The sequence below is a fragment of the Bradyrhizobium sp. F1.13.3 genome, from assembly GCF_040548265.1.
In the GTDB taxonomy this organism is placed as follows: Bacteria; Pseudomonadota; Alphaproteobacteria; order Rhizobiales; family Xanthobacteraceae; genus Bradyrhizobium.
Genome location: NZ_JBEPRI010000004.1, coordinates 167,882 through 222,727, shown reverse-complemented (window position 1 = coordinate 222,727; position 54,846 = coordinate 167,882). Strand labels below are relative to the sequence as shown.

The following is a 54,846-nucleotide window of genomic DNA, read 5'->3' as shown; positions in this document are numbered from 1 at the left end:
CAACAGCACCTATACGTTCAGCGTTCGCTCCCGCATGGACGAGCAGACCTGGAACATCCAGCGCTTCGAGGCGGAAGGCCGCGCCAACTTCAACCGCTGGTCCGTCAGCATGCTGTACGGCAATTACGCGGCACAGCCGGAACTCGGCTATCTGACCCGCCGCGAGGGCATCCTGACGTCGGGCTCGATCAAGGTCGCGGCCAATTGGGTGGTCACGGGCTCGGCGCGCTGGGACCTGGAGGCCAACAAGATCAACCAGTATGTGCTCGGTGCCGGCTACGTCGACGATTGTTTTGTGCTCGGCTTGAACTATGTAACCGCGTATAGCTATTCCGCAGGCGCGACGCCGCCCACCCTGAACCACGCGATCATGTTCCAGATCGGCCTGCGCACGCTGGCGAACACAGCGACGACCAGCAGTTCCGGCGGCGGCCTCCAGTGAACGGTTTGAAGGTGCCGGCCGCGTGTTCCCGATCGCAGGTTCACCACGGCTGAGATGCGAGCGACAAATATGACGATCCCGTTGCCTGTCTTCCGCCTGTTCCTCGTCCTCGCCGCCCTGCTCCTGGCCGGCACGCCGTTGCGCGCGCAGAACATCGTCGTGATGGTCAACGGCGATCCCATCACCGACTTCGACATCGAGCAGCGCTCCAAACTCGACCAGTTGACGACGCAGAAGACCCCGTCCCGTCAGGAGGTCATCAACGAGCTGATCGACGACCGGGTGAAGATGAAGGAAGGCAAGAAATACGGGGTCGACCCCGGCGTCTCCGACATCAACCAGTCCTACGATGGCATGGCGCAGCGCATGCGCATCTCGTCGGACCAGCTCACCAAGACGCTCGAGGTCAAGGGCGTCCGCCCCGAAACCCTGAAGAGCCGCATGAAGGCCGAGATGGTCTGGACCAGCCTGGTGCGCGGCCGCTTCAAGGAGAAGCTGTTGGTCGGCGAGAAGGACGTCGCGCAGGCCGTGCAGGCCCAGACCGGCGACAAGCTGCAGATCGAGGGCACCGAATACAAGATGCAGCCGATCGTGCTGATCGTGCCGCGCGGATCGTCGCAGGCGTTCCTGGAGACGCGGCATAAGGAAGCCGAGCAATATCGCTCGCGAGTCGGAAGCTGCGAAGAAGCCAATTCGTTGTTCCGCTCGACGCCGAACGCCACCATCCGCGATACCGTCACCAAGACCACGGCGGAATTGCCCGAAGCGCTGCGCAAGGTCCTCGACGACACGCCGATCGGCCACCTGACCGCGCCCGAGATGACCAAGGCGGGCATCGAGATGGTGGTGCTGTGTTCGCGCAAGCCGACCATGATCGACACGCCGAAGAAGCGCGAGGTCCGCGAGAAGATGTATCAGGAGAAGTACGAGAAGACCCAGAAGGCCTATCTCGAGGACCTCCGAAAGGCGGCGATGATCGAGTATCGCAACCGCTGATGGCCCAGCAGCCTGCCAAGCCCCTTGCCCTGACTCTGGGAGAGCCTGCCGGCATCGGCCCCGACATTACCATCGCAGCCTGGCTCAAGCGCCGCGAACTGGACCTGCCCGCCTTCTATTTGCTCGGCGACGAGGCGCTGATCGCCCGCCGCGCCAAGGCGCTCGGTGCCGAGATCCGGCTTGCCTCCGTGAACGCGGGCGAGGCCGCGGCCGTCTTCACCGAGGCCCTGCCCGTGGTCGCGACCGGCGAGCCCGCGAGCGCCGAGCCCGGCAAGCCCGACGCATCGAGCGCCCCGGCCGCGCTCGCCTCGATCCGCCAGGCGGTCACGGATGTCCGCGAGGGCCGCGCCGGCGCCGTCGTCACCAATCCGATCGCCAAGAGCGTGCTCTATCGCGCCGGCTTCCGCCATCCCGGCCATACCGAATTCCTCGCCGAGCTCGCCGCGGACGACGGCCGCGCGCCGCAGCCGGTGATGATGCTGTGGTCGCCGCGGCTGGCCGTGGTGCCCGTGACCATCCACGTCTCCTTGCGCGATGCACTGGCCCAGCTCACCAGCGAGCTGATCGTCTCGACCGTGCGCATTGTCGCGAGCGAACTCAAATCGCGCTTCGGCATCGCCAATCCGCGCATCGCGATTTCCGGCCTCAATCCGCACGCGGGCGAGGACGGCTCGCTCGGCCACGAGGAGCAGACCGTGATCGCGCCGGCGATCAAGACGTTGCGCAGCGACGGCATCGAGGCGAAGGGGCCGCTCCCCGCCGACACCATGTTCCACGAAGCCGCGCGCAACAGCTATGACTGCGCCGTCTGCATGTACCACGACCAGGCGCTGATCCCGATCAAGACGGTGGCCTTCGACGACGCGGTCAACGTGACGCTCGGCCTGCCCTTCATCCGCACCTCGCCCGACCACGGCACCGCCTTCGACATCGCCGGCACCGGCAAGGCCAATCCGGCAAGCCTGATCGCCGCGTTGAGGCTTGCGAGCCGGATGGCGGCTGCGAAAACCCGATGAGCGCGATCGACGACCTCCCGCCGCTTCGCGAGGTCATTCGCCAACACGCCTTGTCGGCCCGGAAATCGCTCGGCCAGAACTTCCTCCTCGACCTCAATCTCACCGCGCGCATTGCGCGTGCGGCGGCACCGCTCGAGGACTCCACCATCATCGAGATCGGCCCCGGCCCGGGCGGGCTGACGCGCGCCTTGCTCGCGCTCGGCGCCAGACGCGTCATCGCCATCGAGCATGACGAGCGGGCGATCCCTGCCTTGCAGGATATTTCCGCGCGCTATCCCGGCCGTCTCGAGATCGTGCATGGCGACGCCATGACCTTCGATCCACGCCCGCTGCTATCGGGCGAGAGAGCAAAAATCGTCGCGAACCTGCCCTACAACATCGCGACCCACCTTCTCGTCGGCTGGCTCACCACCGAGCCCTGGCCGCCCTGGTACGACATGATGGTCCTGATGTTCCAGCGCGAGGTCGGCGAACGCATCGTGGCGCGCGAGGGCGAGGAGGCCTTCGGCCGGCTCGGCGTGCTCGCCAACTGGCGCTGCGAGACCAAGATCCTGTTCGACATTGCGCCGTCCGCCTTCGTGCCGCCGCCGAAGGTTACGTCTTCCGTCGTGCGACTGATCCCGCGCGAAAATCCTCTCGCCTGCGAACGCAAGCTGCTCGAACAGGTCGCCGCCGCCGCCTTCGGCCAGCGCCGCAAGATGCTGCGGCAAAGCCTGAAGTCGCTGGGCGCCGATCCCGCGCGGCTCGCCGCAGCTGCCGGCGTCGATGCGACGCGGCGCGCCGAGACCGTTCCGATTTCCGGCTTTGTTGCCATGGCGCGTGAATTGGCCAATATACGCAGCGAAATAGAGAGATAATTTCGGAGGAAGAAATATGGCGTTGATGCGTCGGCAGTCCCTGGTCAAGTTCGATGCGCCGCTGTGCGAGACCATCGTCGACACGCCGAAGCCGCAAGGGCGAGAGGTGCTGGTGCGCATCGAGCGCTGCGGCCTCTGCCACTCCGATCTGCACATCCAGGACGGCTACGCCGATCTCGGCGGCGGTAAGAAGCTCGACACCACGCGCGGCATGACGCTGCCCTTCACGCTCGGCCACGAGATCGCGGGCGTGGTCGATGAAGTCGGTCCCGACGTGTTCGCCGGTCTCGTCGGCAGCAAGAAGGCGGTGTTTCCGTGGATCGGTTGCAGCCAGTGCCGCGACTGCGCCAATGGCGACGAGAACCTCTGCGCCAGGCAGCGCTTTCTCGGCGTCTCCATCGACGGCGGCTTCGCCACCCACGTGCTGGTGCCCGACGCGAAATATCTGCTCGACTACGATCCCCTGCCCGTCAACCAGGCCGCGACGCTGATGTGCTCCGGGGTCACCGCCTATGGCGCGCTCAAGCGCCTGGTCGACCGTCCGCGCCAGCGCAATCTCCTGCTGATCGGCCTCGGCGGCGTCGGCATGATGGGCCTTTCCTTCGCGGCGGCCATGTTCAAGCAACCGATCACGGTCGCCGATCTCAGCGCTGCCGCGCGCGAGACCGCGCTGAAGAACGGCGCGGCGGTGGCCTACGATCCGGCCGAGCCCGACGTGATCAAGCGCATCCTCAAGGAAACCGATGGCGGCTTCGACGAGATCGTCGATTTCGCGGGTAACGAGAAGTCCATGGCCTTCGCGGTCGCCGTCGCCGCGCGCGGCGGCAAGATCGTGGTCTCCGGCCTGATGGGCGGCCAGTTCACGCTGCCGATGGTGCAATGGGTCTACAAGCGCATGACAATCGAGGGCTTCATGGTCGGCACGCTCACCGAGGCTCACGAATTGATGGCGCTCGCCCGCGCCGGCAAGATCAAGCCGACGCCGATGCGCGAGGAGCCGATGGGCGACGTCCAGACATGGATCGACGAGCTTCGCGCCGGCAAGGTCGTCGGCCGCATCGTGCTCAAGAATTAGGATGCGCGAGAAGAACGAGGCGGCGGGGTCGGTATTTCGCCGCCGGCTTCACAATGTCAGCGATTAACTCGATATTGACGCAAGCCGGTGTTCCAAATTGGGGAACCTGCTCTCTGCGGATTATGCTCGTCGCCAGCTCTCTTTTTGGAATCCTGGCAAGACCATGCAGACCATCCGCCGCTTCCTCGCCGACGAGTCCGGCGCCACCGCGATCGAGTACGGCCTGATCGCCGCCGGCATCGCGCTGGCGATCATCGCCGTCGTCAACAACCTCGGCGCGACGCTGAACAAGAAGTTCACCTCGATCAGCAGCTCGCTGAAGTAACGCGGGCACGCGCGCTAATTCACGGCATTCGTCTGTCCCGCGGAACGGCAACGGCCGCCCCGCGTTGGCAGCCATGTCCATTCGCTGCACCGTCGAGAACGCATTCTTCATCGCCTGGAGCTTCCTGGAGCAGAGCGGAGAGCTCGGCTCTCCGGACGAGACGGCGAACGTCCTGCTCGACGCCATTGAGGCCCAGCTCAGGACCGGTGAACGCCGGCAACTGATGCTCGCCAACAGGGCGATCGATGCCTATCGCGCCCACGCGGAAAAAAGCCGGCCCGCGCACGATTGCGAAGCACGCTTCGGGTGACGAACTTCGGGTGATCAATATCCTCGCCGCCCTTGGGCCCGCCGGCCCGGCGGCGTTTGAGGTATAGGCCGGCGGTCCGTCGGGCAGAGCGCACGGGGTGCGGCGCTCCGCGACGAGGACGCTACGCCGATCCGCGCCCTGCTGTGTGCACTCCTGCACAGAGCTCGTGAAGTTGAAGGCCGCTGGGTTCGGCCGCGCCATGTGCCTCGCGTGCCATGCGCCTCGCCAGTAACTTCCGGATTTCCGCAAGCGGGAGGCCACTTTTTCAACGTCTGAAAAACGCCTTGTGTGCACTTTGGAACCGTCGGCTCCGCCACGGAAACGTAGGGTTCTGGCCGGTGCCGATTCCCGGCCAGAGCAAGACATGTGACCGGTCGGCCCCAGAACGATCTTCTCCAGCGGCTCAGCCGCCCGGATTTCGAACTGCTCGCGCCGCACCTACAGCCGGTCGAACTCGAGGCGAGCCACATCCTGTATCACGCCGGCGACGAGGTCGCGGCGGTCCATTTTCCCTGCCGCTCCACGCTCGTGTCGTTCGCCGTGCCGGTCGAGGACGATCGCGAGGTCGAAAGCCTGCTGGTCGGCCGCGAGGGCGCCGTGGGCATTGCCGCCGGCCGCAGCGTCTCGCTGGCCTATTCGCGCATCGTGGTGAAGCTGGGCGGGACCCTGGTGCGGCTGCCGCTGCGCGCGCTCGAGCAGGCCCAGCAGAGGTCGGCCACGCTCCAGCGGGTGCTCTCGCGCTATGGCGACTGCCAGTTCGCGCAGCTGCTCCAGACCGCGGCCTGCAACGCCGCGCATTCGATCGAGCAGCGCGCCGCCAAGTGGATCATCTCCGCACAGGAGCATGTCGGCGGCCCCGAGATCCCCCTCACCCACGAGCAGCTTGCCGGCATGCTCGGCGTGTCCCGCAGCTATGCCAGCCGCGTCATCCAGATGTTCAAGGCGAGGCGGATCCTCGCGACCGGCCGTGGCGCCATCCTGATCCTCGACGCCCCGGCGCTCGAAGCCAGAGCCTGCCGTTGCAACGATTGGGTGAAGAAGCATTTCGAGGAAGTGCTGGGCGCGCGGCATCTGCCAGCGGCTGACGCTTTGCGGCCTCACGCGCGCGGCGGCGACTGACGCTTGAGGTGCAGATAGCTCGGACTGAAGTTTCCGAGCCGCTGCAGATCGCGCCATTTCAGGACGATCAGCTCGCCCTCGCGCATATCCATGGTCCCGCTCCGTCTGAGGTCGGCGAGCGTCCGGTTCACCGTCGCGATCGCCATGCCCAGCGTTTCGCCGAGCTGCGCCAGGCTGATCGGCAGACGGCAGCGATTGCCGCGGACAAGCTGCGCTGCGCGGGCGCGGTAGAACAGCTCGCAGAACAGGTGTGCCATGCGCGCGTGCATCGGCCGGGCGCTGTTGTTGGTGATGGCCTCGCGAAAGATCGCGGCATCGAGCAGCGTCTCGCGCCAGACCGACAGTGCGAAGGCCGGCCGTCGCCGGAAGGCAATAAACAATTCGCGATGCGGGATGAACGCCACGGAAGCGGGCCCGAGCGCGCAGAGGCCATGGTCCATCTGGTCGATGAACAGTCCCTGGGAGTCCGGCAGGTCTCCAGACAGATGGAACGCGAGATATTGCCGCCGGCCGCTGTCGAGCAAATGGTAGCGCGCGACCATGCCGGAGACGACCAGCGCGGAATGCTCAGGTTCGTCGCCCTGACGGATGAAATCCTCGTTCGGCGCGAACTCGCGCTGCACAAAGGTCAGCCCGCGAATTTCAGCGACATCCTCGTGTGCGAGTGCGGTGTGCTCGCCCAGGTTCCGAATCAGCACGTCATGCGCTTTTTCCATGTGACCCGCCAAAAACCCTGCCGGTTCGATCAAATGATACATCTGGCCCGCATCCAGCGGACTAGAACGCTGATCGGAAGCACAGGTTGCTACCGGTCTGCGACATTGCTGGGTCGCGGCCCCCGTCCCTCGATCGCGGACTGCGCCCGCCCTTCGCATGAGCCCTACGACGATCCTGAAACGCATTCGCCACCTGTTCGCATCGGATTCGGGCGAGCACCTGGACAGTATCCGCGCTGCCTTCCTGCATGGCACGTTGAAGGAGCCGGCGCGGCCGATGTCGGACCAGGAGCTTGCGCGCGCCATCCGCGAGTTCCAGGCGGTTCCCGTCTCCGATTGGACCATCGCAAAACTCTCACGACGCCTGCTCGAGCAGGCGATGCCGCGTGACGACTGAAACACCTCTTCCTCTCCATGCCACACCCGAAGTTCATCGCACATCTCCAGGCGATCGAAGGCCTCTCCGAAGACGAACGACGCCAGGTCGCGGGTCTGCCGTCCACGCTGCGCCAGGTTTCGGATGGCGAGATCGTGCTGCGCCAGGGTGAGGATCCCTCCCGATGCGTCTTCGTCGTCAGCGGCTTCCTCTACCAGGCTCGCCTCGTCGGCGATCGCAGCCAGATCCTCGCCTTCCACGTTCCCGGGGACATGCCGTGCCTGCACACGCTGCTGGTCTCGCCGATGGATGCGGACCTCGTCGGTCTCGGACCCTCCATCGTCGGCTACGTCGCACACAGCCAACTCAAGCAGCTGCTTGACGGCTCCATTCATCTGACCCGCGCGTTCTGGCGCGAGACGCTGATCGATGCGGCGATCTCACGACAATGGATCGCGCGCCTGGGCGCACAGGCGGCGCTGCCGAAGGTGGCGCATCTGATCTGCGAGCTCGCCGCAAGGCTGGAGGTCGTAGGCCTCGTCAAGAACGGCCGCTTCCAGATGCCGATGACGCAGCGGCATGTTGCCGATGCGTGCGGACTGTCGATTGTCCATGTCAATCGCACCATCCAGGAGCTGAGAGGGCGCCGATTGATTGCCTGGGAGGGAAGCGAGATCGAGCTGCTGCTACCCGACGAGCTTCGCGCGCTCGCGGATTTCACGCCGGATTATCTGACCTGACAAAGACCGGTGAATGTGCCTCGGTCGGGGCGCCGGACGCGCTACCCGCTCCGTCGAATCTCCTCCCGCTGCGTCTCGACCTCTTCGGCGTCCTCGTCATCGACGTTCATCTGATGGGCACGGCCGCTCGCCTTGAGCAGTTCGTCGAGCTTGGCGTGAATCGCCTGAGTATCGCGATGCTCGGCGCGCTGGATCACTAGCGTCATGCCCCATGTCGCCAGCGTGGCGAACGAGTGCCATTCGAGCCCGTTGCCCAACGTGACCCAGGCAACGGCATAGGCCGCGAACACGGCAAACGCGGCGGGCCGCGACGTGGCAACGCCAATCTCGGTGAGCCAGCCTTTTGATTTGGGAAGGGACATGCGCGGCAACTCGCGCCATGGGGCGGCGTTCCAATGGAAGACGCTCGAAACCGGCACAGCGAAAGCGATCCCCCCGCGTCACGATCGCGACGACTTTATCCGCCATGATTTGAGCAACGGGCCGCCGGCACCCAGCACGGGATCTGTCTTCGGCTTGCGGGCCTTGGCGATGCGTTTGCTGGCGTCAGGACGCTCTCGCGTGTCGGTGCACTCGTCGTACGTCCCCTCCTGCGGATACGCTCCGACGACCAGGAAGTCCCGACTGGACTCGATCAGACGGTGTCCGGTGCCTGCGGGCAGGACCAGAACATCTCCGGCTTTCACGCTCAAGATTCGCCCCTTGATCCCGCCGCACTCGATCCTGGCCGTGCCGCGCGCCACGCCCATCACTTCGTGGATCTGCGAATGATAGTGGACAAAGTCATAGACCGTATCGCGCCAAGAGCGGCCCCAACCATGACTATCGAACAGCGTGTCGACGATGACCTCCGGAGCAAAACGCCGGGTCTTCAGGTTCACCGCGCCGCGATAGAGCAACACGGGAAAATGCGGGTTATTCGGCACGATGCCGTCGTCCCGGAAACGGATGGCTGTCGGCTTCCGAGCCCGCACAAGCGCCCGCAGTGTTGCCGCGTCGGGGTGCTCCTCAACGAGCTTCTTGGCGAGATTTTTGATCTGGTCCTTGATCGGCATGGCGTCTCCTCAGCCGCAATGAAACGTCTGGCGCCTGAGGAAGTTTCCGGACGCGGTATCTGGCCGGCGATGAACCGCGGAGATGTCGGCCAGCCCACAAGGCGTCGGGCAAAACACCTCGTCAAGCCCTCCTCACACAAGCATTTCGCTTTTCCGAATTTCGGATTTGTGGCATACAACGCGCATCCTGGCCCTGCGAGGGGCGTTCGCGACCGTCACGACATGCGGGCCGGGTGGCGGTGGACGCGGCAGCGACGGCGCGGGCGGCGTGATGACAGGGCGGGAAACGGTGAGTCCTCACGCGACGCGTACGACACGGCGCTGGAGAGCGGGTTCGTCGGTCATCGGGGGTGAGCACACGCAAGCCCTCGACGCTTTGGGCGGGACCGTCCGCGGACGGAGAAGTCGTGTGGTGCTGACGCCCGGGGTCTGTGCGTCAAGCCTCGCGGTGATGTAGCGGCCCAACCGGGCGCGGGCATCTGGTCTCCTCAGGCAAGGTGATAGGCCAAGGCGTCACGGGTACCGTCAGCGCGAGCGGCGCGGTCAGCACGTTCGGTCAAGGCGACGGCGTGACCTTCACCGGCTCCGGCCGCCTCGGTGGACGCAGCGGCTCCGGATCCTTCCGCCGCTCGGACGGCTGCGGCGGAACCTGGACTTCGACCAAGCATAGCAGCGAAAAAGTCTGATTCCGCGGCGGAACGAACGCCGCGCAGGCCCGATTCAGGCCACATCCTCTCCGGATTTGCGGCTCATTGCCACCTAAGTCTTTGACGAGAAAGGGAAGGTAACGAGTTGCGTCGCGCGTAATCGGGAGACCAGGATGGGCAACCGCACCGCAAAGTTCTTATCCGCCCTTGTGGGCAGCATCATTGCCGGCGCGCCACTTGCCGCCGTGTCGCAGAATGCACCGACGGCACCGAGCAAGGCAAATGCCGCGAGCGACTGCCTTGCCTCGCCAAAGGGCGCCGCGCCGCAGGGCCAGCATTGGCATTATCGTCTCGAGCGCGCGACCAAGCGACAGTGCTGGTATCTGCGCGCCGAAGGCGGCAAGGCCACTCAAACCGCACAGGCTGCGCCCGACACGCCTGCAGCGGATTCAGCCGTGCCGCAGCAGCACTCGGTCCAGGACGCGCGCGCCGAATATCTGACGCCGCAGAGCATCGCCACGGTGAAGACGCCTGCACAGGCGGGACCGGCGCCGACGCAACAAGCTGCGAGCCCCGCCGCCGACGCCAACGCGCAGCAGCCCGCCGTCGCCGGGCGCTGGCCCGACGCCTCCACGGCGTCCGCCGCGCCCACGGAGCAGCCGTCGCCTGCACCTGTCGCGGCCGCCGCGCAGCCGACCGCGAAACCGGCGAAGTCCCCTGCTCCGTTAGCTCTGGCTTCGGCGGACAGCACCGCCGACAAGCAGACCGGCTCGCTCCAGATGCTGCTGCTCGTGATTGGCGGCGCGCTGGCGCTTGCCGGCATCCTCGCCAGCGTCGTCTACCGCTTCGCCGGTGGACGCGCCCGCGTCCAGGGTGCCGACCAGCGCCGCGTCAACTGGGACAGTTTTGAGCCGCACGATCACGACGAGGGCCGTGCGCCCTGGCTCAACGCAGCGCCGGCCGGCGCGCCGCACGCTCAGCAGCCGCGCCCGGTGGATTTCGATGCCGTGCGTCCGCAGACAGCCAAGACCGCGCAGCTCGCCGCGATCGATCGCGAGATTGATGTGATCGACGAGCGCACCCCGCAAGCGCACCAAGATGCCGCAAAGCTCGACGATGCCGATATCTTCAACGGAGAATTCCAGATCGAGGCCGCGCCGCGGCTCGCGACCGAGGACGTCAATGACGAAGAGGCGGCCGATCGAGATAAAGATGCGGGACCCGAGGACGTTATCGACATCGACGTGATCACGACGATGCTGGAACGGCTGGCCAAGGACGGGCCGCGGCTGACGCAGCCTAACCTTGAAGCTGACCTTGCAGACCTCGCACGAAGCCCACGAGGCCGGTCTGCCGCTCGCGCTTGAGGCGTTCGGCCTTCAGGATCGACTGCACCTCGGCGAAGGCCTCGTCAACGTCGTGGTTGATGACGATGTAGTCGTACTCGGCCCAGTGGCTCATCTCGTGGCTGGCGCGGCTCATGCGCTTGCGGATCACCTCGTCGGAATCCTGCGCGCGCGAATGCAGCCGCTTCTCGAGATCGGCAGCCGAGGGCGGCAGGATGAACACGCTGACGACGTCGGCGCGTGCTTTCTCTCGAAGCTGCTGCGTGCCCTGCCAGTCGATGTCGAACAGCACGTCCTGCCCAGCTGACAGCGCCGCCTCAACCGGCGCACGCGGCGTGCCGTAGCTGTTGTCGAACACGGTCGCCCATTCCAGCAGCTGGTCGGCCTTCACCATCGCGTCGAAGGTAGCCTTGTCGACGAACGAATAATCCCTGCCGTCGACCTCGCCCGGCCGCATCGCCCGCGTGGTCGCCGACACCGACATTCGGAGGCCGGGCATACGGTCGATCAACATGCGCGACAGCGTCGTCTTGCCCGCGCCCGACGGCGAGGACAGCACGAACATCAATCCGCGCCGCTCGACACCGTCAGTTCCGTGACCGCCAATCGTCATCGATCACTCCAGATTCTGGACCTGCTCGCGGAACTGCTCGACCACGTTCTTCATGGCGAGCCCCGTATTGGTCAGCTCGATGTCGTTCGACTTCGAGCAACAGGTATTGACCTCGCGGTGAAACTCCTGCGCCAGGAAGTCGAGCTTGCGCCCGACCGGGCCGCCCTTGCCGATCAGCTCGCGCGCCTGCGCGATGTGCGAGGCGATGCGGTCGAGCTCCTCGCGGATGTCGGCCCTGGTCGCAATCAGGATCGCTTCCTGCATCAGGCGGTCGGAATCGAAACGGTCGGAGGTGTCGAGCAGGCTCGCGATCTGCTCGGCGAGTCTCGCCTTGATCGCCTCGGGCTTGCGGCCGGGCGCGGCCTCGGCCTTCTTCGCCAGCTGCTCGACCTCGTCGACGCGCTGGATCAGGATCTGCCCGAGCGAGGTCCCCTCACGCTTGCGCATCTCGACGAGTTCGGCGAGCGCCTTGTCGAAGGCGTCCGCGGCGGCGGCGCGCGCGGACTTGTCCTCCTCCTCGTCGCCCTCGGGCTCGGCGACCTCGATGACACCCTTGATGGCCAGAAGCCCGTCGACGCTCGGCGCGACCGCATCGACCTTGCCGGCGATCACGGCGGCGGCCTTGAGGACGGCGTTGAGCACGTCCTCGTTGACGCGGACGCTGGTGGCGGCATTGGCGCGCTTGACGGTCAGATTGGCGTAGACAGTGCCCCGCGAGAGCAGCTCGGCGGCGCGCTTCTTGGCATGAGCCTCGAGCTCGTCGAACCCCTGCGGCAGCCGCACCCTGAGATCAAAGCCCTTGGCGTTGACCGACTTCAATTCCCATTCGAACGTATACGGCCCGCTCGCGCCGTGGCTTCGGGCAAAGCCCGTCATGGACGACAACGCCATCAGGTCAATTTCTCCAGAAGCACGGGATTCGCGCGGCCATCAAGCCACGCGAATCTTAAGACTATTTTGCAGGAAAATGTAATCCGCAAAGTCCCGCGGGGCAGGTCTGCGCGCAGGCCTAGCGCTGCACCACCGGGGGCGAGGCCTGCACGGCACCTTGCCGGGCCGGCGGCGGACCCGCGGGGCGAGCCGCCGGCGGCTTTTTCTGCTGGTTGGGCCGCGCCGGCGTGGTCGCCGTCGGCGTATCGGCGGCACCCGGCGCGGCGGCGGCCGGTGGCTGCGCGTCCTCGGCCGGCTCGACCGTGTCGTTCTGGATCTGCTTTTCCATCGCGCGCAGCTTGGCGACGTTCTTCTGGTGCGCGTCGTAGGTCTCGGTGAAGGAATGCCCGCCGGTACCATCCGCGACGAAATAGAGGTCACGGGTGCGGGCCGGGTTGGCGGCAGCCTCGAGCGAGGCACGGCCGGGGTTGGAGATCGGGCCCGGCGGCAGGCCCTCGATGACATAGGTGTTGTAGGGCGAGGGCTGCGTGATCTCGCTGCGCTTGATCGGACGGCCGAGCGTGCCCTTGCCGCCGACGAGGCCATAGATGATCGTGGGATCGGACTGCAGCTTGATCCTCTGCTTCAGGCGATTGACGAACACCGCGGCGACGCGGCTGCGCTCGTCCGGCTTGCCGGTCTCCTTCTCCACGATCGAGGCCAGCGTCACCAGTTGCTCCGGACTCTTGACCGGAATGTCCTGACTGCGGCGCTCCCAGATCTCGGTCAGCACGCGCTTGTGCGCCTGCTGCATGCGCTGGATCACCTGATCGCGCGGGGTGCCGCGCGGGAACTTGTAGGTCTCGGGCAGCAAGGTGCCTTCGCGCGGCAGCTCACGTACGCTGCCGGTGAAGATGTCGTTGTCGGACAGGCGCGCCACGATCTGCTCGGAGGTGAGGCCCTCCGGGATCGTCACGGCATGCTGCACCACCTTGCCCTCGACGATGGTGGCAATGACGTCGCGCAAGGACGCGTTCTTCTGGAACGAGTATTCACCGGGCTTGAGGTCCGAGCTCGCCTTCAACGCAGCGACGCTGGCAATGAACGCCCACGGATTGACGTCGGTCACGCCTTCCCGGTTCAGCGTCTCGGAGATATCGCGCTTGCCGGCGCGCTGCGGGATGTTGACGATCTTGTCTTCCTTCAGCGGTCCCGGCGCCTCGAGCACCTGTCGGCCGTAATAGTACACGCCGCCCGCACCGATCATCGCAATCAGCAGCAGGGTGATGATGGCGTTGCCGACGATCACGAAGGGATTGCGCGCGCGGTCCGATCGCTTCGGCGGCGGCGGGACCTGCTCGGGCTCGAGCGCTGCCCGCGGGCTCCGGGGCGAAATGGGCGGCCTTTCACTCATCGAAGCAACCTGAATCCTGCCGGTTCAATCGCGACCTGACAATCGCTTGCCGAGCCAAATGCACGCGCCCGCTTCCATGACTATCGCCGAATACGGCAAAACGGTGGATTCGTCGCAACAACAAACTAATGGACCAGACGCCGGAAGATGACCGACGCGTTGGTACCGCCAAAACCAAAAGAATTCGACAACGCGACGTTGACCTCGCGCTTCTTCGCCTGATGCGGCACGAGATCGATCGCAGTCTCGACTGACGGATTGTCCAGGTTGATGGTCGGCGGCACGACATTATCGCGAATCGCGAGAATGGCGAAGATCGCCTCGATCGCGCCGGCCGCACCCAGGAGATGACCGGTCGACGACTTGGTCGAGGACATCGCGACCTTGGAAGCGGCATTGCCGAGCAGGCGTTCGACCGCACCGAGCTCGATCTCGTCACCGAGCGGCGTCGAGGTGCCGTGCGCGTTGATGTAGTCGAGATCGGACGCGGTGAGGCCGGCGCGCTTGAGCGCCGCCGCCATGCTGCGGAAGCCGCCGTCGCCGTCGGGTGACGGCGAGGTGATGTGATAGGCATCGCCCGAGAGACCGTAGCCGATCACCTCGGCATAGATCTTCGCGCCGCGGCGCTTGGCGTGTTCGAGCTCTTCCAGGACCAGAACGCCGGCGCCCTCGCCCATCACGAAGCCGTCGCGGTCCTTATCGTAGGGGCGCGAGGCCTTCTCGGGCGTTTCGTTGAAGGCTGTCGAGAGCGCACGCGCGGCGTTGAAGCCAGCAATGCCGATGCGGCCGATCGGCGATTCCGCGCCGCCGGCAACCATGACGTCGGCGTCGCCGAGCGCGATCAGGCGGGCGGCATCGCCGACCGCGTGAGCACCGGTCGAGCAGGCCGTGACCACCGAGTGGTTCGGCCCCTTCAGCCCATGCTTGATCGAGACATAGCCGGAGGCGAGATTGATCAGGCGGCCTGGAATGAAGAACGGCGAGACCCGGCGCGGCCCGCGTTCCTTCAGCAGGACCGCGGTTTCGGCGATGCCGTTGAGCCCGCCGATGCCGGACCCAATCATGGTGCCGGTCGCGCATTTGTCCTCTTCGGTCTCGGGGTGCCAGTTGGCATCGTCGAGCGCCTGGCCGGCTGCGGCCATGCCGAAGGTGATGAAGTCGTCGACCTTGCGCTGGTCCTTCGGCTCCATCCAGATGTCGGGATTGAAAGTGTCGTTGGTGCCGTCGCCGCGCACGACCGTGCAGCCGATCTTGGTCTGAAGATCGGAGACATCGAAGCTCTCGATCTTGCGTGCGCCGCTTTCGCCGTCGAGGATGCGCTTCCAGGTCGGCTCGACACCGCAGCCGAGTGGCGAAACCATGCCAAGACCCGTGACGACAACCCGTCTCATATCCGAAAACTCCGCATCGAAAGATTCACGGCCAATAACAAGAAACCGGCTGACCGCTGTTGAGCGGTCCGTCCGGTTTCAATGTTGTCCCCGCGAAAATGAAGAGCCTTAGCTCTTCGCGTTCTTCTCGAGAAACTTCGTGGCGTCGCCGACGGTGAGAATCGTCTCCGCGGCGTCGTCCGGAATCTCGCAACCGAATTCCTCTTCGAACGCCATCACCAGCTCGACGGTGTCCAGACTGTCGGCGCCGAGGTCGTCGATGAAGCTCGCAGCGTCGACAACCTTCTCGGGTTCAACACCAAGGTGTTCGACCACGATCTTCTTAACCCGCTCGCCAATCTCACTCATTGCATAACCTCGTGTTGTTCCCTGTAGACCCGACCCCCCGGGACGATACGAGCCGTCGTGGTCGTTGACTGCCTTCGCTTACGAACTTTGATCTGGCCCCATCCTAACCGATGCAGGCCCGGCGAATGACGGCCAAGGCTCCGCATCGCCAATATACAGGGTTTCAAAAACCTGCAATGGCGTTCTTTGCCCATCCGTTGAAGGTCCGGTTATCATACTTCAATTGCGTTGACTACAAGCCTCATTTCGCTCCGAAAACGGCCGTTTGCCGCATTCCGCGCCGCCAAGGGGGCAGTGCGGCATGAAGCGTCAGATCATGGCCATGCCGCCGTTGACGTGGATGGTCTGGCCGGTGACATAGGCCGCTTCGTTCGAACTCAGGTAGACGGCGGCCGCCGCGATGTCCTCTGGCGTCCCCAGGCGATTGGCCGGAACCTTGGTCAGAATCGTTTCGCGCTGCTTGTCGTTGAGCGCGTCGGTCATCGGCGTCTTGATGAAGCCTGGAGCGATGCAATTCGCAGTGACGCCGCGCTTGGCGTATTCGGCGCCCAACGTCTTGATCATGCCGATCAGGCCCGCCTTCGACGCGGTATAATTGCCCTGCCCCGGATTGCCGGTGACGCCGACCACCGAGGTGATGGCGATGATGCGGCCGAAGCGCTTGCGCATCATCAATTTGGTGGCGGCGCGGGCGAGCCGGAAGGTCGAGGTCAGATTGATGTTGATGACCTCCTCCCAGTCCTCGTCACGGAGCTGCACGAAGAGATTGTCGCGGGTGATGCCGGCATTGGCGACGAGGATGTCGACCTGTCCCATCGCCGCTTCCGCAGCGGGCACCAGCGCCTCGACCTCGTCGGCCTTGGAGAGATTGCAGGGCAGCACATGGGTACGCTCGCCGAGCTTGCCGGCAAGCTCATCCAGCACTTCCTTGCGCGTCCCTGATATCGCAACGGTGGCGCCCTGCGCGTGCAGCGCCTGCGCGATGGCACCGCCGATGCCGCCGGTAGCACCAGTGACGAGCGCCTTTTTGCCAGTCAGATCGAACATCGATAACTCCTCCAAGGCACGATCCGGAAAAGTGCGCAGCTGTTTTCCGAAAGCATCGTGCGTCAACTAAAGAACCCGCGCGCGACGACGAATCATCGCGCCTCAGGCCTGCTTCGCAGCGACCAATGCATCTTTGGCGGCAGCAATGTCGTTGGGGCCACCGACCGCAACGCCGACGGCGCCGTCCGCAATACGCTTGACGAGGCCGGTCAGCACCTTGCCGGCACCGATCTCGAAGAAACGGGTGACGCCCTGTTCCGCCATATAGGCAACCGACTCGCGCCAGCGCACGGTGCCGGTGACCTGTTCGACTAGGCGGCGGCGGATCTCGTCGGGATCGGTGATCGCGCTCGCCAGCACGTTCGACACCAGCGGGGCCGCCGGCGCCTTGATCGTGACCTTGGCCAGCGCCTCTGCCATCGCGTCCGCAGCCGGCTGCATCAGCTTGCAATGGAACGGTGCGGACACCGGCAGCAACATTGCGCGCTTGGCTCCCCTGGTTTTGGCGATCTCGAGGGCGCGATCGACCGCGGCCTTGTCGCCGGAGACGACCACTTGCCCGCCGCCATTGTCGTTGGCGGCCTGGCAGACCCGCCCCTGAGCGGCCTCGTCCGCCACCGCCACGGCGGCCTCGTAGTCGAGGCCGAGCAGAGCGGCCATCGCACCGACGCCGACCGGCACGGCTTTTTGCATTGCGAGACCGCGGATGCGAAGCAGCCGTGCGGTATCGGAAATCGTCAGGCTGCCGGCCGCAGCCAGTGCCGAATATTCACCGAGCGAGTGGCCGGCGACGAAGGCCGCATCCCGCCCCACGGAAAACCCGGCTTCGGCCTCCAGCACGCGCAGGGTGGCGACGGACACCGCCATCAGGGCCGGCTGGGCGTTCTGGGTAAGCTGGAGGGTTTCGGCCGGACCATCCCAGATGGTCACCGTCAGCTTCTCCCCCAGCGCGGCATCGACCTCGTCGAACACGGCGCGCGCCACTGGAAAGGCATCGGCCAGGGCCTTGCCCATGCCGACCGCCTGGGAACCCTGCCCCGGAAATGTGAATGCTGCCGTCATCGGCGCTCCCTGCTTGTCGGGCGTGATCCCTGCGAGAACCGGCAGCCGTTTACGCTCGGCCTCAGGACATGGTTCCGGATCATACTCCAAAGGGCGCCGTAGACACTGTCCGGGGCCGGAATGTCAAGCCAAGTTAGGAACTTCGATCGGCCTTCAAGTGGCAGCCTTCAATTGGCAGCCTTCACTGTAGAGACGGGTCGCTAGAATCCGCCGGCCGTCTGATTGGCGTCGACCTCGGACCCCGCCTGCGCACGGCGCGCGCTGTTGACCAATTGCCCCGGCCGGTCATCGCGGTTCGGCTTCGCGGTCGCAAGCCGCAGCACGGCTGCGTAACTCGGTTGCACCTCCATACGGCCCGCATGCCGGCTCTCGCTCAGCAGGCGATGCACCTTCGGCAGATTGTAGCAGGGCACGTAGAACAAGAGATGATGTTCAAGGTGGTAGTTTACGTAATACGGCGCGATGAACAGACGTTCGAGGAAATTGGCGTAGGTGGTGCGTGTATTGCGCAAGGGATCGCTGCTGTCAGGCACAACCGCGTGCTCGGCGATGTTGCGGATGCGGGTGATGACCATCATCCAGGTCAGCAGCGGCACCAGCCATAGCAGCGGATAGGCCCACCATACGCCGGCCGCCGCGAGCGCGGCGAGCATCGCGCCATTGACCAGACATTGCGGGCCAAGCTTCTCCCAAAAATGCGCCGCGCGCTGCCGCAACGGCCAGTCCTTCGGCCCCAGCGCATTGAGCAACTGCGCCTTGCGCTGCTGGTAGCCCGTCTGCCCGGTGAGGTCGCGAATGAACTTGCGGCGATAGCTCAGCTTCGTGATCGGGAACGGCGCCGACAGCACGAGGTCAGGATCATCCTCCTGCTGCGTGCGCGCATGGTGCTGAAGGTGATAGCGCCGATAGCTACGCGTCTCCGCAAACAGAGGATAGGCGCAGAACCACTGGCTCAGGGTCAGATTGGTTTTCTCGTCGGCGGAGAGGCAGCCATGCGCGCCGTCATGCATGAGGATCGCGAGCCCGAGCTGGCGCGAGCCGATGATGGCGACCGCGAAGATAAAGGTGATCGGATTGGGCCACCACGCGACCAGGGCGATTGCGGCGATGATGAGCGCCCAGGCGTGCGCGATCAGCGCGACGCCTTTCCAGGTCACGCGCCGGCGCACGTCGGCAAGTTGATCGTCGGTCAGGAAATCGCGGGCACGCATGCGAAGCGCAGTCATGGCCTAACTCTCCTCATTTCGAATCGCTCGATGCGTCGCGCGCGTCGACGAGGCGCAGCCGCGCGGTGTCATTGTTGGATTTCGCCTGTTCGCCCAGCACGCGCAGCATCTCGGCGCACAGCGCCTCGGGCGAACGGCCCATGGCGTAGCCCTCGAGTATGACGCCGATCGCGACGGCCCAGAACCGCCGCGAACTCTCATCGGGCGCGCGCAGGGACCGCCAGCCGTGTCGTGCGACCTGGCTCGCATAGGCCCGCGCACCTTCGCTGTGCAGGCGCTCGATCGTGCGCTCGACCAGCGGCGCGAGATCCTGGCGCCGCCGCGTCAGCGTCAGCGCCTCGGCGAAGAAGGTCACCGAATCGCTCGCCGTCACGGTCTCGGCCAGCGCGTGGGTATAATCCTGAGGCGTGCGCGCCTTCAGCGCCGCCTGCTCGGTCGCCCGCGCCAGGTACAGCAGCTCGCGGCAGGCGCACTCGACGAACAGCGCCTCCTTGGTGCGGAAGTAATAGGTGATCTGGCTCGGGAACGCGTTCGCAGCGGCTGCGATGTCGGTGATCGCCGTACCCGACAGCCCCCGCTCTCGAAACAGCGGGCTCGCGGCATCCAGGAGCAGCGAGCGCATTTTGCGGCCGGCCGACCGCGTGGCGCGGACGGCGTGCTTGGGGTCGCCTGCCGCCCCGAGCGGCTCATGGGCCGGCTTTTCTGCCATTGGGGTTCGCTCCCGTTAGACTTGTTTGTATGATATACAAACAAACAAATCAAGCCGGTGGTGGTAGCCGGCGGCGGAGTCCGCCGCCCGCATCGAAACCCTCCGCGCTGAAGACGCCCCTGCAACCTTGCCAAAAACCTTGCCAAGTCAGCCGAAATCCGTATAACGCGCCCATCCGCAGACCCCGGCCGGGAGCTGAACGGACGGTCTCAGCAAATCATTCGTGATTTTGGTGTGGCAGGGCCAGTCGGCCCGTCGTCCCGTGTTTCCGCCTTCTGAGCTTAATCCCAGAGTCCTTTCCGAAGGCCTCTTAAGGGCTTGACGCCGGGCGATGCGCCAACATGAGGAAAGGACTTCCATGGCTCTCTATGAGCATGTTTTTCTCGCGCGCCAAGACGCGAGCACGCAGCAGGTTGAAGAGCTGACTGCGCAGATGACCGGCATTGTCGAGGGTCTCGGCGGCAAGGTTGTCAAGACCGAGAATTGGGGCGTGCGCTCCCTCACCTACCGCATGAACAAGAACCGCAAGGCGCATTTCGTGCTGCTCAATATCGACGCGCCGTCCGCGGCGATCGCCGAGATCGAGCGCCAGGAGCGCATCAGCGAAGACGTGATCCGCTATCTCAGCGTCCGCGTCGAGGAGCTCGAGGAAGGTCCGTCCGCGATGATGCGCAAGGCCGACCGTGACCGCGAGCGTGACGACCGTGGCGGCGGCTTCCGTGGCGATCGCGAAGGCGGTGGCTTCCGTGGCGACCGCGAGGGTGGTTTCCGTGGTGGCGATCGTGAAGGTGGCGGCTTCCGCGGTGACCGCGGCCCGCGCCGTCCGCGCGAAGACGCTGAAACCACCACCACCACCACCACCACCACCACGACGGATGGGGAGTAAGAACAATGGCTGAAGCTGGTGCACGCCGCCCGTTTTTCCGTCGTCGCAAGAGCTGCCCGTTCACGGGCGCGAATGCTCCGAAGATCGACTACAAGGACTCCAAGCTGCTGATGCGTTACGTCTCCGAGCGCGGCAAGATCGTGCCGAGCCGCATCACCGCGGTGTCCGCGAAGAAGCAGCGTGAGCTCGCCCGCGCCATCAAGCGCGCGCGGTTCCTGGGCCTGCTGCCCTACGTCATTCGCTAAGACGAATACGGCCGGCGGCGACATCGCCGCCGGCCGTACGACCCAGTTTCTCATAAGGCTTCCGGGTTGTCCGGTCGCCGATGGTTGGGGCGAGATGCCTCTAACCGCTCGAAGGGAGCGGGACAGCTGATGATGGCCTTTGGACTGATAGCCCTGATCGCCGGCGCTGCGTCGGCCCTGATGTTCGCCTCGATCATTTCGGGCGCGCTGATCTCGCTCGTCCTGTTCTATCTCGCGCCGCTGCCGCTGATGGTCGCCGCGATCGGCTGGGGACCGCTTTGCGCGAGCCTCGGCGGCATCGCCGCCGCGGTTGGCCTCGGCGCGCTGTTCGGCCTGCCCTACTGCATCGCCTTCGCCCTCACCGTCGCATTGCCGGCCTGGTGGCTCGGCCATCTCGTCCTGCTCAGCCGGCAGGTCGGACCTGCCGCGCCGAAGGCCGCCGCCGAGCCGCCCACTGAGCCTGTGCTCGAGTGGTATCCGGTCGGCCGCATCCTGCTGTGGATCGCGGGCTTCGCCACACTGACCACGATGGCCGCCCTGCTCACGCTCGGCACCGACGCCGAGACCATCACCGGAACGCTGCGCCGTGGCCTGATGCGCCTCCTCCGCGCCACCGACCCGCAGAGCTCCGGCGAGACCGACCAATTCGTCGGCGCACTGCTGCGGATCTTGCCGGCCGGCGCCACCATCGTCGCGATGATGACGCTGACCCTCAACCTCTGGCTCAGCACCAAGGTGACGGCAACGTCGGGCCGGCTGCGGCGCCCCTGGCCGGACCTGATGACGGCGGAGCTGCCGCCGATGACGCTTGTGGCGCTCTGCATCGCGCTCGCCTTCTGCTTCACCGGCGGACTGCTTGCGATCGTGGCGCAGATCGCGACGGCGGCGCTGATGATGGGATATGCGCTGACCGGCTTTGCCGTGCTGCATACCCTGACGCTGGCGCTGAAGAGCCGCACCTTCTGGCTCGGCTCGACCTACGCCGTCGTGGTCGTGTTCGGATGGCCCGTCATCGCGATGGTGATCCTTGGCCTCGCGGATGCCGTGTTCGGCCTCCGCGAACGCTTCCTTCGTACGCGCCAGCCACCGCCGCTGCCGACCTCTTGAGTTCAAGTCCGAAAGTTCAAGTTCGAAATTCCAACTGACCCAACACATCAAAGGAGAACGAATATGGAAGTCATTTTGCTGGAGCGCGTCAACAAGCTCGGTCACATGGGCGAAGTCGTGAAGGTTCGCGACGGCTATGCCCGCAATTTCCTGCTCAAGCGCGGCAAGGCGCTGCGCGCCACCGCCGACAACCGTGCCAAGTACGACGGCATGAAGGCCGAGCTCGAGGCTCGCAACCTTGAGTCCAAGGGCGAGGCATCCAAGGTCGCCGAGAAGATCCAGGGCAAGAACATCATCGTGATCCGTCAGGCTTCGGAAGCCGGCCAACTGTTCGGCTCGGTCAACGTGCGCGACATCGTCGTGGCGTTCGAAGCCGACGGTGTTTCGCTGTCCCGCCCGCAGGTTCAGCTCGACGCGCCGATCAAGACCATCGGCAAGCACACCATCACGGTCGCCATCCACCCCGAGGTCGAGGTCGAGATCAGTGTCACCGTGGCGCGCAGCCAGGACGAGGCCGAGCGCATCAACCGCGGCGAGGACATCTCGACCCGCAACGAAGACCGGGATGCCGCGGCCGAAGCGATCGCAGCCGCCGGCGAGTTCTTCGACCCGGAAGCCCAGCAGGACGACGCCGAACCGGCGCCAGCTGCCGAAGAGACCGAGAAGTAAGCCTCGCGTTCGCGCAAGGCTTGCGAAGCCCGGCCGCCTCAGGCGGCCGGGCTTTTCGTTTTGGCGGCAACGTCCTCGCTCAGCATCGCGATCGAAGCGAGCGCCGTTGCCGTATGCTTCTCGACGCCGTCGCTGACGCAGAAAACGTCGGCTGCGACCACGGAGACCTGACGCCCCGGCTTGATCACCCTCGCCCGGCAGATCAGCTTCTCGCCCGCCGCGGGCGACAACAGATTGAGCTTGTATTCCGCCGTCAGCGCCGGCTGGCCTCGCGAAGTCGCGGCTGCGATCGTCGTGGCGTTGTCGATCAGGAACGCGGTGACGCCGCCATGGAAGAAACCGTGCTGTTGCAACAGCTCCGGCCGGCGTTGCACCGCGATCGTGCAGGTGCCGCGCGACAATTCGGACAGCTCGGCGCCGACCAGATTCATAAAGCCCTGCCGGCCGACATTGGCGTGGATGCGCTCGGCGATCGCTCCGAATTCGGGATCTGCTTCGGGTCGCATGAGGCCTCTCCTTATTGCTTGTTGATTCGATCGAGCGGCCGTAGCGCGCGGCTGGCGCAGGCGATCAACGTGTCGGTCTCGGCGCGCGGATCGGCGCGGTCGCGTCCCGAAAGGAAAGCGCGGCAAAAAATCTGCGCCGGACCGATGAGCTGGCTGACGAACATGACCGGCGTCATCGGCAAGAGCTCTCCGCGCGTGACCAGCGGCGCGCGCCAGTGCTCGATGCCTTCGGCAAGGCGCGCATTCTGCGCGCGCTGGGCATCGCGAACGTTCTCGCCCCATTCGCCGCGTGATATCTCGAAGAGATAGCGCGCCTCGCGCCGGCTGGTGACGACCCAGTCCAGATGCGCCCGGATCAAGCGATCGATGCCCTGCTCGGCATCGGGAAGAGGATCGAGGGCTGCCAGCATCGCGGCGTGATAGTGCCGCAGCACCTCCAGGAACAGCGCACCCGCCAGCTCCTTCTTCGAGCCGAAGACGTGGAAGAAGCTGCCGTTGGAAGCGCGCGCCCGGGCGCGGATCGCAGCCACCGTGGCAGCTTCGAAGCCGACGCGATCGAAGACGAAAAGCCCCGCCGCCAACAAATCCTCGCGCACACCAGCCGCCATGAACGCTCCTGGAGAGCTACTCTAGAGCAACACTCTAGATACGGTCAAGACGACGAAGGCCGCGCCAGAGCGCGGCCTTCGCATGTCTAAAAAACGTGGTCGTTTATCGCGAAATCGGCGGCGTTGGCGGACCCGACGATTCGGCTGGCGCCGGTGGCGTCGCAGCGGTCGCGGGCGGCGCCGGCTCCTGCGACTTCGCTGGCGGTTCGGACCTCGCGGCGGGCTTGGGAGCAGCCTCTTCCGCCGCCTTGGGCGCAGCCGGCTCGGCGGGCTTCGCGGCGGACGGTGCCGCCGGCGTCACCTGCGGCACCGGATCAGGCCGCAACGCCGGAGCCTCGCTGCCGCGCGGCTCAACCTTGGCGCTTTCCGGCTTGGCCTCGGCGGGCTTCTCGGACGGCTTGCTGCCCTCAGATTTTCTGCCTTCGGATTTGGCCTCGCCGGTGTCCCCCTTTGCAGTCTCGGGCTTGGGCTCGACCTTCGGCTCGCTCTTCTTGTCGTCTGCCGCCGGCGCCGCGGCATCGACCTTCGGTGCCTCATCACTTCCCGGCTTGCCGCGCTTGCCGAGACGCTTGCCCTTGCGTCCTTCGGGTGCAGCCTGGCCCTCGAGCTTCACGCCTTCCTTCGTTCCTTCTTCGGCCGGTCGCGCGGCGCGCTTCTGACGCGCGCCCTCGGCGGCGGGCGCGGCAGCCTCGCCTTCCGGCTTGGCGGATTCCTGAGAACGTTGCCGACGGCCCTGATGTTCAGGGGGCTGCGCGGGATTGGTATTGGCTTCCTTGTCCTTGTCCTTGGCCCCGTCTTTCTTGTCCTTGCTGTCTTTGGCCTGGTAGCGGGTGTCGGTGGCTCCATTGGAGACAAGGTAGGAGGCGAGCACGCCGGCCATGTCGGAGCTGGTCGTGTAATGCTGACGCAGGAAGCCCGGCAGCGAGCCCGGCGCCACCGTCTTCAACAGGCCGCGCGGGCTCTTGTGACATGCATTGCAGGTCTGCGCGAAAAGCTGGGATGGGGCCTTGCCGGCCTCGAGGTTCGTCGCCTGCGCGAGAACGGTCTCGGTCGAGCCGAAGCCGATCAGAAGCAAGATCATCGCGAGGCTGAGCGCTCGGCTCGACATTCCCATCATCTCCATTGAATTCCGAGAGGTGCAGCCGGCAGGCGGCGCCACGGCGGGTCACCTTTTATCCGATTGAGCCGCGAATGGAAGCAGGCTCCGCGCGCAAGGATGTGATTAAGCGGTTTTGGAATATCCGCTTTGAGCACAGCGCAATAGCGGGCCCCGGACACCTCACTAGATTTGGATGCAAACGCATAGGAACCGCTGAGATGCCCGGGCGTAGGGTGTGAAGGCCGGGTTAGTCGCATCTCTTCGGGTTCGCTCGAGAGGATGGGTGCCGATGGACCGATTGTTGCGTCAATTCCTGTCTCAGTTCATCCGCCGCGGGTCGATGACGGTGACCACGGCGAACGGCTCGAAGTTCACCGTCGGCGACGGCTCGGGCGAACCGGTTGCAGTCCGCTTCGTCACCGCGGACGCAGAGCGGAAGATCCTGGTCAATCCCGAACTCGGGCTTGGCGAGGCCTACATGGACGGCGAGTTCATGGTCGAGCGCGGCACCATAGCTGATGCCCTCGCGATCCTGCTCGATCAACCCGACCTATTGCCGCACTGGGCAAAACCCTGGTGGCACCTGCGCTATCTGGTGCGGCACCTGAAGCAGTTCAATCCGCGCCCGCGCTCCCGCAGCAACGTCGCACATCACTACGACCTCGATGCAAGGCTCTATTCGCTCTTCCTCGACGCGGACAAGCAATATAGCTGCGCCTATTTCGAGACGCCGGAGAGCACGCTCGACGATGCGCAGCTCGCCAAGAAACGGCACGTCGCCGCAAAGCTGCTCGTCAAAGGCGGCCAGCGCGTCCTCGACATCGGCTCGGGCTGGGGCGGACTTGGGCTCTATCTCGCCGAGATCGCAGGTGCTGACGTCACCGGCATCACGTTGTCGACCGAGCAGTTGCAGATCGCCAATGCGCGCGCAGCCGAAAAGGGCCTGACCAGATCGGCCAAATTCCTGCTTCAGGACTATCGCGACATCGCCGGCCCGTTCGATCGCATCGTCTCGGTCGGCATGTTGGAGCATGTCGGCGCTCGCTTCTACGAGACCTACTTCCAGCGCTGCGCCGAGCTGTTGGACAAGGACGGCGTCATGCTGCTGCACTCGATCGGCCGCTCGCAGGGCCCGGATTCCACCAATCCGTGGATCGCCAAATACATCTTTCCCGGCGGCTACATCCCTGCTCTCTCGGAGGTGCTGCCAGCCATCGAGCGGGCGGGCCTGCTGGTCTGCGACATCGAGATTCTTCGCCTGCATTACGCCGAAACGCTGAAGGCATGGCGCGAGCGCTTCATCGCGCGGCGCGAAGAAGCCGTGCAGCTGTATGACGAGCGCTTCGCGCTGATGTGGGAATTTTATCTGGCTGCCAGCGAGATGACGTTCCGCAAGCAGGATATGATGAACTTCCAGATTCAACTCACGCGGCGCCAGGGCGTGGTGCCGATGACGCGCAATTACATCGCGCGTGAAGAAGCCCGGCTGCGGGCTGTCGAAGCCGGCGCCAAGCCGAGGCTGAAGCTGGCTGGTGAATAGATCCTAGTGGCGCAGGGTCGAAATCGGAGCGGACCCGAAAGACGCCGTTAAGGCCAATTGCATCCGCAGTGCCTTCAGGATTTCGGGGGCGACCGGCTCCCGACGCACTTCCGGCCGCTCAGCGTGCTCCATGGCCGCGATCAGCCCCGACAGCCAAAGTCTGCTGCCTGCTTCGCTTCGCCAATTCCGGGGCTGCCGTTCTGGCCGCATCGCTTGCCTCATTCCCTGGTGGCAGATCGGGAGACAACCCCCCGCCCGCTTGCCTGTTCCCGGCTGTACTCCCGAAAGAATCCGGGGAGATGTGATCTGCTTCACATAAGTCTCGTCGGCCCTGGCCTAGACCGTCGCCATGAGCAACGAGACCAAAACCTCATTCGACTTGCAGGACGACCTCCGCACCGATTACGCCCTGATCGCTACCGGCGTCGGGGCGGCCCTGGTTGCGCTGGTCTACCTCCTGCTGGTCTGAACCGAGCCAAAAGCGCCCAGCGTGCGTCATTTCGCGCGCGTCTCCATATGTCGGCCCGCCAACCTATCAGGTTCACTTCATCCGACGCTTTCCGCGGCGCGGCAGCCGCCGCTTCCAGGCCGCGACCTGGTTCCACGAAAGTCCGTCAAGCGCGGCGCATGCTGCGGCGGCCAATCATCCACCATTTTAATGATCGGTTGATAGCGGCGAGCTTTTGCTTCCGCTTTGGGCTGAGGCGGCGCTTTATCCCGGCCCCGCATCCGCCCCAGAAAATTGCTATCGCTCGACCATGGCCCTGACTGATTCGAACGTTCTCAAACTCGCGCCCGAAGCCGGAACTCCCGCCTATCGAAGCGCGCCGCATAATATTGAAGCGGAACAGAGCCTTCTGGGCGCAATCCTGGTCAACAACGACGCGTTTTACCGCGTCTCCGACTTCCTGGAGCCGAAGCATTATTTCGAGCCGCTGCACCAGACCATCTTTGAGACCGCCAGCAGCCTGATCCGGATGGGCAAGATCGCGACGCCCGTCACGCTGAAGACCTTCCTGCCCGCCGACACCGACATCGGCGGCATGACCATCGGGCAGTATCTGGCACGCCTCGCCGCCGAAGCGACCACCATCATCAATGCGCAGGATTATGGGCGCACCATTTACGATCTGGCATTGCGACGCGACCTGATCGGCATCGGCGAGGACATGGTCAATGTCGCCTATGACGCCCCAGTCGACTTCGCGCCGCGGGCGCAGATCGAGGATGCCGAGCGCCGCCTCTACGAACTCGCCGAATCCGGCCGCTATGACGGAGGCTTCCAGAAATTTTCGCAGGCGCTCACGCTTGCGGTCGATCTGGCCGCGAAAGCGTTCCAGCGCGATGGAAAGCTGTCGGGCATCTCGACGGGCCTGCGCGACCTCGACACCAAGATGGGCGGGTTGCAGCACTCCGACCTCATCATCGTCGCCGGCCGTCCCGGCATGGGCAAGACGTCGCTCGCAACCAACATCGCCTACAACGTCGCGCGGGCCTATGTCGGTGAACTCCAGGCCGACGGCACCATGAAGGCCGCCCATGGCGGCGTCATCGGCTTCTTCTCCTGCGAAATGTCGGCCGACCAGCTTGCCACGCGTATCGTCGCCGAGCGCACCGGCATCCCCTCCTCGTCGATCCGCCGCGGCGGCATCTCGGAGGCCGATTTCGAGAAGATCCGCGAGGTCTCGATCGAGCTGCAGTCGCTGCCCTTCTATGTCGACGAGACCGGCGGCCTCTCGATTGCGCAGCTAATGGCGCGCGCCCGCCGGCTGAAGCGGCAGAAGGGCCTCGACCTCATCGTCATCGACTACATCCAGCTCTTGTCAGGCTCGGGCAAGCGCAGCGAAAACCGCGTGCAGGAAATCACCGAGATCACGACCAGTCTGAAGGCGCTCGCCAAGGAACTGAGCGTGCCCGTGATTGCGCTCTCGCAGCTCTCGCGCCAGGTCGAGTCGCGCGACGACAAGCGGCCGCAGCTCTCGGACTTGCGCGAATCGGGCTCGATCGAACAGGACGCCGACGTTGTGCTGTTCGTCTATCGCGAGGAATATTACCTCGGGAACAAGGAGCCGCGCCCGGGCACGCCCGAGCACGAAAAATGGCGCCTGGATATGGATCTTGCGCATGGCAAGGCCGAAGTCATCATCGGCAAGCAGCGCCACGGCCCGACCGGCACCGTCGATGTGGCCTTCGAAGCGTCGATCACACGGTTCGGCGACCTCGCGCCGGACAGCCAGGTGCCGGACCGCAGCGGCAACGACTACTGAGTTCTCTGGGTTGAACCCGACCGGCCTCTTGCGTAAAACGGCGCCATGACAATGGCGTCCGACCCGAAAATCATTCCGCAATCCGGCCTTCTCTCCGCGGAGGCCAATCAGGCTGCCGCGCTCGCGACCTTCGGCGGCGTGCTCACCGTCGATCTCGACGCCATCATCGCCAATTGGCGCAAGCTCGAGAAGACGGCGGTGCCGGCCGAATGCTCGGCGGTGATCAAGGCAGACGCCTATGGCTGCGGCGCCGAGCAGGTCGCGCGTGCCCTGAACAAGGCCGGCTGCAAGACCTTCTTCGTCGCCACCATCGAGGAAGCGCGCAAGGTGCGCGCGGCGGTGCCGGAGCCTACGATCTACGTGCTCGGCGGCTATTTCCAGAACACCGGCGAGCACTACGCCCAGATCAACTGCCGCCCCGTGATCGGCGATCTCAACGAACTCGCCGAATGGGACGTGTTCTGCCGCCGCACCGGCTGGACCGGTGGCGCCGCCATCCACATCGACACCGGCATGAACCGGCTCGGCCTGACGCTCGCGGAAGCGCAGGCCATCATTCCCCGCATCAACGCCGGCGATCACGGCATCACGCTGGTGATGAGCCATCTGGTTTCGGCCGAGCAGCTCAACAGCCCGGTGAACGCCAAGCAACTCGCGGCCTTCCGCGGCATCGCCAGCGAATTCTCCGGCGTGCCGGCGGCACTCGCCAATTCGTCCGGCGTCTTCCTCGGCGCGCCCTTCCAGTTCGACATGGTGCGGCCGGGCGCCGCGCTCTACGGCGTGAACCCGACGCCGGAGGCCGACAATCCGATGCAGCCCGTGGCCGATCTCAAGGCCCGCATCGTCCAGATCCGCAACGTCGAGCGCGGCGAGAGCGTCGGCTATGGCGGCACCTGGACCGCACGGCGGCCGACGAAACTCGCGATCATCGCGGTCGGTTATGCCGACGGCTATTTCCGCGCAGCAAGCTCCAATGACGGCACCCGCGGCGCCGAGGTCATCGTCGCCGGCAAGCGCTGTCCGGTCGCCGGCCGCGTCTCGATGGATCTGATCGCGATCGACATCACCGATCTGCCGCCGAACGCGGCGCGGCGCGGCCACATGGTGACGCTGCTTGGCGAGGGCATCACCGTCGACGAGCTCGCGCATCATTTCGGAACGATCGGCTACGAGGTGCTGACCAGCCTCGGCCGCCGCTACGCCCGCATCTACAAGGGCGGGAATGTTGTGGAGCCGCTGGCCAAGCCGGCTCCCGCGCAGGCGGTCGAGCAGCAGACGCCCGCTCCGCCGATCGAGCAGCCCGCAAGCCCGCCGCCGCTGCCGGGCTGAGCGGCTCGCCGCCTACTTCTTTTTCCTGCTGTCCAGCGCCGTCTTGCAGGTCGCGCTGAGCTGATCGCGCTTGCTGTTGAGGCAAGCGACGATGCCGCCGCCCGGCGCAAGGCCGGCGCAGAATTTGTCATAGTCCGCCTTGCACGCGCCGCGCGGATCGGATGATTGTGCCGAGGCGCCCCCGGAGAACGCAACGGCGACGGCGATAACGGCAAAGCTCAACTTGGACATTGTTTCTCCGGTAACGGAAGGCAGGAGCCGGTAGCTCTACATGAAGATCGCGACGTTCAACATCAACAACATCAATCGCCGTCTGCCCAATCTGTTGGCATGGATGCGAACGGCGAAGCCCGATGTCGTCGCACTTCAGGAGTTGAAGGCAAGTGATGGCGAATTTCCGGCAGCCGCGATCGAAAAGGCCGGTTACGGCGCAGTGTGGTGTGGACAGAAGACCTGGAACGGCGTCGCCATCCTGGCCCGCAATGCCGAGCCCATTCTCACCCGCGATCGCTTGCCGGGAAAGCCCGGCGATCACGAAGCCCGCTACATCGAGGCCGCGGTACGCGGTGTCATCGTCACCAGCATCTACCTGCCGAACGGCAATCCGCAGCCGGGACCTAAATTCGACTACAAGCTCGACTGGTTCGCGCGCCTCAAGCGCCATGCCAGAACGTTGATCAAGCAGAACCTGCCCGTGGTGCTCGCCGGCGACTACAACGTTGCGCCTGATGAGATCGACATCTATCCGACGCGCTCGTGGGACAAGGATGCCTTGATCCAGCCGAAGAGCCGTGCGGCCTTTGCCTCGCTGGTGGCACAAGGCTGGTGCGACGCGATCCGCGAACTGCATCCGGAGAAGCGCATCTACACCTTCTGGGATTACAAGCGAAACCGCTGGCCGCGCGATGCGGGCCTGCGGCTCGATCATCTCCTGCTCAGCCCTGCCCTCGCCTCACGACTGGCAAAAGCCGGCGTGGACAAGAAGGTTCGCGGCGAGGAAGGCGCGAGCGATCACGCACCGGCATGGGTCGTGCTGCGCTAGGTCAACGCCCGTAATACTCTTGCACCGTGTCCCACGCTGCTTTCTGCAGCAGCTCCACCGTCGGCGCATCGAGTCCCATCGTGTAGGAATTGCCGACCGGTGAGCGGCCCGTCAGGGCAGCGAACGTCACGCAGGTCGACAGATACGTGCCTGCGGGGCTCGGGTGCCGCTTGTCCGGCGCATACAGATTGAGCTCGGGCTGCAGCTTGCGCACGCGTGCGAAGGCCAGGCCTGCGGGGATCACCAGCGCATCATTGGCATTGCCGGCGATCGTGTAGGCCTCGGCCAACGCTTCCGTCATCTCAGGCTTGTCGGCGTACGCCCAGGACATGAACAGGACCGGCCGCATGCCATGGGCGCGGACGATCTCGCTGTCCTTCTTCACGAAGGTCGCGAACGCGTCCTTCAATTGCGGATGGATCGGGCACTGGCTGCAATCCATCATGACGACGGCGTCGTACTGCCTGCCCGGCTTGTTGAAGACGACGTTGTTCTGCTCGTCGAACGAATAGGCGCCGAGGCCGCCCGCCCGCAGCAGGTTCTCCATGTCGTGCCAATCGAGGCCTGAGCCGCCGATCGTCGCCATGGTATTGCGATAGGCCGCCTTGTTTTCGGGATACGCAGCCCGCTCCATGAAGGAGAGATGCCCGGGCATGCCGTTGTTGTAGTAGAAAAAGCTATTGCCGACGAACAGCGTGGCTTTGGGGAAATCCGGTCCTGATGTGGTGACCTTGGGCTTGGTCTGCGCCTGCGCATTGAAGCCGGCTACAACGGCCAGACACATCGCGAGCATCACTCGCGCGAAAAGACGCATCATCGGCTTCCTCCCTGTTCTATCGGGCCGGAAACAGATCAGCTTTTCAAGAAGGCCTCAAGAGCACGGGCGAGCAGCAGACATGCGTGAGAAGCCCATGCTCACCACAAATTCTTGCCGTCGATCATGGTCACCGGCACGGCCTCCAGATCGAATTCGTCGAACAGGCGCGCGTTGACGCCGACCCTGGGATTGTCGAAATCGGGCTTGCCGGTCGACCAGTCCGGCGACTCCGAATAGGTGCCGCAGCCGCAGCTTGCGCAGAAATGGTGTTTGACCGTGCGGCTACCCCAGAGATAGGTCGCGACGTTCTCCGCGGGCGACAGCAGCCGAAACTGCGCCGGCGTGTAATAGGCCCACAACGCGCCGCGCTTGGCGCAGAGCGAGCAGGTGCAACGGGTCACGCTCGAGGGCGCCTCCGTCACCTCGAACACCGTCTCACCGCAATGACAGCTTGCCTCGATCGGCATGACCCGCTCTCCGTTTTGTCAGGAGATGGTCGTAGCCGGACCCTGCTGCCAACATGCTGTCAGCAGCGCGCGGCCGGCCTTGTCCCAAGTGCTGCGAGCCCCGACTTTGCGCGCCAACTCAACAAAAACCTGAAAAACAACCCCATGCACAGTAGCCGACCGCTGGCGAATCAATGGGTTACGCATACTCCGAAACGCAGGTTTTCACCGGTCGAGACACTTCGCCCGACACGCAAACGGTGCGATGGGCCAGGAGCTGACCTCGTAGGCGCCTTGCATTGGCGCCTTGTCCTCAGTTGCAGGATGGCGACGGAGGACGCGTTACCGGGCCTCGGCGATCCTCGGTCCAGATGACGGCATCTGCGCGTGAGTTGCCGAGAACCGGTTCGACGGCGATGCCGGGTCCGGTAATCGGAAAGCGGCGTCGGCCGGCGCTCCCTGGGGTGGTCGGCGGGCAACGGTCGTCGGAAGCACGATCACCTTCGCGCCGACTTTCACGCGATCATAGAGATCAACGACGTCCTCATTGGTCAGCCGGATACAGCCGGACGAGACACGCTTCCCGATCGTATCGGGCTTGTTGGTGCCGTGAATTCGATATTCGGTCTCGCCCAGATACATCGCCCGAGCGCCGAGCGGGTTGCCGGGACCGCCTGCCATGAACCGCGGCAGATAAGGCTGACGCGAGACCATCTCCGCAGGCGGATGCCAGTCCGGCCATTCTGCCTTGCGAGCCACCGTCTGCTCACCGGACCATGTGAAACCTTCGCGGCCAACACCGATGCCGTAGCGCAGTGCTTGCGCGTCGTTCAGGACGAGATAGAGGAATGTGTTCTTGGTATCGATGATCACGGTGCCCGGAGACTGGCGGCTGGCGTAGTCGACCACCTGCCGAACGAATGCTCCGGGAACGTCGGCCGCTTTGGGCGGTTCGACCAGAGGGGCCGGAAGCGGAGCCGGAGCCGGGGCTGACGGTGGTGCATGAACTGGCGTTGCGACGTAAACCGGAGTTGACGACGCTTGGGCTTCGTGCGCGGACGGCTTTCGTGTCGGTTGCACGTTCGCCGGCCGGGACAGCAAACCGTACCCCAACGCGCCAACAGCCACGGCGCCAATTGCAACTCGTGCGGCCATCGGGATTGCGAACGTCTCCGCCTTTCCGCGTTTGGCCCGCTTACCCATACTCTTTCCCCCTGGTCACTATGCCCACGAGAGGTACCCATTAAAATTTAAGAAACTTCGAAGCGATTTCGCTGAGGCTGGAACCATCCTCGATGGTTAACGCCGGGCTCTCGTTCGCAAGATAGGGTTCCCTCGCCTCGCGGATCGCCCGCGCCGCTGGCCGCGGCTAAACTCTCCCGATTCGTGGAGACCGTTTTGGCTTTCCTCTTCGTCCTCATCGTCGGCCTCGTCGCAGGCACCATTTCCGGCATCGTCGGCACGGGCTCGTCGATCATGCTGATGCCGGTACTGGTCTATGCCTACGGGCCAAAGGAGGCGGTGCCGATCATGGCGGTGGCCGCTGTCATGGCCAACTTCTCACGAATCCTGGCCTGGTGGCGCGAGGTCGACTGGCGGGCCTGCGCGGCCTATTCGGTGACAGGCATTCCAGCCGCCGTGCTCGGCGCGCGGACGCTGCTGGCCCTGCCCTCGCACGCCGTCGATCTCGCCATCGGCGTCTTCCTGATCGCGATGGTGCCGGTGCGGCATTGGCTGGCGCGGCACGATCTCAAGGCCAATCTCTGGCATCTGGCGATCGGCGGGGCCGTGATCGGCTACCTCACCGGCATCGTCGTCTCCACCGGCCCGCTCAGCGTCCCGCTGTTCCTGTTCTACGGCTTGTCCCGGGGCGCCTTCCTCGCCACCGAAGCGGCTTCTTCGCTCGGGCTCTATATCGCGAAATCAGTGACCTTCGAACGGTTCGGCGCGCTGACCGGCGATGTGTTCGTCAAAGGCCTGATCGCTGGATCTTCGTTGATGGCAGGTGCCTTCATCGCCAAACGCTTCGTGCTGCGCCTGAAGCCGGAGATGTTCCGCGTGGTGATGGACGCGATCATGATCGCGGCCGGCCTCTCCATGCTCTGGAACGCGGCGCAGGCGTAGCCGGGCTTTCGGGGTGCGCCCGGGCTCACTCTCTCGACCTGTCATTCCGTGCTATCAGCAAACCTGAAACCCCGACTCGCTGTCCCGAACTCGCTGTCCTCATGGCCAAGAACACACTTTCCTTCGTCTGCCAGAACTGCGGCGCGGCCTATAACCGCTGGCAGGGCAAGTGCGAGTCCTGCGGCGAGTGGAATACGCTCGCGGAGGAGGACACGACCGGCAGCGTGCCGGTGTCGATCCGCTCCAAGCGCAAGGGGCGGACGTTCGCGCTGGAGAGCCTGTCCGGAAAAACCCAGGACGCCCCGCGCCTGTCCTCGGGCATGACGGAGCTCGATCGCGTGACCGGCGGCGGCTTCGTGCGCGGCTCGGTGCTTCTGGTCGGCGGCGATCCCGGCATCGGCAAGTCGACGCTGCTGACGCAGGCCACGAGCCTGCTCGCGCGCGCCGGGCACCGCGTCGTCTACATCTCCGGCGAAGAGGCGGTCGCGCAGGTGCGGTTGCGCGCCGAACGGCTCGGGCTGTCGGATGCGCCGGTGCAGCTCGCCGCCGAAACGTCTGTCGAGGACATCGTCTCGACGCTGTCTGAGGGTGCGGTGCCCCGGCTGATCGTGATCGATTCGATCCAGACGATGTGGACCGACACGGTGGAATCGGCACCCGGCACGGTGACGCAGGTGCGCGCCTCGGCACAGGCGCTGATCCGTTTTGCCAAAAGGACCGGTGCGGCCATCATCCTGGTCGGCCATGTCACCAAAGACGGCCAGATCGCAGGCCCTCGCGTGGTCGAGCACATGGTCGACGCCGTGCTGTCGTTCGAGGGCGAAGGCTCGCAGCAATTCCGCATTCTGCGTGCCGTGAAGAACCGTTTTGGGCCGACCGACGAAATCGGCGTGTTCGAGATGACCGGGCTTGGCCTGCGCGAAGTCACCAACCCCTCTGAGCTGTTTTTGTCCGAGCGCGATCTCGGCACGCCCGGCACCGCAGTCTTCGCGGGCATCGAGGGCACAAGGCCCGTTCTGGTCGAATTGCAGGCGCTGGTGGCACCCACTTCGCTCGGCACCCCGCGCCGGGCCGTGGTCGGCTGGGATCCGAGCCGGCTGTCGATGGTGCTGGCGGTGCTGGAAGCCCATTGCGGGGTCAAGCTGTCCGGCCACGACGTCTATCTGAACGTCGCGGGCGGCCTGCGCATCCACGAGCCCGCGGCCGATCTGGCCGCCGCCGCGGCGCTGGTGTCCTCGCTGGTTAATGCGCAGTTACCCACCGATGCGGTCTATTTCGGCGAGATCTCGCTGTCCGGCGTGGTGCGCCCGGTGGCGCAGACCCCGGCCCGGCTGAAAGAAGCGGCAAAACTCGGCTTTCAGCGTGCCGTGCTGCCCGAATCGGCCCGGGGCGAAGCCGGCGGTGATGCCGGCCTGTCGCTGAACGCGATCAACAGCCTGACGACATTGGTCGCCGAGATCGCCGCACGCGGGTCCCGGCGGGGCGACTCGAGTGCGCCGGCAGAGAAAAATGCCACACCGGCAAGATTCCGCCGTGGAGAGGGTTAGCCGGTGGTGACGTCCCCCGCCCTCGCCGCTATACAGCCGTCACAAAAGCAGCATGGGATTGCGTGGTTGCGGCCTTGCCGGGAACGTCGTCTGGCCCTCACTTAGGGCGGGCGGCCAAACACCGATTCGCTGAGCACCTTGAAGTACGAGCGGACCAGACCAGCCGATGCCAGTAACTATCCTCGACCTGATCCTGCTCGGTGTGATGCTGATTTCGGGCCTGCTCGCCATGGTTCGCGGCTTCATGCGCGAAATCCTGTCGATCGCGGCCTGGGGCACGGCGGCAATCGTCACCCTTTATTCATTCTCGAAGCTGCTGCCGACCGCAAAGACCTACTTCAACAACGATACCGTCGCGAGCGTGGTCGTGGTCGCCGGCGTGTTCGTGGGCACTTTGGTCGTGGTCTCCGTGATCACGGTCCGGATCTCCGACATGATCCTGGATTCGCGCATCGGCGCGCTGGACCGCACCCTGGGCTTTCTGTTCGGGCTGGCGCGCGGGCTTTTGATCGTCGTGGTCGCGTTCCTGTTCTTCACCTGGCTGGTGCCGGACAAGCAGCGCCCGGATTGGGTCACGGGGGCCAAATCCCGCGTGGTGCTGCAGGGAACCGGCGATTGGCTGATGGCCCTCTTGCCTGACGACCCCGAGAACACCATCTTGAAGAGATTCAAGAAAAACAAACCAGATGAAGAGCAAACTGATTCCGAGCAGCAGCCTTCGGGCAGTGGCGACGGATACAGCAAACCGGCTCGTGACAGCCTTAAAAAGCTGATCGAGAAACCCGCGGCGCGTTGATAAGCCCTAACGAGAGGCTCGGACGAGATGCGAAATCCTGACCAGGACGCCCTACTTGATCTCGGCCCGGCCGCGCTGGAACTTCAAGACGATCTGGAGGGGGATACGCTGCGCGAGGAATGCGGCGTCTTCGGCATCTACGGCCACCCCGATGCCGCCGCCATCACGGCGCTCGGCCTCCACGCCCTTCAGCACCGCGGCCAGGAAGCCGCCGGCATCGTCTCCTATGACGGCGGCCGCTTTCATTCCGAACGCCGCCTCGGTCTCGTCGGCGACACCTTCTCCCGCCGCGAGGTGATCGACCGCCTGCCCGGCACAATGGCAGTCGGCCATGTCCGCTATTCCACCACGGGCGCGACCATCCTGCGCAACGTGCAGCCGCTGTTCGCCGAACTGAATGCCGGCGGCCTTGCTGTCGCCCACAACGGCAACCTCACCAACGGCCTGACGCTGCGCCGCGAGCTCGTGAAGAACGGCGCGATGATGCAGTCGACCACCGACACCGAGGTGATCCTGCACCTGGTCGCGCGCTCCAGGCGCAGTCGCTTCATCGAGCGCTATATCGACGCGCTGCGCGAGATCGAGGGCGCCTATGCGCTGGTGTCGCTGACCAACAAGAAGCTGGTCGGCGCGCGCGATCCGCGCGGCATCCGTCCGCTGGTGCTCGGCGAACTCGATGGTTGCCCGATCCTGACCTCCGAGACCTGCGCCCTCGACATCATCGGCGCACGCTTCGTCCGCGACATCGAGCCCGGCGAGGTGATCGTGTTCGACGAGAACGGTCAGGACATTCACAAGCCGTTCCCGCCGATCGCGCCGCGGCCCTGCATCTTCGAGTACATCTACTTCTCCCGTCCGGACTCCATCGTCCACGGACGCTCGGTCTACGAGGTGCGCAAGGCCTTCGGTGCCCAGCTTGCGCGCGAGAGCCACGTGCCGGTCGACGTCGTGGTGCCGGTGCCGGATTCCGGCGTGCCCGCGGCAGTCGGCTACAGCCAGCATTCCGGCATCCCGTTCGAACTCGGCATCATCCGCAACCATTATGTCGGCCGAACCTTCATCCAGCCGACGCAAGCGATCCGCGAATCCGGCGTACGCATGAAGCATTCGGCCAACCGCGCCGCGATCGAAGGCAAGCGCATCATCCTGATCGACGATTCGCTGGTGCGCGGTACCACCTCGAAGAAGATCGTGCGCATGATGCGCGATGCCGGCGCCAAGGAAGTGCACTTCCGCCTCGCCTCGCCGCCGATCCTCTATCCCGACTATTACGGCATCGACCTACCGGACCGCGGTGGTCTTCTTGCGGCGACGCACTCGCTCGAAGAGATGCGCGAGATCATCGGCGCCGACTCGCTTGCCTTCCTGTCGATCGACGGCATGTACCGCGCCATGGGCGAGCCCGGCCGCGACCCCGCCAATCCGAAATTCTCGGATCATTGTTTCACCGGGGCCTATCCGACCCACCTCACCGACCAGACCCAGACCGAGCAGCAGCCCCGGCAATTGTCGCTGCTGGCGGAGGCGAGCTGACGGCGCAGCCGTCATCCCGGGGCGGTCCGCAGGATTTTCTTGCAACCTCTGGATTCCGGGTTCGATGCTTCGCATCGCCTCGGAATGACGGCGTATTGGGGGCTTGTCCCGGCCATCTACGCCTGTAAAACCCGGCCATGACAAATCCCCTCGCCAACCGCATCGCTCTCGTCACCGGCGCCTCGCGCGGCATCGGTTTTGCCACGGCAAAAGCGCTGGCCAGGGCCGGCGCGCATATCGTCGCCGTGGCGCGCACGCAGGGCGGGCTGGAAGAGCTCGACGACGAGATCCGCAAGGACGGCGGCAGCGCAACGCTGGTGCCGCTCAACCTGACTGATTCCGACGGCATCGCGCGGCTGGGCGCCGGCCTGCACGAACGCTACGGCAAGCTCGACATCCTCGTCGGCAATGCGGGCGTGCTCGGCCCCTCCTCGCCGATCGGCCATATCGAGCTGAAGGCCTTCACCGACGTGATGGCGGTCAACGTCGCCGCGAACTTCCAGCTGATCCGCTGCATGGAGCCGCTGCTCAAGCAGTCCGACGCCGGTCGCGCGGTGTTCGTCACGTCCGGCGCTGCCAACAAGGCGACCGCCTATGTCAGCCCCTACGCCGCCTCCAAGGCGGCGCTGGAAACGCTGGCGCGCGCCTGGGCGCAGGAGACCGCGAATACCAAGCTGCGCGTCAATTTGTTCAATCCCGGCCCCGTCCGCACCCGCATGCGCGCGACGCTGATGCCGGGCGAGGATCCGGCGACGCTCGATACAGCCGAGCAGGTCGCCGAATTGATCGTGCCGATGTGCGCGCCTGATTGGACCGAGACCGGCAAGTTCTACGACTACAAGAGCCGCAGCCTGATGAGCTTCCGCTCGCCGGCCTGATTGACTTGACGGCCTCCCCGCGATTGACTGCCCGCGCTCAAGCGGCAGCAAGCTGCAGGCCAAAAAAGGGAGGTTGCCATGGCGTCATGGCGGAATCGCGCAGGCTCAACGAATGCGCTCGCAAATGTCTCTCGCATCCGCTCCGTCCTGATCGCGGCCGTGGCGTTTGCGCTCCCGGGCGCGGCAACCGCCGGCGATGTCCCGACCTTCGCGGTCGATGCTTCCTGGCCAAAGCCGTTGCCGAACAACTGGATCCTCGGTCAGGTCGGCGGCATCACCGTCGACTGGCAGGGCCACATCTGGGTGATCCATCGGCCGCGCTCGCTCACCGACGACGAGAAAGGCGCGAGCCTCACCCCGCCGCGCTCGAAATGCTGCGTCTCGGCGCCGCCGGTGCTCGAATTCGACAGCGACGGCAATCTGCTGCGATCGTGGGGCGGCGCGGGCGAAGGCTATGAATGGGTCGGCCGCGAGCACGGCATCGAGGTCGACGAGCGCGGCTTCGTCTGGGTCGGCGGCAATGCCGACAATGACAACGCGATCCTGAAATTCACCCTCGACGGCAAGTTCGTCGCCCAGATCGGCAAGATCGCGCCGAGCCTCGGCAGCAACGACACGACGCAGCTCGGCAAGCCCGCCGAGACCGCGATCGACAAGACCGCCAACGAAATCTACGTCGCCGATGGCTACGGCAATCGCCGCGTCATCGTCTTCGACGCGACCACTCTCGCCTACAAGCGGCATTGGGGCGCCTACGGCAACAAGCCCGACGACACCAAGCAGGCGGCGTACGATCCCAAAGCGCCGGTGTCGCAGCAGTTCGGCAATCCCGTCCATTGCGTAAAGCTCGCCAATGACGGTCTCGTCTACGTCTGCGACCGCATCAACAACCGCATCCAGGTCTTCAAGAAGGACGGCACTTTCGTGAAGGAGTTCTTCTTCGAGAAGAACACGCTCGGCAACGGCGCGGTGTGGGACATCGCGATCTGGCCCGATCCGAAGCAGACCTGGCTGCTCAGCGCGGACGGCGAAAACAACGAGATCAGGGTCATCAAGCGCGAGGACGGCAGCGTGGTCGGAAGCTTCGGGCACAGCGGCCGCAACGCCGGACAATTGCACTGGGTGCATGCCATGGCGATCGACGCCAAGGGTAACGTCTATACCGCCGAGGTCGACACCGGAAAGCGCATCCAGAAATTCAAGTTGACGTCGGACGCGCTGAAATAGCGTCTCGACGCATTTTACCCAAAAGTTAACGGAGGGATGACGCTGCGACTCAGCGTCATCCGGCTTTAGGCGCATTGCCGCCGGCCGTGGGACACGGTAGAGCCATCAGCCGGAACAAGGCTCCCATCCAAGAGAGCTGTCCGCATGTTTGACAATGGAGGAAACCTTTTATGACGACGACGTTCGCGCGCCGCTCCGCGGCCCTTCTGGCCTGTGCCGCCTTCGGTTTTGCCACATCCGCCTACGCCCAGGACAAGACCGTCAAGATCGGCGTGCTTAACGACATGTCCAGCCTCTATGCCGACATCGGCGGCCCGAACTCCGTGGTCGCGATCAAGATGGCGGTCGAGGATTCCGGCCTGCTCAAGAAGGGCTGGAAGATCGACGTGCTGAGCGGCGACCACCAGAACAAGCCCGACATCGGCGTTAACATCGCCCGGCAATGGATCGACAACGACAAGGTCGATGCGATCGCGGACACGCCGAGCTCCGGCGTGGCGCTCGCGGTGAGCAACCTCGTCAAGGAGAAGAATGCGGTGCTGCTCAATTCGGGCGCCGCCACCGCGGACCTCACGGGTAAGGCCTGCACACCGAACACGGTCTCCTATACCTACGACACCTACATGCTCGCCAACGGTACCGGCAAGGCGTTGACCAAGGCCGGCGGCGACAGCTGGTTCTTCCTCACCGCCGACTACGCGTTCGGACATGCGTTGGAGCGCGATACCAGCGCCGTCGTCACCGCCAATGGCGGCAAGGTGCTCGGTGGTGTCAAGCATCCGCTCAACACCGCAGACTTCTCCTCCTTCCTGCTGCAGGCCCAGTCGTCGAAATCAAAGATCGTCGGTCTCGCCAACGCCGGCGGCGACACCACCAATGCGATCAAGCAGGCCGCCGAGTTCGGCATTGTGCAGGGCGGGCAGAAGCTCGCGGCGCTGCTGCTGTTCATCAACGACGTGCATTCGCTGGGTCTGAAGACCGCCCAAGGCCTGACCTTCACGGAATCCTTCTATTGGGACATGAACGACCAGACCCGCGCCTGGTCGAAGCGCTTCTCGGCGCTGGCCAGCAAGAATGCGATGCCCTCCATGACCCAGGCCGGCAATTACGCGATGGTGCTGCATTATCTGAAGGCGATGGACGCGCTCGGCGGCAACCCGCATGACGGTGCCAAGGTCGTCGCCAAGATGAAGGAGCTGCCGACCGACGACCCGCTGTTCGGCAACGGCCCGCTGCGCGCGGACGGGCGCCGTCTCATCCCGGCCTATCTGTTCGAGGTGAAGAAGCCCGAAGAATCGAAGGGACCGTGGGACTACTACAAGCAGATCGCCACGATCGCGGCGGAAGACGCAGCCAAGCCGCTCAAGGACAGCGAGTGTCCGTTGGTGAAGAAGTAAGAAGTCGTAGGGTGGGTTAGCTCTGCGGCTGCGCAAAGCGCAGTCTGCAGGACGTAACCCACCTCTTCTCGCGCGTCGGACAAGGTGGCGGATTACGCTTCGCTAATCCGCCCTACGGTTCTGATCTCGCCGCTCCCAGCGCCCGCACCGCGATCGCCACGCACACCACCATCAAGACCGCCGCGAGCAGGAACGGCGCCCCGGGCAGCTGCCATGGCGCGCTGGCGCCGATGAAGTATGAAAACGTCAGCGTGAACAGGAACGGGCCGACGAGCTGCGACACGCTCTGCACGCTCGCGGTCGCGCCCTGCAACTGGCCCTGCTGATCGGGCGCGACCAGGCGCGTCATCAGTGATTGCATGGCGGCGCCCGAAATGCCCCACAGCGACATCACGGGAATGCCGATCCAGAACAGCGGCCCGGTCGGCGCCGCGCCGAAGATCACGAAGCCGATCGCGCCACAGCACAGGCCCATCAACAAGGCGTTGCGCTCGCCGAGCACGCGCACGATCGGGCCGATCGCGAGCCCCTGCACCACCATGGCGCAGATGCCGACCATCGCCAGCGTCAACCCCACGGTTTTCGAATCCCAGCCGTAGCGATAGGTGGCGTAGAGCACGAAGGTCGAGGGAAGCACGACATGCGCGACCTGCGCGATGAAGTTGACGACGGACAACGCAGCGAGCACCGCGTTGGAACGCAGCAGGCGGAGCGCACCGAGCGGATTGGCGCTCCTCCAGCGGAACGGCGCACGCTTGTCCGGCGCCAGCGATTCCGGCAGAACGAAGAGCCCATAGAGCGCGTTGGCAAAGCTCAGGGCCGCCGAGGCCCAGAATGGCAGGCGCGGATCGATATCGCCGAGCAGGCCGCCCAGCGCCGGGCCCAGCACGAAGCCAGCGCCGAACGCAGCCCCAATCCTGCCGAACACCGCCGCGCGCCGCTCCGGCGGCGTGATGTCGGCGATATAGGCAAAGGCGGTCGAGATGCTCGCCGAGGTAATGCCCGAGATGACGCGGCCGATGAACAGCCAGACCAGCGACGGCGCCAGCGCCATCAGCACGTAGTCGGCCGCGAGCCCGAAATTCGACAGCAGCACCACCGGCCGCCGCCCGAAGCGATCCGACAGCGCGCCGAGCACCGGCGAGAACACGAACTGCATCAGCGCCCAGGCGGTGCCGAACAGGCCGAAGATGCGGGCCGCATGCGCCGTGTCGTTGTCGACGAAGCTCTCGATCAGTTTTGGCAGGATCGGCATGATCACGCCGAGCGCGAGCATGTCGAGCAGGATGGTGACGAAGATGAAGGCGACCGCACCGCGCCGGACTGGCGCTGCGCCCTGCGCCATCGCCTCGCCGGCATCGTTGCTCACGACGGCCGCTTGCGCTTATGGGCGAACGGATTGGCCTTCTCGCGCAGGGTGATACGCACCGGCGTGCCCGGCAGCTCGAAGGCCTCACGCAGCGAATTGGTGAGATAGCGCAGATAGGACTGCGGCACCGCGTCTGCGCGCGAGCAGAACAGCACGAAGCTCGGCGGGCGCGCCTTGGTCTGCGTGATGTAATTCAGCTTGAGGCGTCGGCCGGACACGGCCGGCGGCGGATTGGCCTGGACCGCCTCCTCGAACCAGCGGTTCAGCGCCGCCGTCGACACACGCCTGTTCCAAAGCGCATAGGCATCCTGGATCGCCTGCATCAATCGATCGATGCCCTCGCCCATCAAGCCGGAGACGGCGACGATCGGCACGCCCTTGATCTGCGGCAGCAAGTGATCGGCATCGCGGCGCAGGTTCGAGATCGCGCCGCCACCCTTGCTCTCCATCAGGTCCCATTTGTTGACGGCGAGCACGACGGCGCGACCCTCGCGCTCGATCAGGTCGGCGATGCGAAGATCCTGCTCCTCGAAGCGGTTCTGCGCATCCATCATCATCACGACGACTTCGGCAAAGCGCACCGCGCGCAGTGCGTCGGCGACCGAGAGCTTCTCGAGCTTCTCCTCGATCCGCGAGCGCCGGCGCAGACCTGCGGTGTCGAACACGCGAAACTCGCGGCCCTTCCAATTGATCTCGACCGCGATGGAATCGCGCGTGGTGCCTGCCTCCGGGCTCGTCAGCAGGCGCTCCTCGCCGAGCAGATGATTGATCATCGTCGACTTGCCGGCGTTGGGCCGGCCGACGATCGCGACCCGGATCGGACGCGTAGCGGCCTCTTCCTCCGTCAGCGGCTCGTCGTTTTCGAAGTCATCGTCCTCCACCGGCTCCGGCATAAGCACTCTAAGAGCGTCGTAGAGCTCACCCATGCCCTCGCCGTGCTCGGCCGAGATCTGGATGGGATCGCCGAGGCCGAGCGCGAAAGCCTCCATCGCGCCGGCATCGCCATGCTTGCCTTCGCTCTTGTTGGCGACGAGCAGCACCGGCTTGTTGGCTTTGCGGGCGAAATCGGCGAAGGCGCGATCGTTGGGCGTGAGGCCCATACGGGCATCGATCACGAAGAACAGCGCGTCGGCCTGAGCGATCGCGGCCTCCGTCTGCTCCTGCATGCGGGCAGTCAGCGAACCCTTGGCACCTTCATCGAGGCCGGCGGTGTCGATGATCGTGAAGTCGAGATCGCCGAGCCTGGCCTCGCCCTCGCGGCGGTCGCGGGTGACGCCGGGCAGGTCATCGACAAGCGCGAGCTTCTGCCCGACCAGGCGGTTGAACAGCGTCGACTTGCCGACATTGGGTCGGCCGATAATGGCAATCTTAAAGGACATGGGTCATTCGTGCGCTGCCGGAGCAGCGCCTGTCAATGAAATGAAATTATCAGCGCGAGAAGCTGCCGCTCGGCATCGGCGCCGGGAAGGCGCCCTGCGTTTGCTGCTGGGTGGTCTGGGTCGGCTGCGCCTGCTGGACCGGCTGATCGGGCGGCGGCGCGGTGGTGCGCTTGCGCACGATCTTCTGCCTGGGCGGCGGAGCGGCCGCGGGCGGCGCGGCCTCGGGCTGGGCCTCGCCATCGACTTCGCCGGCGGGCGCCTCAGCCGGCGCGACGGCCGCGCTGGCCGGCTGCCTGGTCTTTTTCGCCTTGGCCCCCTTCGCCGGCTTCGGCTCGGGCTGAGGCTCCACAGGCAAGGCCGCGACGGCGGGTCCGTTCGGATCGGGCAGTTGCTGCGCGCCCTTGTACATATCCTTGGGCACACCCTGCTCGAGTCCCGGCACGCCTTCCGGGAACACCGGCTTACGGTCGCCCGGCAGCTTCTTCTTGGTATCGAGGAAGTCGAGCATGTCGCTCGGATCGAAGCTGGAGCAACCGCCCAGCACGCCCGTGAAGGCGATCAGGACGGCGGCTGCGATCAAGCGTGGCGTGCGGCGCATATCGGTATCTCGTCTCAGCTCTCGGCTCAGCTCTTCGCTACGGGCGGCAGCAGGGCCTGCAGCGCCTCGGCCCGTGAGCGCAGGCCGGGCGGCGTTTCGCCATCCTCGGCAATCGCGTCGAGCCATTTGCGGGCCGCGGTCATGTCGTTGTTGCGCCAGGCCGACAGCGCCAGCATCTCGCGGGCGGTATGACGGAAGGTTGATTTGGGCGCGGTGGAGGCGTCCAGCCGCTGCTGCATGTCGGCATAGCCGGCGCTGTCGAGCAGGAGGCCTGCGGCGCGGATCTTTGCCAGATCCTGCCACTCGCCGCCTGTGCTGCGGTCGGCGGCGATGTCGTCATACAGCTTGGCGCCTGCCTTGGGATCGCGGGCTGCCGCCTCGGCCGCAGCACGCAGCCGCGCCAGGGTGCGATAGCCTGATGGAGCCTTGGCAGCGAGCTCGGTGAAGGCCGCCTGGGCCTCCGCATGCTTGTCCTGATCGGACAGCTCGGCGGCCTTCTCGAAGGCGGCGCCGGCCTCGGCAGCCTTCCTGGCCTCCACATACTGGTAAGCGCGCCAGCCACCCACGGCGGCGACGATCAGCACCATCAGGGCGATGAAGACAATCGAATATTTGTCCCACAGCTTCTTGAGCTGTTCGCGACGTACTTCCTCATCAACTTCGTCAAATAATTCAGACACTTATGCTAATCCCATGCCCGTCCGGGTGCGCGCGCCAAAGCGTTCGCGTCAGGAATCCCGTCCCCACGTGGCGGCGGGGTACCCTAACGATATGGCGGTGGCAAGGCAAAGCGAGCCCGATCAAGGCGTTAACCACCCGGGACAGCCCGGAGAGACCGCCTCCCCGGGTCAGGTCCCCAACAGCTCCCGTAGCTGCCGCTTCAGCACTTTGCCATTGGCATTGCGCGGCAGCGGCTCCGCGGTGATCACCATCGTTTCCGGGACCTTGTAGTCGGACAGCCGCTCCGCGCACCAGGCGCGCAAGGCCTCGCTGTCCACCGGTGCGCGCGCCACGACCACAGCGTGAACGCGTTCGCCCAGCACCGGGCACGCCTTGGCGACGATCGCACTCTCGACCACGGCGGGATGGCCGGCCAGCACGGATTCGACCTCGGCCGAATAGATCTTCAGGCCACCGCGATTGATCATGTCCTTCTGCCGGTCGAACACCCGGACAAATCCCTCCGCGTCGACCGAGCCGAGATCGCCGGAATGCCAGAACCCGCTGGTGAAGCTTTCGGCCGTGGCTTTCGGATTGTTCCAGTAGCCCTTGATCACGGAGGCACTCTGGATCCAGAGCTCACCGATTTCGCCAGGCGGCAGCTCACGCCCGTCCGCCCCCATTGCCAGGATGCGCGCACCCGGACACGGCAGGCCGACGCTGTCGATGTGGGTCGCCGTCAACTTGCCGGGCGTGATCGTGGACGGCGATGTGGTCTCGGTCGCGCCGTAGCAATTCGCAAGCTCGAGGCCGGGAATGATCGCCTTGAGCTTCTCGATGGTAGCGACCGGCATCGGTGCGCCGCCAAAGCCTCCGATGCGCCAGCTCGACAGATCGTAGCTCTCGAAATCGGGCTGGAGCAGGCAGAGATTGTACATCGCCGGCACCATCACCGTGTAGGTGACGCGCTCGCGCGCGGCGAGCTTGAGATATTCGCCGGCTTTGAACTCTGGCATGATGATCAGCGCGCCGCCGCAGCAGATCATCGTCGTGATATTGGCGACGACACCCGTGACGTGGCCGAGCGGCACCGCCGCGATCGAGCGATCGGCCGCCGTCAATCGCAGGCAGGACACGAAGATCATCGAGGAATGGACGATGTTGCAATGGGCCAGCATCGCGCCTTTCGGCTTGCCGGTCGTCCCCGAGGTGTAGAGGATCATCGCGGTGTCCTCCTCGCTCGTCTCGACCGGCGCCGCGGCCGGTGCGTTGTCGACGAGCACCGCGAAACGTGACAAAGCCGGATCGTCGTCCACGGCGATGCGGTGGACCATTTCGGGCACGTCCAGCGCATCTGGCAGCCGTTCTGCGAGTGCCGCCTCGTGGATCAATGTCTTTGCGCCGCAATCGCTGAGGACATAGGCGATTTCCGGTTTCTGCTGGCGCGTGCTGAGCAGCACCGTGACGAGCCCCTCATGCGCGGCAGCAAACAGAAGCAGCGGAAATTCGAGGCGGTTGCCGAGCAGGATCGCGACACGATCGCCGCGCTGCAATCCGAGCTTGCGAAATCCCGCCGCGATCCGCGCAGCCTGCTCCGCGGCCTCCCGCCAGCTGAGTCGGATATTGCCCGAGATCAGCGCTTCGCCATCGGGATTGCGGGCGCAGGCGTCCGCAATCATCGCCCACAGGCTCGATGGCCGATCGCAAAATGCCGGTACCACCCGATCGCCGAAGCGCGCCTCGAATCGCAGCGGCGGGATCTGAGAATGCGACCAGTCCATCGGGATGCCCTCGGCTTGTTGCTCTTGTTACCTTCCGCGCATGGGCATGCCGGTGCTGTCTTGTGCTGATCGGCTAGCCGCCGATCACGGGAACACCGATCACGACCGGATGGAACGCAAACGCCAGCGCCAGATATGCGACGATTCCAACCACGATCGCGATCAGATCGTTGGTGACGCCGCCCACCGGAATCGGCGGACCGCCGCCATCGGTGCGACGCTTCAGCGTGATGCGGTCATACACCGCCCAGCCCAGGAAAGAGCCGAACAGGATGATGGAGCCGAGATCGCCATTGGCCAGAAGATGCGCCGCCGCCCACAGCTTGATGCCGGCCAGCATCGGATGCTTCAGCGTCGCATAGATGCGGCCGCGCAGATAGGACGCAACCACCAGGATGACCGCCGGCAACATCAGCGCGAGCGTGATGTGCTTCAGCGCCTTCGGCGGATACCAGACGTCGATCCAGCCCGTCGCACGATAATGCGCGAAGCCCCAGATGATCAACGCGAGCCCCGCGAGCGAGGCGAGCGAGTAGAGGATTTTGTAGGTCCCCTCGCCCAGTCTCGCGATGGCCTGCGCGCGCGCCTCGCGTTTCGTCGTGAACACATGCGCCGCAAAAAACAGCGCAAGCCCCAGGATCATGACCAGCAGACCCACGAGATTCTCCCCTCAACCAGCGCCCCAGCCCATGGCGTATCATCGATTGGCCGCGGGTCGCAACTGATGGGCTACTTGCCGATCTCGCGATTGTCGACATACCGGATCGCGATCGGCCGCCCGGCCAGGGCACCGCCAAGACCGCCGGTGAATTTCAGCGGCAGGCAGGCGTTCAACGATGAATTGATCGCCTTGAGATAGGTGGTTCTCGTCTCGGCGGGCACGCCCGCGGTCGCAAAGGTCAGGCGCGGCGGGCCGATCAGGCCGCCCGATTTGTTGAAGCTGAAACGCACGGCGATCTGCATGCCCGCGCGCGCATTGTCCGATGGCGGCGACCAGCAGCTGCGCAGCTCGGCGAAGAGATCGCCGATCGTGTCGAGATCGTGATCCGGCTTTTGGTATTTGGCGCGATCGGCCTCCGTCGGCACGCTTTGGATCGTGAGCTGGAGGTTCTGGCCGTAGGGATAGTCGATCTCGGGAATACAGGGACCAGGCTCGAGCGGGCTGCAATAGGACGGCGTGCAGGGCCTGCCATCGAGGACGCTGCACGGCTCGTGCGAAAACGGAATTGGGTTGATTTGTCGCGGCCGCGCGTCCGCGGCGATCGTCGAGATCGCCAGCAGGAGGAAAACAAGGATGCCGCGCCACATGACCAGAACGTGGCATCGCCGGAGAAGCCGTCAAGCCCGCAAGCGTTCACATGCTCGCGCGTACACGCGGTGTCGTCGTCCGGCTTGACCGGACGACCCAGTATTCCAGAGGCGTTTGTGATTGAGCCGAGAGGCTGCGGCGTGCTGGATGCCCCGCTTTCGCGGAGCATGACAGCGGGGGGAGTGGCTGCAGAGCGGGCGAAGCCCCACCCTACCCCTTCTTCTTGACGTCCTTGACGTTGGTGAACTCGATGCCCTCGGCCCGTTCCCTGGTGTAGCCGAGATAGAACTCGTTCCGCGCCAGATAGACGGGATCCCCGTCGACATCATCGGCGATGCTGGAGGTGTTGGCCGCGATGAAGGTATCGAGCTTCTTGCGGTCCTCACAGGAGACCCAGCGCGCGAGCTGAAACTCGCTGACCTCGAATTCGACCGGCAGCGAATATTCCGCATCCAGCCGCGCCTTGAGCACGTCGAGCTGGAGTGCGCCGACGACGCCGACCAATGCGGGCGCGCCGTCGCGCGGGCGGAACACCTGCACAACGCCCTCTTCCGACATCTGCTGAAGTGCTTCCTTCAGCTTCTTCGCTTTCATCGCATCGGTCAGACGCACGCGGCGGACGATTTCCGGTGCAAAGCTCGGCACGCCGACGAAGTTGAAATCCTCACCGTCGGTCAACGTATCGCCGATCCGCAGCGTGCCGTGATTGGGAATGCCGACGACGTCGCCGGCATAGGCTTCGTCCGCAACCGAACGGTCCTGCGCGAAGAAGAATTGCGGGCTGGACAGCGGCATGCTCTTGCCGGTGCGCACCAGCTTCGCCTTCATGCCGCGGCTCAGCTTGCCGGAGCACAGCCGCGCAAAGGCGATGCGGTCGCGGTGGTTCGGATCCATGTTGGCCTGGATCTTGAACACGAAGGCGCTCATGCGGGGGTCGGTGGCTTCGACCTTGCGCTGATCGCTCTCCTGCGCGCGCGGCTCGGGCGCGAACTTGCCGAGCCCTTGCAGCAAGTCGCCGACGCCGAAATTGCGAAGCGCGCTGCCGAAATAAACCGGCGTCAGATGGCCCTCGCGAAATGCTTCGAGCTCGAACGGTTTTGAAGCCGCGGTGACGAGCTCGAGCTCGTCCTTGACCGCGGACACGTCGAGATTGGCGTTGAGCTTGGTGAGCTCGGCGATCTCGATCTGCTGCGCCGCGCCGGTCTTGGCGCCGCCGCCTTCGAGCAGGCGCACGCCGCCATTGACGACGTCGTAGGTCCCGAGGAAATCGCGGCCGCGGCCGACAGGCCAGGTCATTGGCGTGGTATCGAGCGCCAGCGTCTTCTCGATCTCGTCGAGGAGCTCGAACACGTCGCGGCTCTCGCGGTCCATCTTGTTGATGAAGGTGATGATCGGGATGTCGCGAAGACGGCACACCTCGAACAGCTTTCGGGTGCGCGCCTCGATGCCCTTGGCGGCGTCGATCACCATGACGGCGGAATCGACCGCCGTGAGCGTGCGATAGGTGTCTTCCGAAAAGTCCTCGTGGCCCGGCGTGTCCAGCAGGTTGAACACGAGCCCCTCGAACTCGAAGGTCATGACCGAGGTCACGACAGAGATGCCGCGCTCGCGCTCGATCTTCATCCAGTCCGAACGCGTATTGCGCCGCTCGCCCTTGGCCTTGACCTGGCCGGCCAGATTGATGGCGCCGCCGAACAGCAGCAGCTTTTCGGTCAGCGTGGTCTTGCCGGCGTCCGGATGCGAGATGATCGCAAAGGTACGCCGCCGCGACACTTCAGCGGCAAGCGAGGAACGGGCCGTCGATTCGGCTGTGGTGGCGATGTCGGACATTGCGGCAGCGTTTGGCAGGGAAAATGAGCCTGATCAAGCCTCATCTGGTGATTGCGGAGCCTTCCGGCCAGCCCCATATCCGGCCTGGGATCAGGTTGGGAGGGACGGCCTTCCCTTCCCATCACCACGCCAGTCGCGGGGACGACCCTGCCTTGAATGGAGGGTCGTCATGGCCTGGAGCATCCTGTTCGTCGCCGGTCTGCTGGAGATCTCCTGGGCGATCGGCCTCAAATATACCGAGGGGTTCAGCAAGCTCGTTCCGTCGGTCCTCACGCTCGGCGCCATGGCCGGCAGCATCATCCTGCTCGGGCTCGCCCTCAAATCGCTCCCGATTGGAACCGCTTATGCAGTCTGGACCGGAATCGGCGCAGTCGGTACCGCGACGCTCGGCATCATCCTGTTCGGCGAGCCGGCCACCGCGTTTCGCCTCGCCAGCATCGGACTGATCGTCGCCGGGATTGTCGGACTGAAGCTGGTTACCTGACGAAGATCTTGACCGCCCACCAGCTCAGCGCGGCGACGATGGCCGAGGCCGGCATCGTGATCACCCAGGCATAGACGATCGAGCTGGCGACGTTCCAGCGCACCGCCGAGAGGCGGCGAGCAGCGCCGACACCGACGATGGCGCCGGTAATGGTGTGGGTGGTCGAGACGGGAACACCGAGGAAGGTCGCCATGAACAGGGTCGCGGCACCGCCGGTCTCGGCGCAAAATCCCTGCATCGGGGTCAGCTTTGTGATGCGCAGGCCCATGGTCCGAACGATGCGCCAGCCGCCCATCAGCGTTCCCATCGCCATCGCGGCCTGGCAGGAGAGCACCACCCAGAAGGGGACGAAGAATTCGCCGCCGAGCTGGCCCTGCGAATAGAGCAGCACGGCGATGATGCCCATGGTCTTCTGCGCGTCGTTGCCGCCATGGCCGAGCGAATAGAGCGAAGCGGAGGCGAATTGCAGGATGCGGAAGGCGCGATCCACGGCAAAGGGCGTGGAGCGCACCGAGGCCCAGGAGACGATCGCAACCAGCACCATCGCGAGCAGGAAGCCGACCAGCGGAGACAACACGATGGCGATCACCGTCTTGGACAATCCGCTCCAGACCGCCGCCGAAAGCCCGGCCTTGGCTACGCCTGCACCAAACAAGCCACCGATCAATGCATGAGACGAGGACGATGGGATGCCGAGTGCCCATGTCACGAGGTTCCAGACGATGGCGCCGACGAGCGCGGCGAAGATCACCTGAGCATCTACGATCGCGGGATCGATGATGCCGGTGCCGATGGTCTGGGCGACGTGGAGCCCGAACACCAAGAAGGCGACGAAATTGAAGAACGCGGCCCAGAACACCGCGTATTGCGGCCGCAACACGCGGGTCGAGACGATGGTCGCGATCGAATTGGCGGCGTCGTGCAGGCCGTTCAGGAAGTCGAACAGCAGCGCGACGGCGATCAATCCGACCAGGACGGGAAGACCCAACGCAACATCCACGGCGTGGCCCTGCCCTATACTTGCTCGATGACGATGCTGTTGATCTCGTTGGCGACGTCGTCGAAGCGGTCGGCGACTTTCTCGAGGTGGTCGTAGATCTCTGCGCCGACGATGAAATCCATCGCGTTGCCGTCGCGATGCTTGAGGAACAGTTCCTTCAGCCCGATATCATGGAGGTCGTCGACGCGGCCTTCCAGCTTGCCCAGCTCTTCCGTGATCGCGGTCAGCATCGCCACGTTCTGACCGATCTTCTGCATCAGCGGCAGCGCACGGCCGACCAGATTGGCGCATTCGATCAGGAGCCCGCCGATCTCCCGCATCGGCGGCTCGAAGCTGCGGACTTCGAACAGCATCACGGCCTTGGCGGTCTGCTGCATCTGGTCGATGGCGTCGTCCATCGAGGTGATCAGGTTCTTGATGTCACCACGGTCGAACGGGGTGATGAAGGTGCGGCGCACCGCCGTCAGCACCTCACGGGTGATGTTGTCGGCATCGTTCTCGAACTGGTTGACGCGCTGGCAATAGACCGGCGTCTCCTCGCCCCCGTTGAGCATGCTCTGGAGCGCGATCGAGCCCTGGATCACGGTCTGGGCGTGGCGGTCGAACAGGTCGAAGAACCGTTCTTCCTTGGGCAGGAAAGCGCGAAACAATCGCATCATGGGGGAGAGACTACCGGTTGGATGATGGCCTGGCCCAAGCGGGCCGTCATGAAACTGTCATAGACCATTTTCGATCCACGCGCGTGCCACCTCACGCCCGTGGAGCCGGATCATCCACCGCTTTCGCACGTCAACACATCTTCCAATATATCAATGACTTACAGCGACCGCCGGAAGTAATGCGCGATTTCGCCGATGACGCCGCGGCGGAAGGTGAGCACGCAGATCACGAAGATCGAGCCCTGAATCACGGTCACCCATTGGCCGAACCCCGCCAGATATTGCTGCATGGCGATGATCACGAAGGCGCCGACCACGGGACCGAACACGGTTCCGAGTCCGCCGACAAGCGTCATCAGCACGACTTCGCCCGACATCGACCAGTGCACGTCGGTGAGCGAGGCATTCTGCGCCACGAAGACTTTCAGCGCACCGGCAAAGCCGGCCAGCGTGCCCGACAGGACGAAAGCCAGGAACTTGTACTGATCGGTCCGGTAACCGAGCGAGATCGCGCGCGGCTCGTTTTCGCGGATCGCCTTCAGGACTTCGCCGAACGGCGAGTTGATGATGCGGAAGATCAGCAGGAAGCCGGCGAGGAAGCCGACCAGAACCACGTAGTAGAGCACGGTCGGCTTGGTCAGATCGAACAGGCCAAACATGCGTCCCTGCGGGATGCCCTGGATGCCGTCTTCGCCATGGGTGAACGGCGCCTGGAGGTAGATGAAGTACAATAGCTGCGACAGCGCCAGCGTGATCATCGAGAAATAGATGCCCTGGCGGCGGATCGAGATATAGCCCGTGATGAGCGAGAGCACGAACGCACCGGCGACGCCGACGAGGATGCCGAGCTCCGGCGGCAGCGCCCAGACCTTCAGCGCATGCGCGCTGCAATAGCCGGCCGTCCCCAGGAACATCGCATGGCCGAAGGACAGCAAGCCGCCATAGCCGATCAGCAGGTTGAAGGCGCAGGCGAGCAGCGCGAAGCAGAGCGCCTGCATCACGAAGAACGGGTAGACTCCGGTGAATGGCACCGAAGCCAGCAGCAGCGCCATCACCACGAACACGATCATCTCGTCGCGGATCGAGCGCGGGGTTACCGGCAGCGTGTCGTCCGTCAAGGCTGTCATATCAGGCCGCCCTTCCCGTCAATCCCGTTGGCTTCACCAAGAGCACCAGCACCATGAGCACGAACACGACGGTGTTAGAGGCCTCGGGGTAGAAATATTTGGTCAGGCCCTCGATCACACCGAGCGCGAAGCCGGTGATGATGGAGCCCATGATCGAGCCCATGCCGCCGATCACCACCACCGCGAACACCACGATGATGAGGTCGGCGCCCATCAGCGGCCGCACCTGGTTGATCGGCGCCGACAGCACGCCGGCGAGCGCGGCAAGGCCGACACCGAGGCCGTAGGTCAGCGTGATCATGCGCGGCACGTTGACGCCGAAGGCGCGCACCAGCGTCGGGTTTTCGGTGGCGGCGCGCAAATAGGCGCCGAGCCGGGTCTTCTCGATCAAGAACCAGGTCGCGATGCAGACCACCAGCGAGAAGATGACGACCCAGCCGCGATAGACCGGCAGGAACATGAAGCCGAGATTCATGCCGCCCTTGAGCTGATCCGGAATGGCGTAAGGCAGGCCGGAGGAGCCGAAGTAGTTCTGGAACACGCCCTGCACGATCAGCGCAATGCCGAAGGTCAGGAGCAGACCGTAGAGATGATCGAGCCCGGTCAGCCATTGCAGCATGGTCCGTTCCAGGATCATGCCGAAGATGCCGACAATGATCGGCGCAAGCAGCAACGCCCACCAATAGTTGATGCCGCCGAGGTTCAGCAGGAAATAGGCGACGAACGCGCCCATCATGTAGAGCGCGCCGTGGGCGAAATTGATGATGTTGAGCATGCCGAAGATCACGGCAAGCCCGAGACTGAGCAGCGCGTAGAACGAGCCGTTGATCAGTCCCACCAGTAGCTGAGCGTAAAGAGCCTGCATCGATCCCGCACCCGGTCCCTTC

The 54,846-nt window shown here is 64.8% G+C and carries 58 protein-coding genes (1 of these 58 running past the window's edge); 27 read left to right on the top strand and 31 right to left on the bottom strand.

Going from position 1 to position 54,846, the window contains the following annotated elements:
* The 8 genes from ABIB66_RS13405 to ABIB66_RS13370 all read left to right on the top strand — a co-directional run.
* On the top strand, positions 1-442 hold the final stretch of the coding sequence (locus ABIB66_RS13405) for an LPS-assembly protein LptD (RefSeq protein WP_354203939.1). The gene continues 2,048 nt to the left of window position 1, outside the view; 442 of the gene's 2,490 nt are visible here — the last part of the coding sequence; its start codon lies beyond the left edge, outside the window; the stop codon is at positions 440-442.
* Between the two features lie 69 nt (positions 443-511).
* Positions 512-1,438: a peptidylprolyl isomerase family protein gene (locus ABIB66_RS13400; protein ID WP_354203941.1), complete on the top strand. Its 927-nt coding sequence runs from the start codon at positions 512-514 to the stop codon at positions 1,436-1,438.
* Complete coding sequence (pdxA, locus tag ABIB66_RS13395; RefSeq protein ID WP_354203943.1) at positions 1,438-2,454, top strand: 4-hydroxythreonine-4-phosphate dehydrogenase PdxA; 1,017 nt, start codon at positions 1,438-1,440, stop codon at positions 2,452-2,454. Before ABIB66_RS13400 ends, pdxA begins: the two co-directional genes overlap by 1 nt.
* Entirely contained in the window at positions 2,451-3,311 is an 861-nt protein-coding gene (rsmA, locus tag ABIB66_RS13390; protein WP_354203945.1) for a 16S rRNA (adenine(1518)-N(6)/adenine(1519)-N(6))-dimethyltransferase RsmA, read from the top strand. The genes pdxA and rsmA overlap by 4 nt, the downstream gene beginning before the upstream one ends.
* A gap of 16 nt (positions 3,312-3,327) precedes the next feature.
* Entirely contained in the window at positions 3,328-4,386 is a 1,059-nt protein-coding gene (locus tag ABIB66_RS13385; RefSeq protein ID WP_354254935.1) for an alcohol dehydrogenase, read from the top strand.
* Between the two features lie 163 nt (positions 4,387-4,549).
* Positions 4,550-4,711: a Flp family type IVb pilin gene (locus tag ABIB66_RS13380; RefSeq protein ID WP_007609340.1), complete on the top strand. Its 162-nt coding sequence runs from the start codon at positions 4,550-4,552 to the stop codon at positions 4,709-4,711.
* A 73-nt stretch (positions 4,712-4,784) separates the two neighbouring features.
* A complete protein-coding gene (locus tag ABIB66_RS13375) occupies positions 4,785-5,021 on the top strand; it encodes a hypothetical protein (protein ID WP_007609339.1) in 237 nt (78 codons plus the stop codon).
* 366 nt (positions 5,022-5,387) lie between these two features.
* A complete protein-coding gene (locus ABIB66_RS13370; RefSeq protein WP_354254934.1) occupies positions 5,388-6,140 on the top strand; it encodes a Crp/Fnr family transcriptional regulator in 753 nt (250 codons plus the stop codon).
* On the opposite strand, the gene ABIB66_RS13365 is transcribed toward ABIB66_RS13370, so the two are convergent.
* The gene (locus ABIB66_RS13365) at positions 6,119-6,856 is read right to left on the bottom strand and encodes a Crp/Fnr family transcriptional regulator (protein ID WP_275167203.1); all 738 of its coding nucleotides are present in this window, start codon (positions 6,854-6,856) and stop codon (positions 6,119-6,121) included. The genes ABIB66_RS13370 and ABIB66_RS13365 overlap by 22 nt on opposite strands.
* A 157-nt stretch (positions 6,857-7,013) precedes the next feature.
* Here ABIB66_RS13365 and ABIB66_RS13360 point away from each other — a divergent pair, with 157 nt between their 5' ends.
* Complete coding sequence (locus ABIB66_RS13360) at positions 7,014-7,253, top strand: hypothetical protein (protein WP_275167204.1); 240 nt, start codon at positions 7,014-7,016, stop codon at positions 7,251-7,253.
* Between the two features lie 17 nt (positions 7,254-7,270).
* Entirely contained in the window at positions 7,271-7,972 is a 702-nt protein-coding gene (locus ABIB66_RS13355) for a Crp/Fnr family transcriptional regulator (protein ID WP_354254933.1), read from the top strand.
* Between the two features lie 41 nt (positions 7,973-8,013).
* Here the strand turns inward: ABIB66_RS13355 and ABIB66_RS13350 are convergent, their stop codons facing one another.
* Positions 8,014-8,334 (bottom strand): low affinity iron permease family protein, encoded by a 321-nt coding sequence (locus ABIB66_RS13350; RefSeq protein ID WP_275167206.1) that lies wholly within the window; start codon positions 8,332-8,334, stop codon positions 8,014-8,016.
* A gap of 78 nt (positions 8,335-8,412) precedes the next feature.
* Positions 8,413-9,027 (bottom strand): cupin, encoded by a 615-nt coding sequence (locus tag ABIB66_RS13345; protein WP_354203954.1) that lies wholly within the window; start codon positions 9,025-9,027, stop codon positions 8,413-8,415.
* An 820-nt stretch (positions 9,028-9,847) separates the two neighbouring features.
* Here ABIB66_RS13345 and ABIB66_RS13340 point away from each other — a divergent pair.
* Entirely contained in the window at positions 9,848-11,041 is a 1,194-nt protein-coding gene (locus tag ABIB66_RS13340) for a hypothetical protein (protein ID WP_354203956.1), read from the top strand.
* Here ABIB66_RS13340 and gmk read toward each other — a convergent pair.
* From gmk to ABIB66_RS13295, 9 genes are all read right to left on the bottom strand, one after another.
* A complete protein-coding gene (gene gmk, locus ABIB66_RS13335; protein WP_354055135.1) occupies positions 10,974-11,633 on the bottom strand; it encodes a guanylate kinase in 660 nt (219 codons plus the stop codon). The two genes, ABIB66_RS13340 and gmk, sit on opposite strands and share 68 nt — an antisense overlap.
* Positions 11,634-11,636: 3 nt before the next feature.
* Entirely contained in the window at positions 11,637-12,524 is an 888-nt protein-coding gene (locus ABIB66_RS13330) for a YicC/YloC family endoribonuclease (protein ID WP_354055137.1), read from the bottom strand.
* A gap of 118 nt (positions 12,525-12,642) precedes the next feature.
* Positions 12,643-13,917: an endolytic transglycosylase MltG gene (mltG, locus tag ABIB66_RS13325; protein ID WP_275167211.1), complete on the bottom strand. Its 1,275-nt coding sequence runs from the start codon at positions 13,915-13,917 to the stop codon at positions 12,643-12,645.
* A gap of 125 nt (positions 13,918-14,042) precedes the next feature.
* Positions 14,043-15,308 carry a beta-ketoacyl-ACP synthase II gene (gene fabF / locus ABIB66_RS13320; RefSeq protein WP_354254932.1) on the bottom strand — a complete coding sequence of 422 codons (1,266 nt, stop codon included), beginning with the start codon at positions 15,306-15,308 and terminating at the stop codon, positions 14,043-14,045.
* A gap of 108 nt (positions 15,309-15,416) precedes the next feature.
* The gene (locus ABIB66_RS13315) at positions 15,417-15,656 is read right to left on the bottom strand and encodes an acyl carrier protein (RefSeq protein ID WP_006020277.1); all 240 of its coding nucleotides are present in this window, start codon (positions 15,654-15,656) and stop codon (positions 15,417-15,419) included.
* Between the two features lie 309 nt (positions 15,657-15,965).
* On the bottom strand, positions 15,966-16,703 hold the full coding sequence (fabG, locus tag ABIB66_RS13310; protein ID WP_007592006.1) for a 3-oxoacyl-[acyl-carrier-protein] reductase: 738 nt from the start codon (positions 16,701-16,703) through the stop codon (positions 15,966-15,968).
* A 102-nt stretch (positions 16,704-16,805) separates the two neighbouring features.
* Complete coding sequence (gene fabD, locus ABIB66_RS13305) at positions 16,806-17,765, bottom strand: ACP S-malonyltransferase (protein WP_354254931.1); 960 nt, start codon at positions 17,763-17,765, stop codon at positions 16,806-16,808.
* Between the two features lie 200 nt (positions 17,766-17,965).
* Positions 17,966-18,991 (bottom strand): fatty acid desaturase family protein, encoded by a 1,026-nt coding sequence (locus tag ABIB66_RS13300; RefSeq protein ID WP_354203962.1) that lies wholly within the window; start codon positions 18,989-18,991, stop codon positions 17,966-17,968.
* Between the two features lie 13 nt (positions 18,992-19,004).
* The gene (locus tag ABIB66_RS13295) at positions 19,005-19,700 is read right to left on the bottom strand and encodes a TetR/AcrR family transcriptional regulator C-terminal domain-containing protein (RefSeq protein ID WP_354203964.1); all 696 of its coding nucleotides are present in this window, start codon (positions 19,698-19,700) and stop codon (positions 19,005-19,007) included.
* A gap of 358 nt (positions 19,701-20,058) precedes the next feature.
* Between ABIB66_RS13295 and rpsF the strand changes: the two genes are divergently transcribed.
* From rpsF to rplI, 4 genes are all read left to right on the top strand, one after another.
* Complete coding sequence (gene rpsF / locus ABIB66_RS13290; protein ID WP_354254930.1) at positions 20,059-20,586, top strand: 30S ribosomal protein S6; 528 nt, start codon at positions 20,059-20,061, stop codon at positions 20,584-20,586.
* A 5-nt stretch (positions 20,587-20,591) separates the two neighbouring features.
* Positions 20,592-20,831 carry a 30S ribosomal protein S18 gene (gene rpsR, locus ABIB66_RS13285; protein ID WP_007592020.1) on the top strand — a complete coding sequence of 80 codons (240 nt, stop codon included), beginning with the start codon at positions 20,592-20,594 and terminating at the stop codon, positions 20,829-20,831.
* A gap of 129 nt (positions 20,832-20,960) precedes the next feature.
* Positions 20,961-21,938, top strand: a complete 978-nt coding sequence (locus tag ABIB66_RS13280; protein WP_354203968.1) for a hypothetical protein — start codon at positions 20,961-20,963, stop codon at positions 21,936-21,938.
* Between the two features lie 63 nt (positions 21,939-22,001).
* Positions 22,002-22,607 carry a 50S ribosomal protein L9 gene (rplI, locus tag ABIB66_RS13275; protein WP_275167218.1) on the top strand — a complete coding sequence of 202 codons (606 nt, stop codon included), beginning with the start codon at positions 22,002-22,004 and terminating at the stop codon, positions 22,605-22,607.
* Between the two features lie 38 nt (positions 22,608-22,645).
* Here the strand turns inward: rplI and ABIB66_RS13270 are convergent, their stop codons facing one another.
* The 3 genes from ABIB66_RS13270 to ABIB66_RS13260 all read right to left on the bottom strand — a co-directional run bounded on the left by ABIB66_RS13270 (position 22,646) and on the right by ABIB66_RS13260 (position 24,829).
* The gene (locus tag ABIB66_RS13270) at positions 22,646-23,113 is read right to left on the bottom strand and encodes a PaaI family thioesterase (protein ID WP_354203971.1); all 468 of its coding nucleotides are present in this window, start codon (positions 23,111-23,113) and stop codon (positions 22,646-22,648) included.
* 11 nt (positions 23,114-23,124) lie between these two features.
* The gene (locus tag ABIB66_RS13265; RefSeq protein WP_354203973.1) at positions 23,125-23,721 is read right to left on the bottom strand and encodes a TetR/AcrR family transcriptional regulator; all 597 of its coding nucleotides are present in this window, start codon (positions 23,719-23,721) and stop codon (positions 23,125-23,127) included.
* A gap of 103 nt (positions 23,722-23,824) precedes the next feature.
* Positions 23,825-24,829 carry a hypothetical protein gene (locus tag ABIB66_RS13260; protein ID WP_354254929.1) on the bottom strand — a complete coding sequence of 335 codons (1,005 nt, stop codon included), beginning with the start codon at positions 24,827-24,829 and terminating at the stop codon, positions 23,825-23,827.
* A 280-nt stretch (positions 24,830-25,109) separates the two neighbouring features.
* Here ABIB66_RS13260 and ABIB66_RS13255 point away from each other — a divergent pair, with 280 nt between their 5' ends.
* From ABIB66_RS13255 to alr, 3 genes are all read left to right on the top strand, one after another.
* A complete protein-coding gene (locus tag ABIB66_RS13255) occupies positions 25,110-26,360 on the top strand; it encodes a cyclopropane fatty acid synthase (protein WP_354203977.1) in 1,251 nt (416 codons plus the stop codon).
* Positions 26,361-27,118: 758 nt separating this feature from the next.
* Positions 27,119-28,627, top strand: coding sequence for a replicative DNA helicase (locus ABIB66_RS13250; protein WP_007592031.1), 1,509 nt, complete (start codon positions 27,119-27,121; stop codon positions 28,625-28,627).
* A gap of 51 nt (positions 28,628-28,678) precedes the next feature.
* Positions 28,679-29,956, top strand: coding sequence for an alanine racemase (gene alr / locus ABIB66_RS13245; RefSeq protein WP_354204560.1), 1,278 nt, complete (start codon positions 28,679-28,681; stop codon positions 29,954-29,956).
* 12 nt (positions 29,957-29,968) lie between these two features.
* Here alr and ABIB66_RS13240 read toward each other — a convergent pair whose 3' ends face one another.
* A complete protein-coding gene (locus ABIB66_RS13240) occupies positions 29,969-30,187 on the bottom strand; it encodes a hypothetical protein (protein WP_354055161.1) in 219 nt (72 codons plus the stop codon).
* 40 nt (positions 30,188-30,227) lie between these two features.
* Here ABIB66_RS13240 and ABIB66_RS13235 point away from each other — a divergent pair, with 40 nt between their 5' ends.
* On the top strand, positions 30,228-30,998 hold the full coding sequence (locus ABIB66_RS13235) for an exodeoxyribonuclease III (RefSeq protein ID WP_275167225.1): 771 nt from the start codon (positions 30,228-30,230) through the stop codon (positions 30,996-30,998).
* Between the two features lies 1 nt (position 30,999).
* Here the strand turns inward: ABIB66_RS13235 and ABIB66_RS13230 are convergent, their stop codons facing one another.
* From ABIB66_RS13230 to ABIB66_RS13220, 3 genes are all read right to left on the bottom strand, one after another.
* The gene (locus ABIB66_RS13230) at positions 31,000-31,815 is read right to left on the bottom strand and encodes a hypothetical protein (protein ID WP_354203980.1); all 816 of its coding nucleotides are present in this window, start codon (positions 31,813-31,815) and stop codon (positions 31,000-31,002) included.
* A 98-nt stretch (positions 31,816-31,913) separates the two neighbouring features.
* Positions 31,914-32,282 carry a GFA family protein gene (locus ABIB66_RS13225; RefSeq protein ID WP_106943263.1) on the bottom strand — a complete coding sequence of 123 codons (369 nt, stop codon included), beginning with the start codon at positions 32,280-32,282 and terminating at the stop codon, positions 31,914-31,916.
* 321 nt (positions 32,283-32,603) lie between these two features.
* Positions 32,604-33,464, bottom strand: a complete 861-nt coding sequence (locus ABIB66_RS13220) for a L,D-transpeptidase (protein WP_354203983.1) — start codon at positions 33,462-33,464, stop codon at positions 32,604-32,606.
* A 195-nt stretch (positions 33,465-33,659) separates the two neighbouring features.
* Between ABIB66_RS13220 and ABIB66_RS13215 the strand changes: the two genes are divergently transcribed.
* The 7 genes from ABIB66_RS13215 (at position 33,660) to ABIB66_RS13185 (ending at position 41,763) form a co-directional block, all read left to right on the top strand.
* The gene (locus ABIB66_RS13215; RefSeq protein ID WP_354203985.1) at positions 33,660-34,385 is read left to right on the top strand and encodes a sulfite exporter TauE/SafE family protein; all 726 of its coding nucleotides are present in this window, start codon (positions 33,660-33,662) and stop codon (positions 34,383-34,385) included.
* A gap of 101 nt (positions 34,386-34,486) precedes the next feature.
* Positions 34,487-35,932 (top strand): DNA repair protein RadA, encoded by a 1,446-nt coding sequence (gene radA / locus ABIB66_RS13210; RefSeq protein ID WP_027517500.1) that lies wholly within the window; start codon positions 34,487-34,489, stop codon positions 35,930-35,932.
* Positions 35,933-36,098: 166 nt separating this feature from the next.
* The gene (locus ABIB66_RS13205) at positions 36,099-36,728 is read left to right on the top strand and encodes a CvpA family protein (protein ID WP_007592055.1); all 630 of its coding nucleotides are present in this window, start codon (positions 36,099-36,101) and stop codon (positions 36,726-36,728) included.
* 27 nt (positions 36,729-36,755) lie between these two features.
* Entirely contained in the window at positions 36,756-38,261 is a 1,506-nt protein-coding gene (purF, locus tag ABIB66_RS13200; RefSeq protein WP_007609288.1) for an amidophosphoribosyltransferase, read from the top strand.
* 137 nt (positions 38,262-38,398) lie between these two features.
* Positions 38,399-39,139 carry an SDR family NAD(P)-dependent oxidoreductase gene (locus tag ABIB66_RS13195; RefSeq protein ID WP_354203988.1) on the top strand — a complete coding sequence of 247 codons (741 nt, stop codon included), beginning with the start codon at positions 38,399-38,401 and terminating at the stop codon, positions 39,137-39,139.
* A 78-nt stretch (positions 39,140-39,217) separates the two neighbouring features.
* Positions 39,218-40,366, top strand: a complete 1,149-nt coding sequence (locus ABIB66_RS13190) for an NHL repeat-containing protein (RefSeq protein WP_354203990.1) — start codon at positions 39,218-39,220, stop codon at positions 40,364-40,366.
* A 170-nt stretch (positions 40,367-40,536) separates the two neighbouring features.
* Positions 40,537-41,763, top strand: coding sequence for an ABC transporter substrate-binding protein (locus tag ABIB66_RS13185; RefSeq protein WP_275167232.1), 1,227 nt, complete (start codon positions 40,537-40,539; stop codon positions 41,761-41,763).
* Between the two features lie 112 nt (positions 41,764-41,875).
* Here ABIB66_RS13185 and ABIB66_RS13180 read toward each other — a convergent pair whose 3' ends face one another.
* The 8 genes from ABIB66_RS13180 to ABIB66_RS13145 form a co-directional block, all read right to left on the bottom strand.
* Positions 41,876-43,132, bottom strand: coding sequence for a TCR/Tet family MFS transporter (locus ABIB66_RS13180; RefSeq protein ID WP_354254928.1), 1,257 nt, complete (start codon positions 43,130-43,132; stop codon positions 41,876-41,878).
* Positions 43,129-44,511 (bottom strand): ribosome biogenesis GTPase Der, encoded by a 1,383-nt coding sequence (der, locus tag ABIB66_RS13175; protein WP_354203994.1) that lies wholly within the window; start codon positions 44,509-44,511, stop codon positions 43,129-43,131. Before der ends, ABIB66_RS13180 begins: the two co-directional genes overlap by 4 nt.
* A gap of 49 nt (positions 44,512-44,560) precedes the next feature.
* Entirely contained in the window at positions 44,561-45,109 is a 549-nt protein-coding gene (locus ABIB66_RS13170; RefSeq protein WP_354203996.1) for a hypothetical protein, read from the bottom strand.
* A 26-nt stretch (positions 45,110-45,135) separates the two neighbouring features.
* A complete protein-coding gene (locus ABIB66_RS13165; protein ID WP_354254927.1) occupies positions 45,136-45,789 on the bottom strand; it encodes a tetratricopeptide repeat protein in 654 nt (217 codons plus the stop codon).
* A 168-nt stretch (positions 45,790-45,957) separates the two neighbouring features.
* On the bottom strand, positions 45,958-47,550 hold the full coding sequence (locus ABIB66_RS13160; protein WP_354203998.1) for a class I adenylate-forming enzyme family protein: 1,593 nt from the start codon (positions 47,548-47,550) through the stop codon (positions 45,958-45,960).
* Positions 47,551-47,623: 73 nt separating this feature from the next.
* The gene (locus ABIB66_RS13155) at positions 47,624-48,208 is read right to left on the bottom strand and encodes an NnrU family protein (RefSeq protein WP_354055187.1); all 585 of its coding nucleotides are present in this window, start codon (positions 48,206-48,208) and stop codon (positions 47,624-47,626) included.
* 71 nt (positions 48,209-48,279) lie between these two features.
* Positions 48,280-48,858 (bottom strand): UCP034077 family protein, encoded by a 579-nt coding sequence (locus ABIB66_RS13150; RefSeq protein WP_354204001.1) that lies wholly within the window; start codon positions 48,856-48,858, stop codon positions 48,280-48,282.
* Between the two features lie 211 nt (positions 48,859-49,069).
* The gene (locus ABIB66_RS13145) at positions 49,070-50,689 is read right to left on the bottom strand and encodes a peptide chain release factor 3 (protein WP_354204003.1); all 1,620 of its coding nucleotides are present in this window, start codon (positions 50,687-50,689) and stop codon (positions 49,070-49,072) included.
* 169 nt (positions 50,690-50,858) lie between these two features.
* Here ABIB66_RS13145 and sugE point away from each other — a divergent pair, with 169 nt between their 5' ends.
* Complete coding sequence (gene sugE / locus ABIB66_RS13140) at positions 50,859-51,173, top strand: quaternary ammonium compound efflux SMR transporter SugE (protein WP_247408372.1); 315 nt, start codon at positions 50,859-50,861, stop codon at positions 51,171-51,173.
* Here sugE and ABIB66_RS13135 read toward each other — a convergent pair.
* From ABIB66_RS13135 to ABIB66_RS13120, 4 genes are all read right to left on the bottom strand, one after another.
* A complete protein-coding gene (locus ABIB66_RS13135) occupies positions 51,166-52,173 on the bottom strand; it encodes an inorganic phosphate transporter (RefSeq protein ID WP_354204005.1) in 1,008 nt (335 codons plus the stop codon). The genes sugE and ABIB66_RS13135 overlap by 8 nt on opposite strands.
* Positions 52,174-52,187: 14 nt before the next feature.
* Positions 52,188-52,832 carry a DUF47 domain-containing protein gene (locus ABIB66_RS13130; RefSeq protein ID WP_007609240.1) on the bottom strand — a complete coding sequence of 215 codons (645 nt, stop codon included), beginning with the start codon at positions 52,830-52,832 and terminating at the stop codon, positions 52,188-52,190.
* Between the two features lie 158 nt (positions 52,833-52,990).
* Positions 52,991-53,959 carry a branched-chain amino acid ABC transporter permease gene (locus tag ABIB66_RS13125; RefSeq protein WP_354204008.1) on the bottom strand — a complete coding sequence of 323 codons (969 nt, stop codon included), beginning with the start codon at positions 53,957-53,959 and terminating at the stop codon, positions 52,991-52,993.
* Position 53,960: 1 nt separating this feature from the next.
* Positions 53,961-54,824 (bottom strand): branched-chain amino acid ABC transporter permease, encoded by an 864-nt coding sequence (locus ABIB66_RS13120; protein ID WP_275167246.1) that lies wholly within the window; start codon positions 54,822-54,824, stop codon positions 53,961-53,963.
* Positions 54,825-54,846 lie beyond the last annotated feature (22 nt).

What these genes read in the sequence shown, in the direction of transcription:
- ABIB66_RS13270 (WP_354203971.1), bottom strand. Translation starts at nt 23,113, where the DNA reads ATGCGACCCGAAGCAGATCCCGAATTCGGAGCGATCGCCGAGCGCATC.
- ABIB66_RS13280 (WP_354203968.1), top strand. Translation starts at nt 20,961, where the DNA reads ATGATGGCCTTTGGACTGATAGCCCTGATCGCCGGCGCTGCGTCGGCC.
- ABIB66_RS13315 (WP_006020277.1), bottom strand. Translation starts at nt 15,656, where the DNA reads ATGAGTGAGATTGGCGAGCGGGTTAAGAAGATCGTGGTCGAACACCTT.
- ABIB66_RS13240 (WP_354055161.1), bottom strand. Translation starts at nt 30,187, where the DNA reads ATGTCCAAGTTGAGCTTTGCCGTTATCGCCGTCGCCGTTGCGTTCTCC.
- gmk (WP_354055135.1), bottom strand. Translation starts at nt 11,633, where the DNA reads ATGACGATTGGCGGTCACGGAACTGACGGTGTCGAGCGGCGCGGATTG.
- ABIB66_RS13260 (WP_354254929.1), bottom strand. Translation starts at nt 24,829, where the DNA reads ATGTCGAGCCGAGCGCTCAGCCTCGCGATGATCTTGCTTCTGATCGGC.
- ABIB66_RS13355 (WP_354254933.1), top strand. Translation starts at nt 7,271, where the DNA reads ATGCCACACCCGAAGTTCATCGCACATCTCCAGGCGATCGAAGGCCTC.
- ABIB66_RS13365 (WP_275167203.1), bottom strand. Translation starts at nt 6,856, where the DNA reads ATGGAAAAAGCGCATGACGTGCTGATTCGGAACCTGGGCGAGCACACC.
- ABIB66_RS13150 (WP_354204001.1), bottom strand. Translation starts at nt 48,858, where the DNA reads ATGTGGCGCGGCATCCTTGTTTTCCTCCTGCTGGCGATCTCGACGATC.
- ABIB66_RS13145 (WP_354204003.1), bottom strand. Translation starts at nt 50,689, where the DNA reads ATGTCCGACATCGCCACCACAGCCGAATCGACGGCCCGTTCCTCGCTT.
- ABIB66_RS13205 (WP_007592055.1), top strand. Translation starts at nt 36,099, where the DNA reads ATGCCAGTAACTATCCTCGACCTGATCCTGCTCGGTGTGATGCTGATT.
- ABIB66_RS13295 (WP_354203964.1), bottom strand. Translation starts at nt 19,700, where the DNA reads ATGGCAGAAAAGCCGGCCCATGAGCCGCTCGGGGCGGCAGGCGACCCC.
- pdxA (WP_354203943.1), top strand. Translation starts at nt 1,438, where the DNA reads ATGGCCCAGCAGCCTGCCAAGCCCCTTGCCCTGACTCTGGGAGAGCCT.
- ABIB66_RS13225 (WP_106943263.1), bottom strand. Translation starts at nt 32,282, where the DNA reads ATGCCGATCGAGGCAAGCTGTCATTGCGGTGAGACGGTGTTCGAGGTG.
- purF (WP_007609288.1), top strand. Translation starts at nt 36,756, where the DNA reads ATGCGAAATCCTGACCAGGACGCCCTACTTGATCTCGGCCCGGCCGCG.
- mltG (WP_275167211.1), bottom strand. Translation starts at nt 13,917, where the DNA reads ATGAGTGAAAGGCCGCCCATTTCGCCCCGGAGCCCGCGGGCAGCGCTC.
- ABIB66_RS13160 (WP_354203998.1), bottom strand. Translation starts at nt 47,550, where the DNA reads ATGGACTGGTCGCATTCTCAGATCCCGCCGCTGCGATTCGAGGCGCGC.
- fabD (WP_354254931.1), bottom strand. Translation starts at nt 17,765, where the DNA reads ATGACGGCAGCATTCACATTTCCGGGGCAGGGTTCCCAGGCGGTCGGC.
- ABIB66_RS13130 (WP_007609240.1), bottom strand. Translation starts at nt 52,832, where the DNA reads ATGATGCGATTGTTTCGCGCTTTCCTGCCCAAGGAAGAACGGTTCTTC.
- ABIB66_RS13185 (WP_275167232.1), top strand. Translation starts at nt 40,537, where the DNA reads ATGACGACGACGTTCGCGCGCCGCTCCGCGGCCCTTCTGGCCTGTGCC.
- ABIB66_RS13125 (WP_354204008.1), bottom strand. Translation starts at nt 53,959, where the DNA reads ATGACAGCCTTGACGGACGACACGCTGCCGGTAACCCCGCGCTCGATC.
- ABIB66_RS13360 (WP_275167204.1), top strand. Translation starts at nt 7,014, where the DNA reads ATGAGCCCTACGACGATCCTGAAACGCATTCGCCACCTGTTCGCATCG.
- ABIB66_RS13265 (WP_354203973.1), bottom strand. Translation starts at nt 23,721, where the DNA reads ATGGCGGCTGGTGTGCGCGAGGATTTGTTGGCGGCGGGGCTTTTCGTC.
- rsmA (WP_354203945.1), top strand. Translation starts at nt 2,451, where the DNA reads ATGAGCGCGATCGACGACCTCCCGCCGCTTCGCGAGGTCATTCGCCAA.
- ABIB66_RS13385 (WP_354254935.1), top strand. Translation starts at nt 3,328, where the DNA reads ATGGCGTTGATGCGTCGGCAGTCCCTGGTCAAGTTCGATGCGCCGCTG.
- ABIB66_RS13300 (WP_354203962.1), bottom strand. Translation starts at nt 18,991, where the DNA reads ATGACTGCGCTTCGCATGCGTGCCCGCGATTTCCTGACCGACGATCAA.
- rpsR (WP_007592020.1), top strand. Translation starts at nt 20,592, where the DNA reads ATGGCTGAAGCTGGTGCACGCCGCCCGTTTTTCCGTCGTCGCAAGAGC.
- ABIB66_RS13340 (WP_354203956.1), top strand. Translation starts at nt 9,848, where the DNA reads ATGGGCAACCGCACCGCAAAGTTCTTATCCGCCCTTGTGGGCAGCATC.
- ABIB66_RS13230 (WP_354203980.1), bottom strand. Translation starts at nt 31,815, where the DNA reads ATGATGCGTCTTTTCGCGCGAGTGATGCTCGCGATGTGTCTGGCCGTT.
- ABIB66_RS13400 (WP_354203941.1), top strand. Translation starts at nt 512, where the DNA reads ATGACGATCCCGTTGCCTGTCTTCCGCCTGTTCCTCGTCCTCGCCGCC.
- ABIB66_RS13235 (WP_275167225.1), top strand. Translation starts at nt 30,228, where the DNA reads ATGAAGATCGCGACGTTCAACATCAACAACATCAATCGCCGTCTGCCC.
- ABIB66_RS13255 (WP_354203977.1), top strand. Translation starts at nt 25,110, where the DNA reads ATGGACCGATTGTTGCGTCAATTCCTGTCTCAGTTCATCCGCCGCGGG.
- alr (WP_354204560.1), top strand. Translation starts at nt 28,679, where the DNA reads ATGGCGTCCGACCCGAAAATCATTCCGCAATCCGGCCTTCTCTCCGCG.
- ABIB66_RS13120 (WP_275167246.1), bottom strand. Translation starts at nt 54,824, where the DNA reads ATGCAGGCTCTTTACGCTCAGCTACTGGTGGGACTGATCAACGGCTCG.
- ABIB66_RS13380 (WP_007609340.1), top strand. Translation starts at nt 4,550, where the DNA reads ATGCAGACCATCCGCCGCTTCCTCGCCGACGAGTCCGGCGCCACCGCG.
- ABIB66_RS13375 (WP_007609339.1), top strand. Translation starts at nt 4,785, where the DNA reads ATGTCCATTCGCTGCACCGTCGAGAACGCATTCTTCATCGCCTGGAGC.
- sugE (WP_247408372.1), top strand. Translation starts at nt 50,859, where the DNA reads ATGGCCTGGAGCATCCTGTTCGTCGCCGGTCTGCTGGAGATCTCCTGG.
- rplI (WP_275167218.1), top strand. Translation starts at nt 22,002, where the DNA reads ATGGAAGTCATTTTGCTGGAGCGCGTCAACAAGCTCGGTCACATGGGC.
- ABIB66_RS13345 (WP_354203954.1), bottom strand. Translation starts at nt 9,027, where the DNA reads ATGCCGATCAAGGACCAGATCAAAAATCTCGCCAAGAAGCTCGTTGAG.
- der (WP_354203994.1), bottom strand. Translation starts at nt 44,511, where the DNA reads ATGTCCTTTAAGATTGCCATTATCGGCCGACCCAATGTCGGCAAGTCG.
- rpsF (WP_354254930.1), top strand. Translation starts at nt 20,059, where the DNA reads ATGGCTCTCTATGAGCATGTTTTTCTCGCGCGCCAAGACGCGAGCACG.
- fabG (WP_007592006.1), bottom strand. Translation starts at nt 16,703, where the DNA reads ATGTTCGATCTGACTGGCAAAAAGGCGCTCGTCACTGGTGCTACCGGC.
- ABIB66_RS13350 (WP_275167206.1), bottom strand. Translation starts at nt 8,334, where the DNA reads ATGTCCCTTCCCAAATCAAAAGGCTGGCTCACCGAGATTGGCGTTGCC.
- ABIB66_RS13220 (WP_354203983.1), bottom strand. Translation starts at nt 33,464, where the DNA reads ATGGGTAAGCGGGCCAAACGCGGAAAGGCGGAGACGTTCGCAATCCCG.
- fabF (WP_354254932.1), bottom strand. Translation starts at nt 15,308, where the DNA reads ATGAGACGGGTTGTCGTCACGGGTCTTGGCATGGTTTCGCCACTCGGC.
- ABIB66_RS13170 (WP_354203996.1), bottom strand. Translation starts at nt 45,109, where the DNA reads ATGCGCCGCACGCCACGCTTGATCGCAGCCGCCGTCCTGATCGCCTTC.
- ABIB66_RS13330 (WP_354055137.1), bottom strand. Translation starts at nt 12,524, where the DNA reads ATGGCGTTGTCGTCCATGACGGGCTTTGCCCGAAGCCACGGCGCGAGC.
- ABIB66_RS13250 (WP_007592031.1), top strand. Translation starts at nt 27,119, where the DNA reads ATGGCCCTGACTGATTCGAACGTTCTCAAACTCGCGCCCGAAGCCGGA.
- ABIB66_RS13195 (WP_354203988.1), top strand. Translation starts at nt 38,399, where the DNA reads ATGACAAATCCCCTCGCCAACCGCATCGCTCTCGTCACCGGCGCCTCG.
- ABIB66_RS13190 (WP_354203990.1), top strand. Translation starts at nt 39,218, where the DNA reads ATGGCGTCATGGCGGAATCGCGCAGGCTCAACGAATGCGCTCGCAAAT.
- radA (WP_027517500.1), top strand. Translation starts at nt 34,487, where the DNA reads ATGGCCAAGAACACACTTTCCTTCGTCTGCCAGAACTGCGGCGCGGCC.